Annotated in this window: 54 protein-coding genes and 1 pseudogene (2 of these 55 cut by a window edge); 22 read left to right on the forward strand and 33 right to left on the reverse strand. The window is 69.6% G+C overall.

Annotation, left to right across the window (positions count from 1 at the left end):
- Together DMH01_RS07715 and DMH01_RS07720 are read right to left on the reverse strand one after the other, a co-directional pair.
- A protein-coding gene (locus DMH01_RS07715) for a TetR/AcrR family transcriptional regulator (protein ID WP_125674635.1) crosses the window boundary here: on the reverse strand, positions 1-63 show its start. It extends 486 nt beyond the left edge of the window; 63 of the gene's 549 nt are visible here — the first part of the coding sequence; its start codon is at positions 61-63; its stop codon lies beyond the left edge, outside the window.
- A 90-nt stretch (positions 64-153) separates the two neighbouring features.
- Positions 154-753 (reverse strand): TetR/AcrR family transcriptional regulator, encoded by a 600-nt coding sequence (locus tag DMH01_RS07720; RefSeq protein ID WP_125674637.1) that lies wholly within the window; start codon positions 751-753, stop codon positions 154-156.
- Between the two features lie 37 nt (positions 754-790).
- Here DMH01_RS07720 and DMH01_RS07725 point away from each other — a divergent pair, with 37 nt between their 5' ends.
- Positions 791-1,264, forward strand: a complete 474-nt coding sequence (locus DMH01_RS07725; protein ID WP_125674639.1) for a DUF1772 domain-containing protein — start codon at positions 791-793, stop codon at positions 1,262-1,264.
- Here the strand turns inward: DMH01_RS07725 and kstD are convergent.
- The 6 genes from kstD to DMH01_RS42680 all read right to left on the reverse strand — a co-directional run bounded on the left by kstD (position 1,252) and on the right by DMH01_RS42680 (position 6,404).
- Positions 1,252-2,997, reverse strand: a complete 1,746-nt coding sequence (gene kstD, locus DMH01_RS07730; RefSeq protein ID WP_125674641.1) for a 3-oxosteroid 1-dehydrogenase — start codon at positions 2,995-2,997, stop codon at positions 1,252-1,254. The two genes, DMH01_RS07725 and kstD, sit on opposite strands and share 13 nt — an antisense overlap.
- A gap of 131 nt (positions 2,998-3,128) precedes the next feature.
- Positions 3,129-4,166 (reverse strand): LLM class flavin-dependent oxidoreductase, encoded by a 1,038-nt coding sequence (locus DMH01_RS07735; protein ID WP_125674643.1) that lies wholly within the window; start codon positions 4,164-4,166, stop codon positions 3,129-3,131.
- Positions 4,166-4,684, reverse strand: a complete 519-nt coding sequence (locus DMH01_RS07740; RefSeq protein WP_125674644.1) for an SRPBCC family protein — start codon at positions 4,682-4,684, stop codon at positions 4,166-4,168. The genes DMH01_RS07735 and DMH01_RS07740 overlap by 1 nt, the downstream gene beginning before the upstream one ends.
- A gap of 48 nt (positions 4,685-4,732) precedes the next feature.
- Positions 4,733-5,248: a helix-turn-helix domain-containing protein gene (locus DMH01_RS07745; RefSeq protein WP_125674646.1), complete on the reverse strand. Its 516-nt coding sequence runs from the start codon at positions 5,246-5,248 to the stop codon at positions 4,733-4,735.
- 60 nt (positions 5,249-5,308) lie between these two features.
- Complete coding sequence (locus tag DMH01_RS07750; protein WP_125676580.1) at positions 5,309-6,232, reverse strand: tetratricopeptide repeat protein; 924 nt, start codon at positions 6,230-6,232, stop codon at positions 5,309-5,311.
- 10 nt (positions 6,233-6,242) lie between these two features.
- On the reverse strand, positions 6,243-6,404 hold the full coding sequence (locus DMH01_RS42680) for a hypothetical protein (protein WP_158633197.1): 162 nt from the start codon (positions 6,402-6,404) through the stop codon (positions 6,243-6,245).
- A 364-nt stretch (positions 6,405-6,768) separates the two neighbouring features.
- Between DMH01_RS42680 and DMH01_RS07755 the strand changes: the two genes are divergently transcribed.
- Positions 6,769-7,182 carry an SsgA family sporulation/cell division regulator gene (locus DMH01_RS07755; RefSeq protein WP_125674648.1) on the forward strand — a complete coding sequence of 138 codons (414 nt, stop codon included), beginning with the start codon at positions 6,769-6,771 and terminating at the stop codon, positions 7,180-7,182.
- 57 nt (positions 7,183-7,239) lie between these two features.
- Here DMH01_RS07755 and fgd read toward each other — a convergent pair whose 3' ends face one another.
- The 4 genes from fgd to DMH01_RS07775 form a co-directional block, all read right to left on the reverse strand.
- A complete protein-coding gene (fgd, locus tag DMH01_RS07760) occupies positions 7,240-8,244 on the reverse strand; it encodes a glucose-6-phosphate dehydrogenase (coenzyme-F420) (RefSeq protein ID WP_125674650.1) in 1,005 nt (334 codons plus the stop codon).
- Positions 8,245-8,378: 134 nt separating this feature from the next.
- A complete protein-coding gene (locus DMH01_RS07765; protein WP_125674652.1) occupies positions 8,379-8,906 on the reverse strand; it encodes a hypothetical protein in 528 nt (175 codons plus the stop codon).
- Between the two features lie 17 nt (positions 8,907-8,923).
- Positions 8,924-9,340: a CBS domain-containing protein gene (locus DMH01_RS07770; RefSeq protein WP_125674654.1), complete on the reverse strand. Its 417-nt coding sequence runs from the start codon at positions 9,338-9,340 to the stop codon at positions 8,924-8,926.
- 60 nt (positions 9,341-9,400) lie between these two features.
- Positions 9,401-10,594 (reverse strand): zinc-dependent alcohol dehydrogenase, encoded by a 1,194-nt coding sequence (locus DMH01_RS07775; protein ID WP_125674656.1) that lies wholly within the window; start codon positions 10,592-10,594, stop codon positions 9,401-9,403.
- 89 nt (positions 10,595-10,683) lie between these two features.
- Between DMH01_RS07775 and DMH01_RS07780 the strand changes: the two genes are divergently transcribed.
- Positions 10,684-11,043: a VOC family protein gene (locus tag DMH01_RS07780; RefSeq protein WP_125674658.1), complete on the forward strand. Its 360-nt coding sequence runs from the start codon at positions 10,684-10,686 to the stop codon at positions 11,041-11,043.
- 18 nt (positions 11,044-11,061) lie between these two features.
- On the opposite strand, the gene DMH01_RS07785 is transcribed toward DMH01_RS07780, so the two are convergent.
- Positions 11,062-11,262 (reverse strand): hypothetical protein, encoded by a 201-nt coding sequence (locus tag DMH01_RS07785; protein ID WP_125674659.1) that lies wholly within the window; start codon positions 11,260-11,262, stop codon positions 11,062-11,064.
- Between the two features lie 134 nt (positions 11,263-11,396).
- On the opposite strand from DMH01_RS07785, the gene DMH01_RS07790 reads away from it, so the two are divergent.
- Positions 11,397-11,903 carry a GNAT family N-acetyltransferase gene (locus DMH01_RS07790; protein ID WP_370323367.1) on the forward strand — a complete coding sequence of 169 codons (507 nt, stop codon included), beginning with the start codon at positions 11,397-11,399 and terminating at the stop codon, positions 11,901-11,903.
- On the opposite strand, the gene DMH01_RS07795 is transcribed toward DMH01_RS07790, so the two are convergent.
- Entirely contained in the window at positions 11,828-12,763 is a 936-nt protein-coding gene (locus DMH01_RS07795) for a DMT family transporter (RefSeq protein WP_125674664.1), read from the reverse strand. The two genes, DMH01_RS07790 and DMH01_RS07795, sit on opposite strands and share 76 nt — an antisense overlap.
- A gap of 390 nt (positions 12,764-13,153) precedes the next feature.
- On the opposite strand from DMH01_RS07795, the gene DMH01_RS07805 reads away from it, so the two are divergent.
- Positions 13,154-15,424: a helix-turn-helix domain-containing protein gene (locus DMH01_RS07805; RefSeq protein ID WP_233621443.1), complete on the forward strand. Its 2,271-nt coding sequence runs from the start codon at positions 13,154-13,156 to the stop codon at positions 15,422-15,424.
- Positions 15,425-15,514: 90 nt separating this feature from the next.
- On the opposite strand, the gene DMH01_RS07810 is transcribed toward DMH01_RS07805, so the two are convergent.
- Entirely contained in the window at positions 15,515-16,735 is a 1,221-nt protein-coding gene (locus tag DMH01_RS07810; RefSeq protein WP_125674668.1) for a cytochrome P450, read from the reverse strand.
- Positions 16,736-16,882: 147 nt separating this feature from the next.
- Between DMH01_RS07810 and DMH01_RS07815 the strand changes: the two genes are divergently transcribed.
- Complete coding sequence (locus DMH01_RS07815; RefSeq protein WP_125674670.1) at positions 16,883-18,385, forward strand: GGDEF domain-containing protein; 1,503 nt, start codon at positions 16,883-16,885, stop codon at positions 18,383-18,385.
- A gap of 67 nt (positions 18,386-18,452) precedes the next feature.
- Here the strand turns inward: DMH01_RS07815 and DMH01_RS07820 are convergent, their stop codons facing one another.
- Positions 18,453-19,400, reverse strand: a complete 948-nt coding sequence (locus DMH01_RS07820) for a phosphatase PAP2 family protein (protein WP_125674672.1) — start codon at positions 19,398-19,400, stop codon at positions 18,453-18,455.
- Between the two features lie 110 nt (positions 19,401-19,510).
- Between DMH01_RS07820 and DMH01_RS07825 the strand changes: the two genes are divergently transcribed.
- The 4 genes from DMH01_RS07825 to DMH01_RS07840 all read left to right on the forward strand — a co-directional run bounded on the left by DMH01_RS07825 (position 19,511) and on the right by DMH01_RS07840 (position 22,968).
- On the forward strand, positions 19,511-20,200 hold the full coding sequence (locus DMH01_RS07825; RefSeq protein ID WP_125674674.1) for a response regulator transcription factor: 690 nt from the start codon (positions 19,511-19,513) through the stop codon (positions 20,198-20,200).
- Complete coding sequence (locus DMH01_RS07830; RefSeq protein ID WP_125674676.1) at positions 20,197-21,609, forward strand: HAMP domain-containing sensor histidine kinase; 1,413 nt, start codon at positions 20,197-20,199, stop codon at positions 21,607-21,609. The genes DMH01_RS07825 and DMH01_RS07830 overlap by 4 nt, the downstream gene beginning before the upstream one ends.
- On the forward strand, positions 21,606-22,103 hold the full coding sequence (locus DMH01_RS07835; protein WP_125674678.1) for a hypothetical protein: 498 nt from the start codon (positions 21,606-21,608) through the stop codon (positions 22,101-22,103). The genes DMH01_RS07830 and DMH01_RS07835 overlap by 4 nt, the downstream gene beginning before the upstream one ends.
- Positions 22,104-22,299: 196 nt before the next feature.
- Complete coding sequence (locus DMH01_RS07840; protein WP_125674680.1) at positions 22,300-22,968, forward strand: hypothetical protein; 669 nt, start codon at positions 22,300-22,302, stop codon at positions 22,966-22,968.
- Here the strand turns inward: DMH01_RS07840 and rnhA are convergent.
- From rnhA to DMH01_RS07860, 4 genes are read right to left on the reverse strand one after another with little or no spacing between them, the layout of a single operon-like run.
- Complete coding sequence (gene rnhA / locus DMH01_RS07845) at positions 22,965-23,447, reverse strand: ribonuclease HI (RefSeq protein ID WP_125674682.1); 483 nt, start codon at positions 23,445-23,447, stop codon at positions 22,965-22,967. The two genes, DMH01_RS07840 and rnhA, sit on opposite strands and share 4 nt — an antisense overlap.
- Positions 23,448-23,468: 21 nt before the next feature.
- Positions 23,469-24,659, reverse strand: a complete 1,191-nt coding sequence (dinB, locus tag DMH01_RS07850) for a DNA polymerase IV (protein ID WP_125674684.1) — start codon at positions 24,657-24,659, stop codon at positions 23,469-23,471.
- 45 nt (positions 24,660-24,704) lie between these two features.
- Positions 24,705-24,998, reverse strand: coding sequence for a putative quinol monooxygenase (locus DMH01_RS07855; protein WP_125674686.1), 294 nt, complete (start codon positions 24,996-24,998; stop codon positions 24,705-24,707).
- 25 nt (positions 24,999-25,023) lie between these two features.
- Positions 25,024-25,443 (reverse strand): DUF6010 family protein, encoded by a 420-nt coding sequence (locus DMH01_RS07860; RefSeq protein ID WP_034319495.1) that lies wholly within the window; start codon positions 25,441-25,443, stop codon positions 25,024-25,026.
- 92 nt (positions 25,444-25,535) lie between these two features.
- On the opposite strand from DMH01_RS07860, the gene DMH01_RS07865 reads away from it, so the two are divergent.
- Positions 25,536-26,474 (forward strand): GlxA family transcriptional regulator, encoded by a 939-nt coding sequence (locus tag DMH01_RS07865; protein ID WP_125674688.1) that lies wholly within the window; start codon positions 25,536-25,538, stop codon positions 26,472-26,474.
- On the opposite strand, the gene DMH01_RS07870 is transcribed toward DMH01_RS07865, so the two are convergent.
- Positions 26,471-26,761 carry a hypothetical protein gene (locus DMH01_RS07870; protein WP_125674690.1) on the reverse strand — a complete coding sequence of 97 codons (291 nt, stop codon included), beginning with the start codon at positions 26,759-26,761 and terminating at the stop codon, positions 26,471-26,473. The two genes, DMH01_RS07865 and DMH01_RS07870, sit on opposite strands and share 4 nt — an antisense overlap.
- A gap of 118 nt (positions 26,762-26,879) precedes the next feature.
- Here DMH01_RS07870 and DMH01_RS07875 point away from each other — a divergent pair, with 118 nt between their 5' ends.
- The 5 genes from DMH01_RS07875 (at position 26,880) to DMH01_RS07895 (ending at position 38,700) form a co-directional block, all read left to right on the forward strand.
- Complete coding sequence (locus DMH01_RS07875; RefSeq protein WP_125674692.1) at positions 26,880-28,139, forward strand: MFS transporter; 1,260 nt, start codon at positions 26,880-26,882, stop codon at positions 28,137-28,139.
- Between the two features lie 245 nt (positions 28,140-28,384).
- On the forward strand, positions 28,385-29,683 hold the full coding sequence (locus DMH01_RS07880) for a diguanylate cyclase (protein WP_370323355.1): 1,299 nt from the start codon (positions 28,385-28,387) through the stop codon (positions 29,681-29,683).
- A 24-nt stretch (positions 29,684-29,707) separates the two neighbouring features.
- Complete coding sequence (locus DMH01_RS07885; protein WP_125674694.1) at positions 29,708-31,150, forward strand: glycosyltransferase family 39 protein; 1,443 nt, start codon at positions 29,708-29,710, stop codon at positions 31,148-31,150.
- Between the two features lie 72 nt (positions 31,151-31,222).
- Complete coding sequence (locus tag DMH01_RS07890) at positions 31,223-32,461, forward strand: HNH endonuclease signature motif containing protein (RefSeq protein WP_233621444.1); 1,239 nt, start codon at positions 31,223-31,225, stop codon at positions 32,459-32,461.
- Between the two features lie 752 nt (positions 32,462-33,213).
- Complete coding sequence (locus DMH01_RS07895) at positions 33,214-38,700, forward strand: carboxyl transferase domain-containing protein (RefSeq protein WP_125674696.1); 5,487 nt, start codon at positions 33,214-33,216, stop codon at positions 38,698-38,700.
- 67 nt (positions 38,701-38,767) lie between these two features.
- On the opposite strand, the gene DMH01_RS07900 is transcribed toward DMH01_RS07895, so the two are convergent.
- The 4 genes and pseudogenes from DMH01_RS07900 to DMH01_RS07910 form a co-directional block, all read right to left on the reverse strand.
- Complete coding sequence (locus DMH01_RS07900) at positions 38,768-39,313, reverse strand: bifunctional nuclease family protein (protein ID WP_125674698.1); 546 nt, start codon at positions 39,311-39,313, stop codon at positions 38,768-38,770.
- Between the two features lie 23 nt (positions 39,314-39,336).
- Positions 39,337-41,091, reverse strand: coding sequence for a cytochrome c oxidase subunit I (gene ctaD / locus DMH01_RS43200; protein WP_233621501.1), 1,755 nt, complete (start codon positions 41,089-41,091; stop codon positions 39,337-39,339).
- Between the two features lie 270 nt (positions 41,092-41,361).
- A pseudogene (locus tag DMH01_RS43515) lies at positions 41,362-42,204 on the reverse strand (acyltransferase domain-containing protein); the annotation flags it as partial.
- A 258-nt stretch (positions 42,205-42,462) separates the two neighbouring features.
- The gene (locus DMH01_RS07910) at positions 42,463-43,368 is read right to left on the reverse strand and encodes a LysR family transcriptional regulator (protein ID WP_125674702.1); all 906 of its coding nucleotides are present in this window, start codon (positions 43,366-43,368) and stop codon (positions 42,463-42,465) included.
- A gap of 71 nt (positions 43,369-43,439) precedes the next feature.
- Between DMH01_RS07910 and DMH01_RS07915 the strand changes: the two genes are divergently transcribed.
- Positions 43,440-44,429: a YeiH family protein gene (locus DMH01_RS07915; RefSeq protein WP_125674704.1), complete on the forward strand. Its 990-nt coding sequence runs from the start codon at positions 43,440-43,442 to the stop codon at positions 44,427-44,429.
- Here DMH01_RS07915 and DMH01_RS07920 read toward each other — a convergent pair.
- Complete coding sequence (locus tag DMH01_RS07920; protein WP_125674706.1) at positions 44,407-45,582, reverse strand: MFS transporter; 1,176 nt, start codon at positions 45,580-45,582, stop codon at positions 44,407-44,409. The two genes, DMH01_RS07915 and DMH01_RS07920, sit on opposite strands and share 23 nt — an antisense overlap.
- A 56-nt stretch (positions 45,583-45,638) precedes the next feature.
- On the reverse strand, positions 45,639-46,535 hold the full coding sequence (locus DMH01_RS07925; protein WP_125674708.1) for a DMT family transporter: 897 nt from the start codon (positions 46,533-46,535) through the stop codon (positions 45,639-45,641).
- Here DMH01_RS07925 and DMH01_RS07930 point away from each other — a divergent pair.
- From DMH01_RS07930 to DMH01_RS07940, 3 genes are all read left to right on the forward strand, one after another.
- On the forward strand, positions 46,534-47,958 hold the full coding sequence (locus DMH01_RS07930) for a PLP-dependent aminotransferase family protein (RefSeq protein ID WP_125674709.1): 1,425 nt from the start codon (positions 46,534-46,536) through the stop codon (positions 47,956-47,958). The genes DMH01_RS07925 and DMH01_RS07930 overlap by 2 nt on opposite strands.
- A gap of 37 nt (positions 47,959-47,995) precedes the next feature.
- Positions 47,996-48,694: a Crp/Fnr family transcriptional regulator gene (locus DMH01_RS07935; RefSeq protein ID WP_125674711.1), complete on the forward strand. Its 699-nt coding sequence runs from the start codon at positions 47,996-47,998 to the stop codon at positions 48,692-48,694.
- 278 nt (positions 48,695-48,972) lie between these two features.
- Entirely contained in the window at positions 48,973-50,493 is a 1,521-nt protein-coding gene (locus DMH01_RS07940; RefSeq protein ID WP_125674713.1) for an exo-alpha-sialidase, read from the forward strand.
- Between the two features lie 190 nt (positions 50,494-50,683).
- Here DMH01_RS07940 and DMH01_RS07945 read toward each other — a convergent pair whose 3' ends face one another.
- The 4 genes from DMH01_RS07945 to DMH01_RS07960 form a co-directional block, all read right to left on the reverse strand.
- Positions 50,684-51,151 (reverse strand): hypothetical protein, encoded by a 468-nt coding sequence (locus tag DMH01_RS07945; RefSeq protein WP_125674715.1) that lies wholly within the window; start codon positions 51,149-51,151, stop codon positions 50,684-50,686.
- Positions 51,152-51,421, reverse strand: a complete 270-nt coding sequence (locus DMH01_RS07950; RefSeq protein ID WP_034322891.1) for a DUF1905 domain-containing protein — start codon at positions 51,419-51,421, stop codon at positions 51,152-51,154.
- A 38-nt stretch (positions 51,422-51,459) separates the two neighbouring features.
- Entirely contained in the window at positions 51,460-51,966 is a 507-nt protein-coding gene (locus tag DMH01_RS07955) for a flavodoxin domain-containing protein (RefSeq protein WP_125674717.1), read from the reverse strand.
- 88 nt (positions 51,967-52,054) lie between these two features.
- Positions 52,055-53,263: a nitric oxide synthase oxygenase gene (locus DMH01_RS07960; protein WP_199745399.1), complete on the reverse strand. Its 1,209-nt coding sequence runs from the start codon at positions 53,261-53,263 to the stop codon at positions 52,055-52,057.
- A gap of 376 nt (positions 53,264-53,639) precedes the next feature.
- Here DMH01_RS07960 and DMH01_RS07965 point away from each other — a divergent pair, with 376 nt between their 5' ends.
- Together DMH01_RS07965 and DMH01_RS07970 are read left to right on the forward strand one after the other, a co-directional pair.
- Positions 53,640-54,656, forward strand: a complete 1,017-nt coding sequence (locus DMH01_RS07965) for a GTP-binding protein (RefSeq protein WP_125674719.1) — start codon at positions 53,640-53,642, stop codon at positions 54,654-54,656.
- A 137-nt stretch (positions 54,657-54,793) separates the two neighbouring features.
- Positions 54,794-55,060, forward strand: a complete 267-nt coding sequence (locus DMH01_RS07970) for a hypothetical protein (protein ID WP_125674721.1) — start codon at positions 54,794-54,796, stop codon at positions 55,058-55,060.
- Positions 55,061-55,078: 18 nt separating this feature from the next.
- Here DMH01_RS07970 and ligD read toward each other — a convergent pair whose 3' ends face one another.
- On the reverse strand, positions 55,079-56,086 hold the full coding sequence (gene ligD, locus DMH01_RS07975) for a non-homologous end-joining DNA ligase (protein ID WP_125674723.1): 1,008 nt from the start codon (positions 56,084-56,086) through the stop codon (positions 55,079-55,081).
- Positions 56,083-56,225 carry the end of an ATP-dependent DNA ligase gene (locus DMH01_RS07980; protein WP_199745400.1) on the reverse strand. It continues 937 nt past the right edge of the window, so 143 of the gene's 1,080 nt are visible here — the last part of the coding sequence; its start codon lies beyond the right edge, outside the window; it ends in the stop codon at positions 56,083-56,085. Before DMH01_RS07980 ends, ligD begins: the two co-directional genes overlap by 4 nt.

Consider the following 56,225-nt stretch of genomic DNA (forward strand, 5'->3'; position numbering starts at 1 on the left):
CCGTGCGGCGAGGACGAGCGCACGACGAAGATCCCCGTGGTGATAGGCACGTTTGATGATCATGGCGGACCCCCCAGCCCTTGATGCCACGTGAACGCCCCACCTTAACGGGTGCGGAACCGGCTGTGAGCGCTTCGGGCCGTTCCGTGTCCGTCAGTCCCGCCGAGCGACACCACAGAGCCGCAGCACGCTCTCGCCGAGCGCTTCGACGCCGTCTTCGAGCGTCAGCTGCTTCGCGTCCACGGCGTGGCCGGCGGCGTGGCCGAGCGCCACGATCGCGTTGACGAGCCAGGGATTCGCCAGTTCCCGATCGAACTCCCCCGACTCCTTTCCCCGGGTGAGGAGCCGGTCCAGGTGATCGGCCACCGCCGTATGACGTTCCCGGTCGGCTTCGGGGTCGTTCTCCTCGGCGGCGCCGGCGGGCAGCCGCGGGTAGCGCCGGAACATCCGCCAGCCGACGTCGAGCAGGCGGAGCATGGCGTCGGCGGCGGGCCCCTCGTCGAGCCGCGCGGCGTCCATCTCGTTCGCGGCCTCCTCGGAGACCACGTCGATCACCGCGCTCAGAAGCGCCTCACGGGTCTTGAAATGCGCATAGACGGTCTGCCTGCTCACCCCGGCCGCTCTCGCGATGTCCTCGACGCTCGCATGGGCTTGTGCGCCAAGGACTTCCTTGGCCGCGGCGAGGATCGAAGCGACACTGCGATCGGCGTCGGTCCGCCGTCGCCGCTGCCGCCCCTCGGCTAGCTCGGACATGTTGTCAACCTTAACCCAGGTCACTATGTTTGACAGCATGTCAAAGGTAAGGTCGGAGCTCGCCACCGGTGTCGCCCTTTTGTCGACAGGTCTGCTCGCGGGGGCGTTCGGCTACGGCGTGGTCAACGTCGCGGCCACGTTCGACGTCGTCCCGCTCGACGTGCGGCTGACCTTCCACACGGCGCTGATGCAGCGGAACGGCGTCGTCATGCAGTCCGCGATGGCGCTCGCGGCGATCAGCTCCCTCGCGCTCGCCGTCTTGAGCCGAGGGCGGCCGCGGCAGCTGGCCGGCGTGGCCGCGGCACTGGTCGTGACGTCGTTCCTGGTCACCCGCTTCGGGAACGTGCCCATCAACGGCCGGATCAAGGTCTGGGCGGTCACGTCGGCACCGGCCGACCACGCGGCGATCCTCGATCAGTGGGAGACCTACAACGTCATCCGGACCGTCGCCGCGCTCGCCGCTTTCGTGCTCGTCATCGCCGTTTCACGGCTGAAGGCTCAGCCCGGCTGATTCGCGAGATCGTTCGCCGCGACATACCCGAAGGTCATCGCCGGGCCGATCGTCGATCCGGCCCCCGCGTAACTGTTGCCCATCACCGCCGCGCTGGCGTTCCCGGCGGCGTACAGGCCAGGGATCACCGAGCCGTCCGCCCGCAGGACCCGCGCCCGCGCGTCGGTGCGCATTCCGCCCTTGGTTCCGAGGTCGCCCGGGACGATCTTGAACGCGTAGAAGGGCGGCTCCCACAAAGGTGCGAGGCACGAGTTCGGCAGGACGTACGGGTCGGTGTAGTAGTGGTCGTAAGCGCTGGCGCCCCTGCGGAAATCACTGTCCACACCGGACAGTGCCTGGCCGTTGAACCGGTTGACCGTGGCGCGCAACGCCTGCGGCGGGACACCGATCGCGCTGCCGAGCGACTCCACGGTCCACGCCTTCTTGACCGCTCCCGCCGAGTACCACTCGTCGGGAAACGGCAACAGCGGCGCGACGTCGCGGAAGAGATACCGGTTGCGGTAGTGCTGGTCGACGACCAGCCACGCGGGAATGGTGGGCGACGTCGGATTCCGGTCGTACATCGTGTGCACGACGTCGCTGTAGGGCGCCGCTTCGTTGACGAAGCGCTTGCCAGCCGCGTCCACCATCAGCCCGCCGGGCAGGGTCCGTTCGGCGAGACAGAAGTACGGTTCGCCGGGGAGCGGAATGGCCGGTCCCCACCAGGCGTCGTCCATCAGGTCCAGTGCCGCTCCGGCACGTTTCCCCGCCAGGATCCCGTCCCCGGTGTTCGACCGGGCCCCGACCGTCCATTGTGTACCGATCGGCTGGCGCTGGTATTCCGCCCGCATGGCGGCGTTGTGCTCGAAACCGCCGGAGCCGACGATGACGCCGCGCCGGGCCTTCACCACGCCTGCCGCGACGGTCACCCCGGTGACCTTCCCGTTCTCGATGACGAGATCGGTCAACGGCGTGTTCAGCCAGACCGGGACCCCGGCGCGCTGCAATCCGGCCCGCAGTCCCGCCGCCAGCGATTGGCCCATGGTGAGCGGTTTCTGCCCGGCCAGGGCGGCGGCCGTGCCGCGCGCGAGGCAGGCGGCCGCCACCGCGGCGCCCTTCGGGTTGACCGCGGCCAGCGCGAGCCATTTGTAGTCGGCGCTGAAGACGACCATCCCCGCGGGCGTGGCGAGATAGGGCGGGTTCAGATTGGCCAGTTCGGCGCCGAGGATGTTGCCGTCGAGCTGGTCGGGCTCGATCGAGCGGCCGCCGGGCATCCCGCCGGGCAGCTCCGGGTAGTAGTCGCTGTAGCCCTCCATCCAGCGGAACCGCAGCGGGCTGTTGGCCATCACGAACGACAACATCGCCGGACCGTTGGCGAGGAACGCCTGCTGACGCGAGGCGGGGATCGACGGGCCGACCACGGCGGCCAAGTACCGTGCGGCCTGTTCCGGGGTGTCGCGGACGCCGGCCTCGGCCAGCACCGGATTGCACGGAATCCAGATCCCCGCCCCGGACCGGGCGGCCGAACCACCGAACTTCGCCGCCTTCTCCAGCACCACGCAGCTGAGCCCGCGTTTCGCCGCGGTCAGCGCGGCGGTCATCCCCGCCGCGCCGGCCCCGACCACGACGACGTCGTACTCGCCGAGCACCGCGGAGGCGGCCGAAGCCGTCCCGCCCAGCGGCAGTCCCGAAGCGAGCGCGAGCCCGGTGCCGAGCAGGACCTGGCGCCGGGACAGACCGGAATCGGGACCCATGAATCCTCCTCGCGTGGGGATCGAGCGAGGTCATGTTCTCCGGACGGGCGGCAAAAGTGAAACAAGTTCTACCCGCTTGGAGCAGGCGGCACCCGCCACGCTCGGCCGGTCACCTCAACCGGCGCGGACATTCAGCCCAACGCGCGGACCAGCTCCAGCGCGCGGCCGAGGGTGGCGAGCCGGTCGGCGACCGTCTCCCCCGCCGGGTACAGCCGGACCGTGTCGACGCCGGCGTCCTGCCAGACGCGCAGCCGTTCGGCGACCATCGGTTCGGTGCCGATCAGCGTCGTGCCGAGCACCATCTCGTCGGTCACCAGTGCGGCGGCGCCTTCCCGGTCGCCCGCCTGCCAGCGCTCCCGCACCGCAGCGGCCGCCTCTGCCCAGCCTTGCCTGCTGTAGGCGTTGTTGTAGAAGTTCGTCTTCGCCGAACCCATCCCGCCGAGGCTGAACGCGAGTTCGGCCTTGCGGCCCGCGACCATCCCGCGCAACTCGGCCTCGTCCGTGGCGAAGGCGACCTCGGCGCCTTGGCAGACTTCGAGGTCCGCCCGCGTTCGGCCGGCTTTCGCGAGACCTGCGTCGAGATGCGAAAAGTAGGCCTGCGCCCCCTCGGGGACGAAACTGGTGCCCAGCCAGCCGTCCGCGATCTCGCCGGTCAGCTCCAGCAGCTTCGGCGAGAGCGTGGCCAGGTAAATCGGGATATCCGGATTCGCCGCCGCCGACAGCCGCATCGGCCTGCTCTCGCCCGGCAGCGGGATCTCGAACTCCTTGCCGGAGAACGAGATCTTCTCGCCCGCGAACGCCTGGCGGATGATCGCGACCGTTTCCCGCATCCGGGTCAGCGGCCGGGCGAACGGAACCCCGTGGAGTCCCTCGATCACCTGTGGCCCCGATGCGCCGAGCCCGAGGACGAACCGGCCTCCGGAGAGCTCCGAGAGGGTCAGCGCGGTCTGCGCGATCGCCACCGGGGTCCGGGTGCCGAGCTGGATGATGCCCGAGCCGAGCCGGATCCGCTCGGTCCGCGCCGCGAGATAGCCGAGCACGGACGGCGCGTCCGAACCCCACGCCTCGGCGACCCAGCACTCGTCGAGGCCGAGCTTTTCCGCCTCCAGCACGAAATCCAGCGTCTCCCGTGGGCCACGCGAGACCTCGATCGTGGTCGCCGTCCGCATCACGCGCCGTCCGCCTCGGCGCGCTCCTTGATCGCGGTGAGGGTCCCGGTCATCGCGTTCTCGAACTCGCGCAGCCGGACGAAGACGATCTTCTCCTCCTTGTCCGGCATCTGGTCGATGGCCAGCGAGAGACCCGACCGTCCCGGCCCCATCTGCATCCACTGCCGGAGCTTCGTCCCGCCGTTCTCGGGTTCCAGCGTGAAGCGCCACACCGCGGTCGGCGTTTCGGGATCCTGCACCGCCCAGGCGAAGACACGCGGCGCCTCGCATTCGACGACATACGACGTCGTCTGCCATTCGCCGAACGAATCGTGCCTGCTGTGGCCGACGAACCGCCTGCCGACCGTCGCTTCACCGGCCGCGCCGTCGCACCAGTCGGCCGATTGCAGCTCCTGGCTCATTTCCGGCATCAGCCGCACGTCGGACACGATCGACCAGACCCGCTCCGGGGCGGCGTCGACCCACGCCTGCACCTCGACCGTCGGCTTATCGGCGTACTTGGCGCCCGTCCACTCCATCGTGGTCACCCTTCCATGCCCGTGACCTCGATAGTTGCGTAGATGGACTTACGTTGTCAAACCCTCCTGCGCGGCGAACCGGCGTACGACGTCGGGACGGCTCGCGAGCTTGGGCGGGTAGCCCGCGCCGAGCCGCGCCCGCGTGTTCTCCGCGGTGAGCGGCCGGGCGCAGTGCGCGCAGACGACCTCCGCGTGGGTGTCGTGCCCGCAGGTCTCGTGATGGAGGGTGACCGGCGGCCCGTCGTCCCCGGAGAGCCAGCGGTCGCCCCAGCGGGTCATGGCGGCGAGCACCCCGTAGAAATCCGAGCCCTTCTCGGTCAGCACGTAGTCGTAACGGACGGGGTCGGCCTGGTAGGCGCGCTTTTCCAGCAACCCTTCCGCGACCAGGCGACGCAGCCGGTCGGCGAGGGTGTTCCGCGCGATGCCGAGCTGCTGCTGGAACTCGTCGAACCTGCGGATCCCGTAGAACGCCTCCCGCAGGACCAGCGGCGTCCACCAGTCGCCGAGCAGGTCCATGGTGCGCGCGATCGAACACGGCCACTGCGCGAACGAAGTCCGTTTCATACCGGCGAGCCTACGCCCGGCGAAATTGATCCGGTCATTCCCACACCCATTCTCCGGCGCTCAGGCACTGGCCCGAAATGTTGCGATCCGGTCAAGGATATCTCGCGCGTTAATGTCGCCCACCCGCTTCCGCACGCTTTCCGACAGTGGCCGTAAACGATCTCGCGTCCGTGCGGAACGGATTCCGTCCGCGATGTCCATCGCGGCGAGACCGACCTCCGCCGCCCGGTCGAGATCGCCCTCCAGCGCGTGGTCGACCGCGAGCCAGATCATCGTCAGCGACCGGCTGCGCACCATGTCCGGCCCGTAGCCCTCGATGGCCTCGGTGAGCGCGGGAATGGCCTTCCGGCTGTGGCGGACGTCGACGAGCCTGGCGAGTTCGGTGCGCACCGTGCCGATCATCGCGGCCAGGTCGTTGGCCGTGAAGAAGGCCGACCACGACGGGACGGCGTCGCCTGCGGAGTCCGCGAATTGTTCCGGGGCAAGGGAAAGCTTGTCGAGCGCCTGGCGGACGTCACCGAGCAGCGCGTAGGCCCACGCCTCGTTCGCCGACAGGATCGCCTGCGACAGCGGCCGTCCGGCGCGGCGGGCCGCGACCTGCCCCTGGCCGAACTGGTCGAGCGCCTCCGACGGCGACCGGTGGTGCAGGTACATCCGGCCGAGCCGGTAGCGGACGTTGGCGAGGAGGTCGTCGTCGCCCGCCTCCGCCGCGAGGTCGAGCGCGCGACGGAAGTGCCGCTCCGCCCGCGCGGGACGGCCCGAGTCGAATTCCGTCCAGCCCCTGAGGTTGTGCAGATCCGCGACCACACCGGCCAGCCGCCGGGCCAGCGGGTCGGGCATCGTCCCGCGCCGCAGCGCGGCACCGTATGGCTCGAGCACACGCAGCAGTTCCCGGCAGGACCCGCCGCCTTCCCGGTAGTCACGCGCCCGGAGCGCGGCGATGACGCCCTCCAGCCGGTCGATGTCGGCCTGCCCGACGCGCAGCGGGAGCCGGTCAATCACGACGGCGGCCCTCGACACGCGGCACCGAGGGCGCGGTACCGAAACCCGGCGGAGGCGGGACACGTCGGGTCGCCTCCCGCCCGCGCGACCCGGGAACCGCGTCCCGCCGCGCGAGCTCTTCCCGGGAAATGACGACGGTGATTCGTACACCCATTACCACTCCTCCTGATCCGCAACGGCCAAGCTCGTCGAGGTCCAGGACGGAGCACGCCGGTCTCCTGGAAACATTTGAACGACGCGTGCCGATGCTAAACCGGCCGGAATACCGATTCACTCCGCCAAATGGTTGCCCATTTCCTTCACCGGAATATGCACGTGCGAAGTCTCTTTCTTTTGCACGGACGATCGCCCATTTTCGCTTGCTTACCCCACGTGCCCACCGAAGACGGTGCGTGAGCACGTGAGACGCAGCTCTCAGCCGAACGTGTGAACCTTGTCAACTCGGGTCACGAAAAGGCTTCACATTGCGTTATCCATAGCTGAAGATCAACAGCAACCGAACGTAAGGGGCTGAAGCAGTGGACAGGGAAAGCGACCTCATCCGGGGGACGATCGTCTTCGGCCTGCGCACTTTCGGTGCGGACCCGCTCCCCGTGCGGGCCGACCTCGAATACGACCCCGAAGACCCTTACGCCGTCGTGGTGGCCTACCACTCGGGCGGCGGGACGGTGCGCTGGATGTTCGGCCGCGACCTCCTCGCGGACGGGCTCCTCACCCCATCGGGTGAAGGCGACGTGATCATCAGCCCGGCCGACGACACCTCGATCGTGGTCTTCGCTCTCAGCGCGCCCGACGGCTGTGCGGTCCTCGAAGCCCCGGCGCAGGAACTGGCCGAGTTCCTCGACCGCACCTACGACGTCGTGCCCGCCGGCTCGGAGCCGGAATGGTTCGACTTCGACCAGGAGATCGGCAAGCTCGTCACCGAGTCCTGACCGGTCTGAAACCCCTGTGGCGGCACCGCCTCCCGCGATGCCGCCGTCCGCACCGGGTCAGCCGAGTTCGCGGAGGCCCGGGACGACCTGTTCGGAGAACGAGCGCAGGAACCGCTCCTGGTCGTGGCCGGGACCGTGGAAGACGAGGTGGTCGAAGCCCGCCTCGACGTACGGCTTGATCTGCTCGACGGCGTCCGCCGGGTCGGAAGTGACGATCCAGCGGCGGGCGACCTGCTCGATCGGCAGCGCGTCCGCGGCCTTCTCCATCTCCGCCGGGTCCTCGATACCGGCCTTCTGCTCCGGCGTCAGCGAGAGCGGCGCCCAGAACCGGGTGTTCTCCAGCGCCTGCGCCGGATCCGGGTCGTAGGACAGCTTGATCTCGATCATCTTGTCGATGTCGCCGGTGCTGCGGCCGACCTGCTCCGCGCCTTCCGCGACCGCGGGCAACAGCTTCTCGGTGTAGAGCTCCATGCCCTTGCCGCTGGTGCAGATGAAGCCGTCACCCTGCTTGCCGACGTACTTCGCCATCACGGGGCCACCGGCCGCGATGTAGATCGGCACGCCGCCCTCGGGGCGGTCGTACACGGTGGCGTCCGTGGTCTGGAAGTACTCGCCCTCGAACGTGACGCGCTCCTCGGACCACAGCTTGCGCATCAGCTCGATCGCCTCGCGCAGCCGCGCGAACCGCTCCTTGAACGCCGGCCACTCGATCCGGGCGACCGCGACCTCGTTGAGGGCCTCCCCGCTGCCGACACCGAGCAGCACCCGGCCCGGGTACAGGCTGCCGAGGGTGCCGAACGCCTGTGCCACCACGGCCGGGTTGTAGCGGAAGGTCGCCGTCAGCACGCTGGTGCCGAGCACGACCCGCTCGGTGCGCTCGCCGACCGCCGCCATCCACGCGAAGGAGAACGGCGCGTGCCCGCCCTGGTGCCGCCAGGGCTGGAAATGGTCGCTGACCATCACGCTGTCCAGCCCGACCTGCTCGGCGAGCACGGAGTACTCGACGAGGTCGCGCGGGCCGAATTGCTCGGCCGACGCCTTGTAACCGATCTTCAGTGCCATCCGGGGTCACCACCTGGGCTCTTGGGTTGTTCCGCTCTTCACCTTGGCACAGAGTCGATCAGCTCCGCCCATGCCTCGACGGGGTGAAGAGTGTCGGGAACACCACTGGGCCGACGGGAATGCGCCCCCCGTCGTCAGCCCGCCAGGGAATGCCGCTGGTAGGACGAGTCCGGTTCGGCGAACTCGATCCCGTTCTCGTCCAAGGCGTTGAAGACAGTGAACCGGCCTCGCGGGAAGACGAACCCGAGCGCGACCATGCCGTTCGCCATGTCCCGCGTCGCGCAGTCGAGCAGTTCGACGTCTTGGAGCACCTGACCCTCCAAAGCGGACAGTTCCGGATGGATGTCCTGCCGCCACCGGAGCGGGCTGGGCTCGGCCGGGTCGCCCCAGTCCCAGCCTGGCCTGCCGTACGGGTCGATCGTGTTCCAGGTCAGGGAAAGCTCGTCGAACTTCCAGTGCGTGATCTCCAGCCGTTCGGCACCGAAGTCCACCACCACGGGCGCGTCCGAGAGCCACTCGCCGTACTCGACGAACCAAGTGAGGTGGACGCGCTGGAGCCGTTCACCCACCAGCGCGCGCAGACGATCCCCGTGGGCTCTCCGGATCGTCTCGAGTCCGGAGAGCCACACGGGTTCATAGCCTTCGATGTCGAAGAACGCCACCGAAGGAGTATGGCGGGTCAGTCGTAGGACAGTGCTTCCACCAGTTCGCCGCTGTCCGGGTTGGGCAGGGCCCTCGCCACGTCGGCCTGTGCCACGATGCCGACGAGCTTGTGGCCGTCGATCACCGGCAGGCGCCGGACCTTGTGGTTCGCCATGGTGCGCATGATCTCCTCGGCGTCGTCGTCCGCGCCGATCGTCACCGCCTCGCCCTGAGCGAGTTCCGAGGCGTGCAGCGCCCTCGGGTCCTTGCCTTCGGCGAGTACCTTCACCACGATGTCGCGGTCGGTCAGCATGCCCTTGAGCTTGCCGTCCTCGCCGCAGATGGGGACCGCGCCGACGGACTCGGCGGCCATCTTCTTCGCCGCGTCGAGCACGGTTTCCGACGCGGACACGCAGGTCGCGCCCGCGGTCATGATCTCTCGTGCCGTGGTCATCGCATCGCTCCTTTCGTCAGGATCCGAACACCGGATACCCGCCATCCGCGAGCCGACACCTCAAGCCGCCGACGGCTCCAGCAGGATCTTGACCGCGCCGTCCTGTTTCTTCTGGAAGATCTCGTAGGCGTGCGGCGCCTCCGACAGCGGGAGCTTGTGCGTCGCGAAACCCTCGACGCCGAGCGGGTCGGCGGGGTCGGTGATCAGCGGCATGATGTCGTCGAGCCAGCGCCGGACGTTGGCCTGCCCCATCCGCAGGGTGATCTGCTTGTCGAACAGCTCCATCATCGGCAGCGGGTCGACCATGCCGCCGTAGACGCCGCTCAGCGAGATCGTCCCGCCGCGCCGGACGCAGTCGATGGCCGCGTACAGCACGCTCAGCCGGTCGATCGCGGCCTTCTCGGTGATCTTCGCGCCGATCGGATCGGGCAGGAGACCGACGAGGTTCTGCGCCAGCCGCCCGACCGGGGCGCCGTGCGCCTCCATCCCGACGGCGTCGATCACCGAATCCGCGCCCCGGCCGCCAGTGGCCTCGCGGATGACGTCACCGAGATACTTGTGCTCACGCGTGTCGTAGGTGACGACGCCGGCCGCGGCGGCCTTCGCGAGCCGTTCCGGCACCAGGTCGATGCCGATCACCTTGCCCGCGCCCCGGTGTTTCGCGATCCGGCAGGAGAACTGGCCGATCGGGCCCAGCCCGAAGACCACGACCGTGCCGCCTTCCGGGATGTTCGCGTAGTCGACGGCCTGCCAAGCCGTCGGCACGACGTCGGAGAGGTACACGAACCGCTCGTCCGGCGGGCCGTCCGGCACCTTGATCGGGCCGTAGTGGGCCTGCGGGACGCGCAGGTACTCGGCCTGGCCGCCCGGGACCTGGCCGTAGAGCTTGGTGTAGCCGAGCAGCGCCGCGCCCTTGCCGCGGTCGGTGACCTGCGTGGTCTCGCACTGTGACTGGAGGCCGCGGTCGCACATGAAGCAGTGGCCGCAGGAGATGTTGAAGGGGATCACGACGCGGTCGCCGGGTTTCAGGTTCGTCACCCCGGACCCGACCTCTTCGACGACACCCATGGGCTCGTGCCCGAGGATGTCGCCCTCGTCGATGAAGGCGCCGAGTACCTCGTAAAGGTGCAGGTCGGAACCGCAGATACCGGTCGAGGTGATCCGCACGATGGCGTCGGTCGGTTCGACCAGTTTCGGATCCGGGACGGTGTCGACCCGGACATCGCGTTTCCCGTGCCAGGTGACGGCCTTCATGGTGCTCCCTTCGGCGAGTGTCTCTGTTGCCCGCCGGATGCCCGTCCGCGCATCCGGCAAACCTCGCCGTTCCGTGCCACCGTGGATCCATGCGAACCCGGATGCTCGCCGTCGCCGTCGACTGCCGTGAGGCCGAAGCACTGGCCGCGTTCTGGAAGGAAGCACTCGGCTACCCCGAGACCGAACGGTGGACCGACGGCCACGGGGCGACCTACGTCGAGCTGAAAAGCCCCGACGTACCGAGCCTGCTCTTCCAGCCCGTCCCCGAGGGGAAGTCGGGCAAGAACCGGCTGCACCTCGACATCGCGCCCACCGAACTCGAGCAGCGCGAGGAGGTCGCCCGGCTCGTGTCACTCGGCGCGAAGGTCCTCGAAGATCCCGAGGCGGACCCCTGGGTGGTCATGGCCGACCCGGAAGAGAACGAATTCTGCGTGCTGCCGCGACGCTGAACCCCAGGTGACCGCGGTTCAGGCGGCTTCGTCGTCCCTCCGCGCCGACCGGTCGGAATGCAGCCCCAGCATCTCCAGCAGCATCCGGCAATCCGTCGCGTCGCGGGCGTTCGCGACCACCGCCTCGGTCGCCTTGCGCAGCACCGCCGCGCGTACTGCGGTCGCCCCACCGTCGACCAGTTCCTCCACCGGACGCATTTCCTCGAACGGGTTCCCCATGACCCACCTCCGTCGTCCCTTTCGTTGATACCCGATTCCGGCGGCGAAAGCCCCCGCGTTCGTGCGGTTCCGGCGGCGCCCCAGCCGGTTTCTCCCTAGACTGGCGCCATTCGGACGAGCGGACGGAGCGGGAACTGACCACCGAGTTGCGCGGGGAGTTCGTGACCCTGACCCCGGTCACCGAGGCCCATGTCCCGGACTTGCGGCGGATCCGCGGCACCGCCGAGGTCGGGGCGCGCTGGGGTTCGGTCGACGACTCCCCCACCTGGCCGTTCGACGACCCCACGACGACCTGTTTCACGGTCCTGGAAGAGGGTGTCGTCCGGGGCTTCGTCCAGTACGGCGAGGAGGAGGACCCGATGTACCGGCACGCGTCGGTCGACCTCTTCCTCGATCCGGCCGCCCACGGCCGAGGGCTGGGCACGGACACCGTCCGCACGATGGCGCGGTATCTCCTGCACGATCGCGGGCACCATCGGCTCGTGATCGATCCCGCCGTGGACAACGACGCCGCCATCCGCTGCTACAAGGCCGTCGGCTTCCGCGAGGTCGGGGTGATGCGCGGCTACGAACGCGACACCGACGGCGAAGGCTGGCACGACGGACTGCTGATGGACTTGCTCGCCGAAGACCTCATGTAGCGGGTCAGGGCGACTCCGAGCAGCACCACGGCCATCCCGGCGAGCACCCGCGGGCCGAGTTCCTCGCCGAGCACGAGCGCGCCCAGCGCGACCGAGACGACCGGCAGCAGGTAGCCGACGGTCGCCGCGGAGGTCGCGCCTTCGTCGGCGATGAGCCGGTAGTTGAGGTAGAAGGTGACGCCGGTGCCGAAGATCCCGAGGACGACGACGGCGACCACCGCGGTCACGTTCAGCGGTCCGGACGGGGCGGCGTCGAACGGCAGCGCGAGCGCGCTCAAGCCGGTGGCGGTCAGCAGTTGCGCGGCGGAGATCGCGATCGGGCCGCCTTCGCCGACGAGTTTCCGTCCCATGTAAGCGAAAGCGATCGCGTAGCTGATACCGGCGCCGAGCAGGGCCAGCGTTCCCCAGCCCAGCAGGCCGCTCTTCTGCCAGGGCGCGAAGATCAGCAGGATGCCGGCGAAACCGAGGACCAGGCCGCCGGTGCGGATCACGGTGATCCGGCGTTCGGTGCCGATCCCGATGCCGATCAGCAGTGACCACAGCGGGGTCGTCGCGTTCATCACCCCGGCGACACCGGAGTCGACGGTCAGTTCGCCGATGCTGAACAACGCGAACGGCAAGGCGTTGCAGAAGAAGGCGGCGACGAGGAGCCTGCCCCAGATCCGGCGGCCGCGCGGGAGACGCTGCCCGGCCCAGCGGCTCAGCACGAGGAGGACGGCCGCGCCGAGCGCGCAGCGGATGACGGTCACCTGAACGGGCGGCAACCCGGTCAGGGCGAGCTTGATCCACAGGAAGCCCGATCCCCACAACAGGGCGAGAACGCCCATCCGGATCAGGGTTCCCGGCGCGCCGATGCTCACTTCGTTCCTTTCGCCGGGCCGCTCGATACCTCTCCAAGCTGCCTCGGGCGACTCGTCAGGACAAGTGAAAAGATCTACACCGACGTTAAGCGGTCCTACATGTTCCGAAGGGGTCCCGGTCGTGGCCGCCGGGAAAGGCGGCCACGGCCGGTTTCCGAGGAGATCAGTACTCGCCCGGTAGTTCGCAAGGCGGAACAGGGCCTGCTCACATTTCGCGGTCGCGCATGATCCACCTCCCTTTCGACTGGCGCACCGGTGGGGAACGGGCGCGTTCTCGCCCAGTTTGGGGGCAGTCTTCGCACCCGCGCATACCCGGTGGCCGTGTTGTGACCCACGTAATGGGAAGGTTGTGGCACCATCTGCCGCGCAGCGGGGAGAAAGGTGCTTCTGGTGACCGAGAATTCCGGCTCGGCCAGATCCGGGGAGACCGGGAAGGCACGCCCGGTTTCGACGGCCGCGCTGACTTTCGGGCGCGCGTTGCGGCAACGGCGGCAGGCACGCGGGCTGGCCTTGCGGGACCTCCAGAAACTCGCCTATGTCGACAAAAGCCTCATCAGCCGGGTCGAACGCGGGCTCACTCCACCGAGCGCGGAATTCGCCGAAGCCTGCGATCGCGCGCTGGGTGCGGGCGGGGCCCTGATCGTGCTCGCCGAAGCCGCCCGCGCGGAACCCTATGTGCACCTTCCCCCACCGCCGGATCATTTCGTCGGCCGCGCGGAACATTTGGCGCTGCTGGACGAGAAAGTGTTCACCGAAGCGGCCAAAGTGGTCTTCGTGGCCGGGCCGCCCGGGGTCGGTAAGACCGCGCTCGTGCTGAATTGGGCGAACCGGCGGCAAGAGGAATTCGACTGCGTCCTCTGGTCGGATCTTCGCGGCTATGCGGCGGGTTCTCCCGCGCAACCCGCCGACATCCTCGACGATCTTCTGCGTTGCGTCGGTGTCCGTCCCGATCGCGTCCCCGCCGAGGAACACATGCGGCTCGCGCTCCTGCGGGGCCTGTTGCGCGGCCAGCGCACGCTCGTCGTGCTGGACAACGCCCTCGACTCGCACCAGGTGCGGCCGGTGCTGCCCGGCACCCCGGACACCACCGTGCTGATCACCAGTAGGCGACGGTTGTCCGGACTCGTCGTCGGCACCGGCGCGGTCCAGGTTTCCTTGGAGCCACTGCAAGATCTCGAAGCGGCGCGGCTCATGGCCGACCTCATCGGCGACGAACGCGCGGCGGGCGATCCCGAAGGCGTCGGCAGGCTCGTCCGGCTGTGCGCGGCGCTGCCGCTCGCGGTGAGCATCGCCGCCGAACGGGTCGCCACGCATCCCCATCAGAGCGTCGGCGACCTCGCCCGTGAACTCGTCGCCGAAGGGCAAAGGCTGGAACTGCTCGCGGTCGACGACGACGCCGTCGGGGTCCGGGCCGCGTTCAGCTGGTCGTACCGCGCGCTGGAGGTCGACACCGCCCGGCTGTTCCGGCTGCTCGGTCTCCATCCCGGGCCGCGGTTCACCGCGGGCGCGGCGGCCGCGCTGGCCGGTCTGCCGGAGCACGACGCCCGACGGCTGCTCGACAAGCTCGTGCACGCGCATCTCGTCCAGCAGATCGGCGCGCGGTACTACCGGTTCCACGATCTGCTGCGCGTCTACGCCGCCGAAGAGGCCGCCGCCGCACAATGGCGGGACGAGCGGAAGGCGGCGGTCTCCCGGCTGACCCACTGGTACCTCTACGCCGCCAACGCGGCGAGCTGGACGCTGACCCCGGCCCGCGATCACCACATCGATCTGGGGCCCGCGCCCGACGGCGTCGAGCCGCTCCGGTTCGCCACCTTCGACGAGGCCTACATCTGGTGCGCTTCGGAGATGCCGAGCATCACCGGTGTCGCCCGGCTGGCGCTGGACCACGGGCTGTACGAGATCGGCTGGCGATTGCCGGTGGAGCTGTTCGACTACCACCTGCTCGGCAGGCCGTGGCAGACGTGGATCTCCAGCCACGAGGTGGCGATCGAGTCCGCCGAGGCGGGCGGCGACCTCGGCGGGCTGGCGTGGTCGGCGATCAACCTGGCCGAGGCGCACCGGCGGCGCGGCGACCTCGACCGCGCACGCGACCTGTTCGGCCGGGCCGTCGAACTCGCGGAAGAGATCGGCGAGAACCCGAGCCTCGGCTGGGCACTGGTCGGCCTCGGCAACATCGCGCACGAGCGGGAGGACTACGCCGAAGCCGTGCGGCTCGCCGGGCAGAGCGTGGAGGTGAACGCCCGGATCGGCTACCGGCTCGGCGAAGCGACCGCGCGGGTCCACCTCGGCCGCGCGTACCGCGACCTCGGCGAACGGGACCTGGCCCTCGACCACGGCCTGCGCGCCTTCGACGCCTACGCGAAGGACGCCGACCAGCACGGCATGGGCTTCGCCTTGGTGCCGCTCGCCAGGACCTGCCGCCGGTTCGGCGATCTCGAGCAGGCGCTCGGGTACTGCGAGCAGGCGCTGACCGCCTACCGGAACTGCGGCGACGTCTGGGGACAGGCCGACGCCCTCGACGAACGCGGCTGCGCGCTGGCCGCGAGGGGGCACACCGACGAGGCCATGGCGGTCTGGCGCGACGCGCTCCAGCTCGTCATGGATCTCGACGACCGGAAGGCGAGCGTGCTGCGGGGCCGTCTCGAAGGCGCTGTCTAGAGGCGGCTGAAGGGGACTTTCCCCGCATGCGACGCGGCGAAGGACGCTTTCACCGCGTCACATGCGGTGAAGGACGCTTTCAGCCCGTCCCTACAGCCGCACCGGCAGGTTGTGCAGGCCCCGGGTGATAGCGCTCGGCCACCACACGAGCCGGTCCTCGGGCACGGTCAGCGTCATCGACGGCGCGCGGCCGAACAACGTCTCCAGCGCCGCGGACGCCTGCATCCGCGCGAGCGCGGCGCCGATGCAGATATGCGGGCCGACGCCGAAGGCCACGTGCCGCACCGGCCGCTCGCCCGGGCGGAAGGCGAGCGGTTCGGGGTGCACCTCCGGATCGCGATTGGCCGCCAGCAACGACAACAGGATCGGGTCGCCCGCCTCCATCCGCTGCCCGGCGAGCTCCATCGGTTCGGTGACGAAACGCCAGCTCGTGTTCTGCAGCGGGGTGTCGCGGCGCAGGACCTCCTCGATGACGAGCGTCAGGTGTGCGCCGTCGGCGCGGGCGCGGGCCGCCTCCTCCGGATGCGTGATGAGGGTCAGCGCGGTGGACGCGATGAGGCTGATCGTCGTCTCGTGCCCGGCGATCAGGGTGAGGAACGCCGTCGCGGCGACCTCGTCGGCGGTCAGTTTCCCGGCGGCCTCCTGCGCGAGGAGATCGCTGATCAGGTCCGCTCCCGGTTCGGCGCGTTTGCGGGCGACGACGTCGGCGAGCAGCGCGTCCAGGTCGTCGGTCGCCTTGAGCATGGACGCCATGTCCGTGACGTCGCCGGCGGCGACCACCAGCGCGGGCGGGCGGACCTCGTCCAGCAGGCTGTCCGGGATGCCGATCAGCTCGCAGATCGACCGGATTCCCAGTGGGTACGCGAAATCCTCGACGAGGTCGCCCTCTCCCCTGTCCAGGATCGGGTCGAGCAGTTCGTTCGCCAGCCGATGCGTGCGGTCGCGCATGTGCTGCAGCCGCCGCGGGCCGAAGGCGCCGGCGCAGGCCTTGCGCAGCCGTGCGTGTTCGTCGCCCTCGAAGTTGTTCATATGCCCGATGAGCGTCGGCCGGTGGTCGGCGGGCAGCCCGAGGTTGGCCTTGCGCCAGTGGTCCGCCGCGACGGACGGGCATTTGGACAACCGCGGGTCGGCCATCGCGGAAACGACGTCCGCGTGCCGGGTCAGCAGCCAGGTCCAGGTGTCGCCGGGAAGCGGGAGCCGGAACGCGGGGGCGTTCGCCCGGAGCCATTCGTAGGCGGGTGCGGGATTCCTGTCGAATTCCGGGCCGAACAGCACCGGAACCGCGGCGTCGTCGTATGCGGCGTCAGGCATACGAGCCACGATGCCAGCTTGTGGCCGAACGGCGTCCGGCGAACGTGGGTATCGGCCTGTCTCACGGGATCGTCAACGCGGTCCCCCTGTCACCCCCTTGTGGTGACCCAGCAAGATCGAAGCGGGTGCGGTGCGTAGCGGTGGGAGGTGACCCTCGTCAGCGAGTTCGGCAAGCACGACCCTGACGCGACCTCGGGACCGCAGCGCGGTTCGCTCCGGGGTTTCGCCGACACCGTCGGCCTCGCCGCCGCCCGCGTCTGGCGGCTGCGTGGTCGTGCCTGGAACACCCTGCGGCATCCGGCGGGATGGGAACTGTGGCGGCTGCCGCCCGCGGCGGTCTTCTGGATGCTCGGCACCGAGATCGCCGTCGGGGCCTGGGCGCTGTACAGCGGTCTCAAAGCCTCCGCCACGAACACCGATCTCTTCCGTTTCGGCGTGATCGCCTGCTGCGCGATCTGGTACGTCGTCCAGACGCAGCATCCGGAGGAACAGCGCCGGGCCGACGACCGGCGCGGCGAGCACATCGACCAGACCGCCGTCTGGCTGGGCGGCGCGGCCGTCCTGCTGCCGCCCTCGTTGTCGCTCGCGCTGCTGCTGATGGTGCGCGTGCAGCGCTACTCCATCGCGCACAAGGCGATGACGACGTTCCTCTTCACCACCGCCGCGCACGCCGCCTCCATCCTCGGCGTGCACACGATCACCGAACTGACGGCACTGCACACCTGGCTCGAATCGGGCACGCTCCCCCAGCGACCGGGTGACATCGCGCTCGCCGCCGTCGCGCTGGTGGGCGCCGCGCTCTGGTACTTCGCCTCGCAGACGCTCCTGATCAGCATCGCGCGCGGCCTGGCGTGGGGCGGCTGGCGGCGGCAGAAGCTGATCGGCAGCTGGGCCGACAACGCGGACTTCGTCTACGCGCTGCAACTCGCCGCGTGCACCACGATCCTCGGCGCGGTCAACATCGCGCTGGTGCCGCTCGTGATGATCGGTGTCGCGCTGCGGTCGACCCGGCTCTCGCAGGCGCTGGCGGACACGATCGCGCGCAGCCAGCGTGACCGGAAGACCGGACTGCTGACCGAGGACTCCTTCCACGCCCCCGCGGCGCTGCGGCTGCTCGAAGACCAGACCGGACGGCGGCCGACGGCGTTCCTGATGCTGGATCTCGACCACTTCAAGCAGTGGAACGACAAGTACGGGCATTCCGGCGGCGACATCGTGCTCGGCTGCGTCAGTGCCGTGCTGCGGCAGAACACCCGCTCCACCGACATCGTCGGGCGCTGGGGCGGCGAGGAGTTCTCGGTACTGCTGCCGGACACCACCCGCGAAGAGGCGATGCGGATCGCCGAGCGGATCCGGGCGGCCGTCGCGAAGACCGCCATCACCGGCCTGACCGAACTCGCCAGCGGGCACGCCACCAACGAACCCCGTGCGGTGGGGCCGATCCACGGCTGCACCGTGTCGATCGGCGTCGGCCTCTCGCCCGAACACTCGACGGACTACGGCGAGCTCTTCCGCGCCGCGGACGCGGCCATGTACCAAGCGAAACGGAACGGGCGGAACCGCGTGGTCGTGGCGCCCTCCGCGGTCCCGCCCGCGCCCCGGGCGCCGACGTCGCCACTGAGCCGGGCCGGAGACTCGCGCCGGGATTGACGTAACTCGCGTGTCCAAGCACGCGAGTTACGCCCTCAATCACGTGAGTTACGCCTCCAATCACGCGTCAGCGACGGGTCACGAGGCGGGTCTCGAGCAGATCGTCGACCACGCGGGTCTCCACGCCGGTCCGCCGCTCGAACGCGGAGCCGCGCAACGGCCACAGCGCGACCAGCACGACACCCACCGCCGCGCACGCGGCCAGCACCAGCGCGGCGACGAACTGGGCGGCCCCGGCGGTCGCCGTGCTCAGCACCGCGAAGCCGATCAGGACGATCCCGGTGGGCAGCACCGAGGCCAGCGCGACCAGGGAAGCGGGGGTCCGGCGCAGATCCCGGCGCCGCGTGGTCAGCCAGGCGGCGAGCAGGCAGGCGAACGACGCCCCGAGCAGACAGGCACCCGCCGTGTCGCTGAGCCGGTGCCAGCCCAGCGCGATGGTCGACGACGCGACCCAGGCGACGGCGACGCCGCCGATCCCGATGATCGCCGGGCGGAATCGTTGCGGCAGAACGAAAGCGAGTGCCATCAGGATGGCCATGGCGGCGCTGACGTGTCCGCTGGGGAAACTGTTGTGCCCCGGCCCGCGGCCGCCGTCGGGCAGTTCGGGGCGGACGAGAACGTAGAGCTTGAGCAACTGCGCGGCGACGAGCGGGAGCACGAGGACGGTCAGCGCGGGGACCAGGAGGCCGGGTTTGCGCCGGAGCAGCGCCAGGACGACGAGCCCGATGCCGGCGGCGCCGATCACGAGCACCATGTCCTGATCACGCAGCGGTCCCGCCCAGTCCATTGTGGACCACTGGCCGGACTGCGCGCTGCGGACGACGCCGTTCTCGGCGAGCTGCCCGGCCGATGTGTGCACGAACAGCACGTAGGTCACGAGGAACGCGACGGCCAGCCCCAGTCCGGTGGCGAGCTGGAACACGGCCCTGGAGAGGGTCCGCCTGGTCTCGGCGTGCCGTCCCGGCAGCGGACGGCGGGCGGGGGTCGGCTTCGCTTCGTGGATGAGTAGGGCCATGCGTCTCACTGTCCCCACGGCGTTTAGCCGGGAGGTCCGGACGATGTCATGGTTCTGCTACAAGATCGAGCCGAGTCGCACACGCGCGGCGACATCCGAATAATGGCGGCGTGGCAAGTGTCCTTTTGATCGAAGACGACGCGTCCGTGCGGGAGGGGCTGGAACTCGCGCTGCGCCGGCAGGCGCACACCGTCCACACCGCCGAGAGCGGTGAGCTCGGGCTGGAGAAACTGCGGGTGTTCCACCCCGACATCGTCGTGCTGGACCTGATGCTCCCCGGCATCGACGGCTTCGAGACCTGCCGCCGCATCCGCTCGGCGGGCGAGGTGCCGATCATCATGCTCACCGCCCGCAGCGACGATTTCGACATCGTGGCCGGGCTGGAGGCCGGCGCCGACGACTACGTGACCAAGCCGATCGAACCCCGCGTGCTCGACGCCCGGATCCGGGCGGTGCTGCGCCGCGCGGTGAGCGAGAAACCCGCGAACGACGACGCCGCCGGCGAGCGGCACGGCGGCCTGGTCATCGACCGGGCGGGCCTGGTGGTCACGAAGAACGGCGAGCCGGTCTCGCTCACCCCGACCGAGCTGAAACTGCTGCTGGAGCTGTCGCGCACGCCCGGACAGGTCTACAGCCGCCAGCAGATCCTCTCCGCCGTCTGGGATCACGACTACCTCGGCGACTCCCGGCTGGTCGACGCCTGTGTCCAGCGGCTGCGCGCGAAGATCGAAGACGTCCCCGCGAAACCCGAACACGTCCAGACCGTCCGCGGCTTCGGGTACCGGTTCGGCCGTTCATGAGGCTGCTCTCCGGGCTGCGGCCCCGGCTCATCCTGGCCTTCGCGGCGATGACGATCATCGGGGCGGCGGCCGCGGCGGGGGCCAGTTACGTCTCGGCGAGGAACGCGATCCTCAAGTCCGTCCAGGACGCGGCGATGGACCAGCTGAAGGACCGGGTCGGCGCCTACGACCGCCCGCTCTCCACGCCACCGACCCAGGACCAGCTCAACGACTTCGCGGGCAGCCTGCGGTTGAACGCCGTCGCGGTCCACGGCAGCCTGCGGTCGGTCAACGGCCCCGACCTGACGCGGTTCTCGACCGAACTGCGGCGGACGGTCGCGGGCGACATCCGGATCCAGTTCCAGCGGCTGGACCGCGACACCGGCCCCGAACTCCAGGTCGGCCTGCCGGTGCTGACGCGGCAGCCCGACGGGACGCCAAGGGCCAGCGGCATCGAGGTGTATTCGCTCACCTCGCTCGTCCAGCAGCAACAGGCCATCGACGAGCTCGCGAAATCGGCCTGGCAGATGGCCGCCCTCGTCCTTCCGCTGGCCGCGGCGCTCGCCCTGCTCGCGGCGAGACAGGTGCTGAGACCGGTACGCGCGCTCAACACCGCCGCCGCTCAGCTCGGTGCGGGCAGGCTCGACGTCCGGCTGCCCGCCAAGGGGTCCGACGAGCTGGCCGAACTGGTCACGACCTTCAACAACACCGCCGCCGAACTGGAACGCACGGTCGGCGAGGTGAGAGCCATGGAGGCCGACGCCCGCCGGTTCGTCGCCGACGTCTCGCACGAGCTCCGCACGCCGCTCGCGGCGATGAACGCGGTCACCGACGTCCTCGACGAGGACGCGGACACCCTGCCGCCGGACACCGCGGTCGCGGCGCGGCTGGTCTCGGGCGAGACCCGGAGGCTGACCCGGCTGGTCCAGGACCTGGTCGAGATCTCCCGGTTCGACGCGGGCCGCGCCGAACTCATGCTGGACGAATGGGATCTCGCGACGGCGATCCGGGACAGCCTCGACGCCCGCGGCTGGCGGGAGGGCGAAGATCTGGTCACCGACCTGCCGGAAGGCGTCCTCGCCCGGGTCGACCGGCGACGGCTCGACCTGATCGTGGCCAATCTCGTCGGCAACGCGTTCCGGCACGGCGCGGCGCCGGTCGAAATCCGCCTGCGCGCCGGCGGCGACGGCGTCACCCTGGAGGTCGAGGATCACGGGCCCGGTATCGATCCCGAGGTCCTGCCGCATGTGTTCGACCGGTTCACCAAGGCCGACACCGCCCGTGCCCGCTCCGAGGGCAGCGGGCTCGGCTTGGCGATCGCGCTGGAGAACGCCCGCCTGCACGGCGGCGACATCACCGCCGTCGACACCGGGCACGGCGCGCGGTTCGTCCTGCGCCTGCCGCACCGGACCGAAGGAAGGACACGATGAGAAGGACCCGGGTACTGCTCGCGCTCGCGGCCGCGACGCTGGTGGCGGCCTGCGGCGTCCAGCCGACCGGTGTCGTCCCGGCCGGGCCCGGCCCGTCGATCCGCGCGACCACGGGGACCTACGTTCGCGCCGGTCTGACGCTGTACTTCGTCTCCGACGGCCGGGTCATCCCGGTGACCCGGCCCACCGAAGGCTTCATCTCCCCCGAAGGCGCGATCACGATGCTGTTGAAGGGGCCGACGGAGCGGGAAGCCGCGCAAGGACTCACCACGTTCGTCCCGCCGGAGATCGGCCGGGTCGAGGTGTATCCGGGCGACCCGACGGCGATCGTGCTGCCGTTCTCCGTCCGGAAACTGTCCAATCAGGCCATCAACCAGCTGGTCTGCACGACGATCGCGGCCTCGGCGGACACCGGACGCATTCCGCTCACCCCGGGCGTGAACGTGTCCTCACCGGACGACAAGATGTACTTCCAATCCTGCAAAGCGGAGTGAATTCATCACTCACAGTGCTCACATAAAAGCACTTCTTGTGTCTGTACGGACGTGAGCCCCTTTTGGTTCACCGATCAAGGTAACTGTGGGCGAACACACTCGGGCGTGACATTGCCGTGTCCTTTTCGTAATGTTGCCCGGAGCTCGCGGCCCCCGACGCGAGTTCCCGTCCCCGAAGTGGTGAGTGATCAGAGAAATGGCCGGCAGACATCGCAAGAACAAGGCTCCGCAGTGGAAGCTCCCCGCGGGTATCGCGGCAGCGGTCGCCACGGCGCTCCCGGCGTCGATGTGGCTGACCACCGCGGGTACCCCCGACGTCGAAGCGGCCAGTGCCGCGCTCGCGGTGAAGGCTCCCCCGGCCTCCAGCGTGACGCCCCCGCCGTCGACCAGCAGCACCCCGCCCTCCAGCACGACCACACCGCCCCCGTCGACCTCCTCGGCTCCCCCGAAGCCGACGACGTCGACCAAGGCCCCCGCCCCGGTCAAGAAGACCGTGCCCGCCGCGACCGCGTGTTCCACCGACCTCGCCGGCACCAAACCGCACGTGGCCCAGGTCGGTAACCACGTCAAGGCGAAGTTCGGCGTCAAGAACGTCGGCGGTGTCGCCGGCCGGGCGAACGCCAGCGACCACCCCTCCGGCCTCGCGCTGGACTTCATGGTGGACACCGCCACCGGCAACGCCATCGCCGAGTACCTCCTGGCCAACCAGAAGGACTTCGGTGTCACCTACGTCATCTGGCGTCAGCGCTACAACGACGGCAGCGGCTGGGACACCATGGAGGACCGCGGCGGCGCGACCGCCAACCACATGGACCACGTCCACGTCTCCTTCGCCAAGAGCGCGAAGGTGAACGTCAGCTGCTAACGAGTCCGGGCGGGCCGCTCGCCGGGCTGGATCACCGGTCGTCCGACGACCTCTTCCACGCCTTTGACGGCGAGCCGGTCCGCCCGCTCGTTCTCCGGATGCCCGGCGTGGCCCTTGACCCAATGCCATTCGACGTCGTGCTGTGAGGCGGCCTCGTCGAGGCGGCGCCACAGATCGGCGTTCTTGACCGGCGTCTTGGCCGAGGTCATCCAGCCGTTGTTCTTCCAGTTCCGCACCCAGCTGGTGATGCCGTTCCGGACGTAGGTGCTGTCTGTGTAGATGTCCACCGTCACGCGGCGCTTCAGGCTTTCCAGTGCCTCGATGGGCGCGGTCAGTTCCATCCGGTTGTTCGTGGTCGGCCCGGGATCCCCGCCGTAGATCTCCTTCTCGACGGTGCCGTACCGCAGCACGGCGCCCCAGCCGCCGGGACCGGGATTCCCGCTGCACGCGCCATCGGTGTAGATCTCGACTTCCGCCACCGGGACACCCTAGCGACGGGTTCAGTCCGGCAGCAGCGGTACCCACGGCTGCTCGGCCTGCCCGAGATGCACCGCGCGCGTGATGGACTTCGACCCGAACCGGTCCCGGACGGTGTCGAGCGTCGAATCGAGCGCGTCCCTCGGCTTCGCCCCGAACGGCAAGGCCAGCTGGATCGCGTCGTCCTTCGACAGGTTCGTGAGCGCGAGCCCGATCAGCGTGAGCCCGCGTTCGTCGATCAGCGGTCTCGCCGCCGCGAGCAGGTCACGGGCCGCCGCGACGATCGCGCCGGTCTGTTCGGTCGCCTCCATGAGGGTGTGCGAACGCGTCGCCTTGGTGAAATCGGCGAACCGCATCCGCAGCACGACGGTGCGGCACACCCGATGCGCCGCCCGCAGCCGTCGGGCGAGGCGATCGGCCAGGGTCAGCAGCATCGCGTCGAGTTCGGCGGGCGAACGCGGCCTGCTGCCGAGCGCGTGCTGCGCCCCGATCGACCGCCGGCGACGGCCCGTCTGCACGCGGCGAGGGTCGTCGTTGTGGGACAGGGCGTGCAGGTGGGCGCCGACGCCGCGGCCGAGCATCCGGACGAGTTCCTTCTCCCCGAACCCCTCCATCTGCCCGACCGTCGTCACGCCGCGCTCGCGGAGCTTCTGCGCCGTCACCTTGCCGACACCCCACAGCCGCTCGACCGGAAGCGGGTGCAGGAACTCCAGCTCCTTGTCGTGCGGCACGACGAGGAGGCCGTCGGGTTTCGCGACACCGCTGGCCACCTTCGCGAGGAACTTCGTCCTGGCCACGCCCACGGTGATCGGCAGGCCGACCTGCTCCATCACGTCCCTGCGCAGCTTCGCCGCGATCCGGCTCGGCGTGCCCGCGATCTTCAGCAGCCCGCCGACGTCGAGGAAGGCCTCGTCGATCGAGATGCCTTCCACGAGCGGCGTCGTGTTGCCGAAGACCTCGAAGACCGCCTTGCTCGCCGCCGAATACGCGTGCATCCGGGGCGGGACCACGATCGCGTCCGGGCACAACCGCCGCGCCTGGCCGCCGCCCATCGCCGTGCGGACGCCGAACGCCTTGGCCTCGTAACTGGCCGCCAGCACCACACCGCCGCCGACGATGACCGGCCGCCCGCGCAACCTGGGGTCGTCACGCTGCTCGACCGACGCGTAGAACGAGTCCAGGTCGGCGTGCAGGATGGGACCCTCGGTCGTCATAGAACATATGTTCGCATCAAACGGCCCAGCGACCAAGCTTCCGGCTCAGTGGAACGGCGGCCCGGAGTGGGAAACCCGGTGCTTGAAGACCTCCCCGTCCCGGATCTCGGCGGAGTACGTCGGCCTCGGCGAGATCGCGCGCCAGGCGTTCAGCACCTCCTCCGACTCCCAGTACTCGAAGATGTTCACCCGGCCCGGTTCGAGCGTGTCCGCCGAAATCACCACGTCGAGACATCCGGGGTACGCCCGCGCCTTCTCGACGATCACCTGGTGCCCGGCCACGTATCGGTCCCGCTCGTCCGGGTCGACATACAGCTTTCCCGCCACGATTACGGTCATCTCGCTATCCCTTCGTCCGGTCGGTTCACCCCACCGACGAACGCGGACGGCGGGAACCGACACGGGCGCGGACGAAATCCGTCACCGATCGTCCGCCGGCGAAACACCAGATCGCGATCACCGGGTCGCAGATCGCGCAGCCGAACGAGGAATCGTGCAGGAACGGGATGATCGGGGCACCCTTGAGGTGATGGACGACGTCCCAGCCGGTGTGCAGCAGCCACGCGATACCGATGAACGTCCAGGATTCGAGGCCTCGGTAAGCCACATAGGTCACGACCGCGGCGAACGCGAACTCCCAGATCCCGAGTCCGCCGCCACTCAGATAGGCGGCGCCCGCCCCCGCCACCATGATCGCGTTGAAGCGGCGGCGGTGTGGTTCGTGGATCAGCGACATCAGGACGACGTAGACGAGGCCGACGAGAATCGGCGCGATGATCATCATGGCTCGACGCTAGAACCGGCCGCGGCTCACTCCCAGTGGCGTGAACGACGCCTTCCAACGGGATCTCGCCATCGGGCCGGTACGGTGCGGTCATGCACACCGTCGCCGTCCTGGCGCTGGACAAGGTGATCCCGTTCGACCTCTCGACGCCGATCGAGGTCTTCACCCGGACCCGGCTCGCCGACGGCGGCGCCGGCTACCGGCTGCTCGTCTGCGCGGAACACCCGGACGTCGACGCCGGGCACTTCACCCTGCGCGCGCCGTGGGGGCTGGAGGCACTGCGCGAGGCAGACACGATCATCGTCCCCGGCGCCGCGGATCCGGCCGGCCCCTTGCCGGAAACCGTCCGCGACGCGCTCACGTCGGCCGCCGCTAGGGGTACGCGGATCGCCTCGATCTGTTCCGGCACCTTCGTTCTCGCCGCCGCGGGCCTGCTCGACGGCCTTCGCGCCACCACGCACTGGGTCGCCGCCGAGGCGCTGGCCGCGGCGTATCCGGAGATCGATGTCGACCCGGACGTGCTCTATGTCGACAACGGGCAGATCCTGACGTCCGCGGGCGCCGCCGCCGGCCTGGACCTGTGCCTGCATCTGATCCGGCGCGACCACGGCTCCGCGATCGCGGCCGACGCCGCCCGACTTTCGGTCATGGCGCTGGAACGCGAGGGCGGCCAGGCGCAGTTCATCGCGTTGCGGCATCCGCCCGCTCCCCGCGGCGGGGCGCTGGAACCCACCCTGCTCTGGATGCAGGAGAATCTCGCGCGCGATCTCACCCTGGCCGACATCGCCACGCGCGCCGGGATGAGCACGCGCACGCTGATCCGGCACTTCCGCGAGCAGACCGGGACGACGCCGCTGCAATGGCTGCACCGGGCGCGTGTCCGGCAGGCGCAACATCTGCTGGAGACCACTCAGCACGCCGTCGAACGGATCGGCGCCGAAGTCGGTTTCGGCTCGCCCACCTCGTTCCGCGACCGGTTCAAGCGCACGACGGGCGTCAGCCCCGGCACTTATCGACGTGCTTTCCGTTAAGCGGCGACGGCCAGTGCGGTGTCCGAGGCCCGCGCCCGGGCCTGGTCGGCGAACCGCTTCCGGGCGGCGACGACTCTGAGCCAGCGTTCCGAGCGCTCGGCGTCCAGATCGGAGGTGGCGCGGGCGAGCACTTCGGCGGCGCGGGCGGCGGAATCGATCTCCGCGGCGGCGCCGAGGTAGTCGCCCGCGTCGATCAGCTTGTAGGCGTGACGCATCTCGGTCTGCGCGGTCGAGTAGATGGCGTAGGCGGCGAGGTTGTTCGCCAGCGGGCCCAGTGAGTGCGACATCGGATTCTCCGTTCCTTCTCTTACTGACACGTCGAACGAGCCCTCGCCGGTTCGACACGGCGGGCGGAATTTTCCGGAGGGTTGCGCCGAGTGGCCGATTCACGACAGCCTGAAGCGCATGCCAGCCCGAGCGGCGTCGTTCCGCAGTGTCTTCGCGGTCGCCGGCTTCCGCCGGATCTGGCTGGCGCATCTGCTCTCGGTCGCCGGAGACCAGCTGGCCAGGGTCGCGCTCACGGTGCTGGTGTTCGACCGGACGTCGTCGGCCGGGTGGGCCTCGGCGGCGTACGCGCTGACCTTCGTCCCCGATCTCCTCGGCGGCGCGCTGGGCGGTATCGCGGACCGGTTCTCGCGCCGCACGGTGATGGTGGTGACCGATGTCGGCCGCGCCGTCCTGATCGCACTGATGGCGGTGCCCGGGCTCCCGTTGCCTGTCGCGGCCGCGCTGTTGTTCCTCGTGCAGCTCATGGCCGGGCCGTTCCACGCGGCCAGGCAGGCGATGCTGCCGGATCTGCTCGACCCGGACCGGCTGGTCGTCGGCCAGGCCGTCATCTCGTCCACGTACCAGGCCGGGCTCGTGGTGGGCTTCGGCGCGGGCGCCGCCGTCGTCACCGGCCTGGGTGTGCCGGGCGCGTTGCTGATCGACGCGGGAACGTTCGCCTTGTCTGCGCTCATGCTCCGCTTCGGGCTCGAACGATTCCCGCCCTCGGCACCCGCCCACCACGAACGTCCGTCCCTGATCGCGGGCTGCCGTCTGGTGGCGCGCGACCGCAAGCTGCGCTGGCTGCTGCTCATCGCCTGCTGCTGCGGCTTCTACGTCGTACCGGAGGGCCTCGCCGTCCCGGTCGCCGCCGAACTGGGCGGTGCGGGCGCGTTGCCGTGGCTGCTGGCCGCGAACCCGGTCGGTTCGGTGCTCGGCGGCATCCTGCTGAGCCGCGTCCCGCGCGAACGGCAGGTCCGGGTGCTGGGCACGCTGGCGGTGGCGAGCAGTCTGATGCTGATCCCGACCGGCTGGGCTCCGGGCCTGGTGACGATCGTCGTGCTGTGGACGATCTCGGGGGTGTTCTCCGCGCACGACATGATCACGCAGACGCAGTACAGCCTCGCCGCGCCGCCTGCCCATCGTGGTCAGGTGATCGGGGTCGCGATCGCGGCGTTGCGGGCGGCTCAGGCGGCTGGGATCGCGGTGGCCGGGCTGCTGGCCCAGGTCGTCGCGCCGACCACCGTGGTCACCGTCGCGGCGGTCGCGGGAGTGGTGGTCGCCGCTGTCGCCGGGGCAGGCTGGTCACGGGCGGTGTCGTCCCGCCGCGGCCCAGAGGAATCCGGAGATCCCGTGGGGCCGGTCGGCGGGACGACACCCGGTGGCGAGCACGGTTCCTGACACATCACGTCCAGTTGTTGTCACGACGGGTCGTCCAGTTGTTGTCACGCATGGGGTTCACCTCCTTCGAAATAGCGCTTTATCCGGCAAAACACTCACCAGTTGTTGTCCTGCATCGGTGCACCTCCCTCGTTTCGGTTGGGCTGTCCGGGGGAATTCGCGGCCGCGTGTCTTATCGTCGGAGACAACGCGGTCGTCGCCGTCCCGGTTCGATTACGGTGTAGATCACCGACGGAAGAGGGTGCGTGGACGGACGACTCGGCGGCGCGCGGCGGCGGCTCAGGGCCTGGCATCTGTGGAGCCTGCCGCGACCTGTGCGTTCCTACGTCCTGGTCGTGAATCTCATCGCCGTCCTCTCGACAGCCGCCACGGCCCGGCTGATCCCGGTGACCGGTACCGACCTGGTCCGGTTCGGCGTCTTGACGCTGTGCGCGGCCATCGCGATCGAGGGCACCCGGCAGATCGAACGCCAACGGGAGTACGACAGGGCCCCGTCGGTCGCCTACGTCGACACCAAGGCGGTGTGGAGCGTCGCCGCCGTCATCGCGCTGCCGCCGGTGCTCGCCGCCGCGATGGTCGTGGTGACCTACACCATCGCATGGCTGCGGATCTGGCCACACCAACGGCCGGTTCTCCCCCATCGGTGGATCTTCTCCGCCGCGACGGTGCTCTGCGGCACGCAGGCCGCCGTCGTCGTCCTCAGCCTCGGCATGCGCCACTACCCCGGCCCGCCCGACTCCGGGCTGCTCACCGGGCTCGGCGACCTCGCCGTCATCATCATCGCCGCGGCCTTGCGGTGGGCGATCAACACCGCGCTGGTGATGATCGCGATCGCGCTCTCGTCGCCGCCGAAGTCGATCAGTGAATTGTTCTCGGGGTTCGGCGACCAGATCCTCGAGGCGGGCGCGCTCGGCCTCGGTCTCGTGACGGCCGTCGTCCTCGCGCAGGCCAACCCGCTGGTGCTGATCGGGGTCGTCATCGCGCTGGTCGCGCTGCACCGCGGGCTGTTGCTGACGCAGTACCGGCGCGACGCGCACACCGACGCCACCACCGGTCTCGTCACGAAACGCCGCTGGCGTCAGCTGGCCGAAGAGCAACTGGGCCGGACACGCGCCGGACGCAAACTCGGCGTGCTGTTCCTCGACCTCGACAATTTCAAGACGATCAACGACACCTACGGCCATCCCAACGGCGACCTCGTCCTGCGCGCGGTCGGCGACGCGTTGCGCGCCGAGATCCGGGAGCAGGACGTCTGCGGGCGGTGGGGCGGCGAGGAGTTCGCGATCGTCGTCCCGGACATCCACGGCGAGGAGACGCTGCGCCAGGTGGCCGAACGGATCCGGCACCAGGTGGCGGTGGTGTCGGTCGCGCTGCCCGATCGCGACACCGTGCTCACGGATCTGACGGTGTCGATCGGCGGGGCGCTGTACCCGGCGGCCAACATCACCAGCGTCGACGACCTTCTCGTCGCCACCGACATGGCGCTCTACCGCGCGAAACAAGGCGGCCGCAACAGGGTCGAACTGGCACCGCCCGCGCAGTAGGCTCCCCTCGTCTGGGGAGGCGCGATGGAGCGATTCGCTCGGGGTCCGGTCGGTCTGGTGGTCGCGATCCAGATCCTGGTGCTGACACTCCTGTCCGGCCGGTATGGCTTCCATCGGGACGAGCTGTACTTCCTCGCCTCGGGGAAACGGCTCGACTGGGGTTATGTCGATCAGCCGCCGCTGACTCCCTTGCTCGCGAGGATCTCCACCGACGTCTTCGGCGCCACTCCCGCCGGTCTGCGCGTGGCCGCGACGTCGTGCGCCGCCGCGACGGTGATCCTGCTGGCACTGGTCGCCCGCGAATTCGGCGGCGGCCGCGGCGCACAGGTCCTCACCGCCGCGATCACCGCGCTGGCGGCGTTCGTCGTGGTCGACGGGCACATGCTGTCGACGGCCACCGTCGACATGCTGGTCTGGAGCGCGCTGGGCCTGGTGATCCTGCGCCTGTTCCGCACCGGCGACGGACGGTGGTGGCTCGCGATCGGCGCCGTCGTCGGCATCGGACTGGAGGGCAAGTGGCTCGTCCTGCTGATGGTCGCCTCGATCGGTCTGGCGGTACTCGCCGTCGGCCCGCGGACGGTGTTCCGCACCGGCTGGCTCCCCGCCGGTGTCCTGCTCGCACTCGTCTTGGCCGCGCCGGCATTGATCTGGCAGGCGGCGCACGACTTCCCTTTGCTGACCGTGGCTTCCGGCATCAGCGAGGACGACGGCGCGGAGAACCGGATCCTGTTCGTGCCGATGCAGTTGCTCTATCTCTCCCCCGTGGCCGTGCCGGTCTGGATCGCCGGCGGCCTCAGACTGTGGCGTGATCCTGAGCTGCGCTGGGCCCGTTCATTGGCGCCGGCGTATCCGGTGCTGTGCGTGATCTTGCTGGCGCTGGGCGGAAAACCGTACTACTCGGCGCCATTCCTGTTGCTGCTCGCGGCCGCCGGCGCCGAACCGTGCCTGCGCTGGCTCGACCGCGCTTGGCGCCGCACTCTCGCTGCCGCACTGGCTTTCGTGGGCGCGGCCATGTCACTCGTCGTCGGACTGCCCTTGCTGCCGCCGTCCGCGCTGGCGCCCGTTCTGGCCGTGAACAAGGAGCAAGGCGAACAGGCGGGATGGCCGGAGCTGACCTCAACGGTCACCCGGGTTTGGGAGCGGATCCCGGCGGAGCAGCGCTCGACCGCGGTGATCTTCACGCGGAACTACGGACAGGCGGGGGCTTTGGAGCACTACGGGCTTCCCGCGGTGTACTCGGGGCATATGTCCTATGCGGACTGGGGCCCGCCTCCTGCTGACGCTGTCGGCCCGGTGGTCGTCGTGGGGCCGTACCTTCCGGCGTGGTTCACCGACTGCCACGAGGCGGCCGTGCACGACAATGGTCTCGGAGTGGAGAACGAGGAGCAGGGGGTGCGGATTTCCTTGTGCGCGGGGACTTCCCGTCCTTGGTCTTCACTGTGGGGTGAGATGCGGCACTACTACTGATCGACGTGTTGCCGCGTAAGGGAAACTGTCTCGGCGCCGGAAACTGTCGGTGGTCGGTTGTAGCTTCTGTGTGTGGACACACGCAACGCCACTGTGGCGCTACTCAAGGAAATCACTGCTTCTGATGCACTGAAGGAGGTCAATGCCGGGCTGGATTCGTTGGGCGACGGTGATGCTGTCGACGCCGCTGTCGCAGCGTCGGAGGGGATCGCACGGTTGGAGGCGGTCCGGTTCCGCGCGTTGGCACAACTGAACCGGCACCGTGGCGGGGCGTCGAGTGTGGTGCAGGAGGTCGCGTTCGCATTGTCTGTTGTGGACGGCCACGCGGCCGATCTGGTGTCGACGGCGGCGGCGTTGACCACCCGCCTGCCCCGGACACTCGGGCTGCTGGACCGCGGCGAGGTAGGTGGCTACGGGGCGATGAAGGTCGCCACCGCGACGGCGTGGTTGTCGGACGAGGATGCCCGCGCGGTAGACGCGGTCCTGGAAGACCGCCTGCCGGGCAGGAATTCGGAGCAGATCCGGAAGGCGGCGAATCACGCGGCGGTGATGGCCGACCGGGAGGGTGCTGCTCGACGGGCGGAACGGCACCGTGGCGGGCGCAGGTTGTCGCTCCGCCACGGCGAGACCGGGGTCGCCTCGATCGAGGTCGAAGACGGCCCCGCCGAGAAAGTCGCCGCCGCCTACACCCGGATCGACCGCGAAGCACGCGCCCTCAAGACCGGCGACGAGACCCGCACCCTGGATCAGCTGCGCGCCGACATCGCCCTCGACCTCCTGCTGGGCGGCCAAGGCGGCAAGACCGAACGATCCGAAGTGTTCCTGTACATGGATTTGAATACCTACCTCGGGATCAACGAGGATCCCGCCGAACTGGCCGGGCACGGGCACATTCCGGCGTCATTGGCCCGGCAGATCGCGTCCGGGCCGGACACGGTGTTGCGGCGGATCATCACCGACCCACTCTCCGGACAAGTCCTCGACCTCGGCCGCGACCGCTACCGGCCCACCGCCGGACTGGGCGAGTTCGTGCGGGTCCGGGACCGGGAATGCCGAAGACCCGGCTGCCACCGGGTTGCCCAAGCCTGTGACCTCGACCACTCCCTGCCCTGGCAGCACGGCGGCCACACCGCCAACACCGAACTCGTCGATCTGTGCCGCCGCGACCATCGCTTGAAAGACGAACCCGGCTGGATCTATCGGCTGGCCACCGACGGCACCCTCACCATCACCACCCCTACAGGGCGGAGCTACGACAGCTCGCCACCGCCCCTGCACGAACCCCGCGCCGAGGAACCGCCACCGTTCTGAGTCGTCGCCGGAATTCGGCTACGAGGACCCTCGCAGTTCGTGGCTACCGATACCGCAACGTCCGCCCTGGCCGAGCGCCCGGCACCGATCCCAGCCGTTGCCGAAAAACGGCAACGGGTGATGCCGTCGCGGAGACCAGCCCAGTCGTTGCCGAAATTCGGCTACGGGGTCACCGCGGAGCCCTAAGCAATGACATCTCACACTTCGTGACTACGCCCGCCGATGCCGCTGGCCCCAGCCCCGAGCGCCCGCCACCGGTCCCATCCGTCGCCGAAAAACGACCACGCCCCCTGCGCCGCGATGCAGCGGCAGGAGAATCACGACCCCCCTGGCCACGTCGCCGAAAAACGGCCACAGCTCGATCGAGGGCGCAAAGCAGCTCACCACCGCCTGGCGACGCACTGTCCCCGAGCACCCCACTCCCGGCCGTCGCCGAAAAACGGCCACCCCCGTCACCCCAGCCGGAAACAAGCCCAGCCGCCTCGATGAAACCGGCGTGAACACCGGATGACACCTCGCGGACCCGGCTACCAAGCCGAACGCCCAGTTGTCCACTTCATCACGTCATCCGGGCCCTCTACTAGGTGTTCCAGGACACTTTTTGGCGGGTTCCTACAACACCCGGCCCCCGGCATGCGCCACCGACGACATTCTCGTACCGGCCGGTAAGAGGCAGGCTGTTAGACAGGTACAGAAGACTGTCCCGCGCGTGATCCGGCGGGGCGGTGTCGCGCACTTGGGAGGCTCAGTCGGTGTTCAGTCGTGTCGCCATCGTCAACCGCGGAGAAGCCGCGATGCGGCTCATCCACGCCGTCCGCGAGCTTTCGGCGGAGACCGGACGGCGGATCGAGACCGTCGCGCTCTTCACGGACGCGGACCGGTCGGCGACGTTCGTGCGGGAAGCCGACATCAGCTACAACCTCGGCCCCGCGTCGGCGCGTCCGTATCTGGATTTCGCCGTGCTGGAGCGGGCACTGACCGAGACCGGGGCCGACGCGGCCTGGGTCGGCTGGGGTTTCGTGGCCGAGGATCCGGCCTTCGCCGAGCTGTGTGAGCGGCTGGGCGTCACCTTCATCGGGCCGAGCGCGGACGCCATGCGCAAGCTCGGCGACAAGATCGGCGCGAAGCTGATCGCCGAAGAGGTCGGCGTCCCGGTCGCTCCGTGGAGCCGCGGCGCCGTCGCGGACCTCGACGCCGCCATCAAGGCCGCCGACGAGATCGGCTACCCGCTGATGCTCAAGGCGACCGCGGGCGGTGGCGGCCGCGGTATCCGCGTCATCACCTCCGCCGACGAACTCGAGGACGCCTACGAGCGCACCAGCCTGGAGGCCGAGCGCGCCTTCGGCAGCGGCGTCGTCTTCCTGGAGCGCCTGGTCACCGGCGCCCGGCACGTCGAGGTCCAGGTCATCGCCGACGGCCAGGGCACCGCGTGGGCGCTCGGCGTCCGCGACTGTTCGGTGCAGCGCCGCAACCAGAAGATCATCGAGGAGTCCGCCTCCCCGGTGCTGGCCCCCGAGCAGGCCGACGAGCTCAAGCGGTCCGCCGAGCGGCTCGCGCTCGCGGTCGGCTACCGCGGCGCCGGCACGGTCGAGTTCCTTTACCACCCCGGCGACAAGCTGTTCGCGTTCCTCGAGGTCAACACCCGCCTGCAGGTCGAGCACCCGATCACCGAGCTGACCACCGGCATGGACCTGGTCAAGGCCCAGCTGCACGTCGCTTCCGGTGGCAAGCTCGAAGGTGTCCAGCCCGCCGAATTCGGTCACGCCGTCGAGGCGCGGCTCAACGCCGAGGACCCGGACCGCGACTTCGCCCCGTCGCCCGGCCGCATCGCGCGCCTGGACCTGCCCGCCGGTCCCGGTATCCGGGTCGACACCGGGGTCAGCGAAGGCGACACGATCCCGGCCGACTTCGACTCGATGATCGCGAAGATCATCGCCTACGGCCGCGACCGTGACGAGGCGCTCGGCCGTCTGCGCCGCGCGATGGCCCAGACCACGGTCATCATCGAGGGCGGCGCGACCAACAAGAGCTTCGTCCTCGACCTGCTCGACCAGCCCGAGGTGATCGACGGCAGCGCCGACACCGGCTGGATCGACCGCGTCCGCGGCGAAGGCAAGCTCGTCACCCACCGCCACTCGGCGATCGCGCTCGCGGCCGCCGCGATCGAGGCGTACGAAGACGAGGAAGCCGTTGAACGCCAACGGCTTCTCTCCACCGCGCACGGTGGCCGCCCGCAGGTCCAGCACGAGAGCGGCCGTCCGCTCGACCTCAAACTGCGCGGCGCCGCGTACCGCGTGAGCGTCGCCCGGATCGGCCACCGCCGGTTCCGCGTCGGGGTCTCGGCGGGCGGCGACATCCACCCCGCCGACGTCGAGGTCGACCGGTTCGACGAGCACACCGGCCAGATCACCGTCAACGGCACCCGGTTCCGCCTGGTCACCGGCACGCACGGACCGATCCACCTGATCGAGGTCGACGGCGTCACCCACCGGGTCAGCCGGGACGAGGGCGGCGTCGTCCGCTCGCCCGCGCCCGCGCTCGTCGTCGCGACCCCGCTGGAGGTCGGCGCGGAGGTCGAGGCGGGCGCGCCCGTGCTGGTGCTGGAAAGCATGAAGATGGAGACGGTGCTTCGCGCGCCGTTCCGCGCGAAGCTGCGTGAGTGCGTCGTCTCGGTCGGCAGCCAGGTCGAGACCGGCGCTCCCCTGCTGCGGCTCGAGCCGCTGGCGGAGGAAGGCGCCGAGGTCGCCGAGGACAAGGGCAGTGTCGAGATCGAGCTGCCCGCCGAACCGGACGGGACGTCGGCCTCGCAGCGGATCACGCGGGGACAGCAGGATCTGCGCAGTCTCCTGCTGGGCTTCGACGTGGACCCGCACGACGAGCGCCGCACGCTCAGCGCGTACCTCGCCGCCCGCGACGAACTGGAGGGCAACGGCGATCGCCCGCTGGAGGGCGAGGTCGAGCTGCTGACCGTGTTCGCCGACCTCTCCGAGCTGATGCGCAACAAGCCGGCCCGCGAGGACGCCAAGACGGACACCCGGGTGCACAGCTCCCGCGAGTTCTTCCACACCTACCTGCAGAGCCTCGACGTCGAACGCGCCGGACTGTCGGAGTCGTTCCAGAACAAGCTGAAGAAGGTGCTGGCGCACTACGGCATCCAGGACCTGGAGCGCACGCCGGAGCTGGAAGAGGCGGTCTTCCGCATCTTCCTCGCCCAGCAGCGGACCTCGTCCGACGTCGCGGTCGTCACCGCGCTGCTGCGGCAGTGGCTCACCGAGCCGCAGCCGTTCGAGTCCATGCGTGAGCCGGCGGGCAAGGCGCTGGAGGCGCTCATCGCCGCCACGCAGCTCCGTTTCCCGGTGGTCGGCGACCTGGCGCGCAGCGTGGTGTTCCGCTGGTTCGCCCAGCCGCTGCTCCGCCGCACCCGCGCCGAGGCGTACAGCGAGGTCCGCAAACACCTGCGGCACCTCGACCTTCACCCGGATTCGCCGGACCGCGCCGAGCGGATCGCGAGCATGCTGGCCAGCGCGCAGCCGCTGGTCCGCCTGCTCGGCCAGCGGATCGGCCGCCCCGGCACCGATCACAGCCCGCTGCTGGAAGTGCTGAGCCGTCGCTACTACGGCAACCGCGCGCTCACCGGTGTCCAGCAGGTGACCGTCGGCGGCTGCACCTTCGTCACCGGCGACTACGCCGACGCGAACGAGCGGTTCCACATGGTCACCACCGCCGTCGACCGCGCCGGTCTGCCCGGCGCGGTCAAGGCGGTCGCCGATCTCGCCGCGAAGCTGCCCGCCGACACCGACGTCGAGGCGGACCTCTACCTCACCTGGGACGACGAGTCCGCCGACGACGACACGATGGCGGCCGGGCTGCGCGAGGTTCTCACGGCCGAGTCGCTGCCGAGCCGCGTCCGGCGGATCACGACCACCGTCGCCGGGCACGGCGGCGCGGTGATGCACCACCACTTCACCTTCCGCCCGTCTTCGACCGGGTTCAGCGAGGAGCGGCTGATCCGCGGTCTGCATCCGCTGATCGCCCAGCGGATGCAGTTGCAGCGGCTGGCGAACTTCGACCTCACCCGGTTGCCGTCGGGCGACGAGGACGTCTACCTGTTCAAGTGCGTCTCGCCGATGAACCCGTCGGATCAGCGGCTGGTCGCGCTCGCCCAGGTCCGTGACCTGACCCCGTTGCGGGACAACGACGGCAAGCTGCTGGCCCTGCCGGCGGTCGAAGGAACGCTGGCGGGCTGTCTCGACGCGATCCGCGAGGTGCAGGCGAAGCTTCCGCCGAAGAAGCGTTTCGACACCAACAGGATCATGCTGTACGTGTGGCCGACCAGTGAGCTCACCGGTGAGGAGCTGAACACGGTCGCGCAACGCGTGCAGCCGTCGACGGCCGGCGCGGGTCTCGAAGAGGTCCAGTTCCTCGGCAGGCAGCGCGACCGCGCGACCGGCGACGTCAAAGAGGTCGCCGTGCGGATCGGCTACGACGTCAGCGGCGGCGTGCAGATGTCGCTGTCCGAGCCCACCACCGAGCCGATCCTGCCGCTCGACGACTACCGCCAGAACGTCCTGCGCGCCCGTCGCCGCGACACCGTGTACCCGTACGAGCTGACCGAGATGCTCGGTTCGTTCGCCGAGTACGACATGGACGACACGAACACCCTCGTCCCGGTCGACCGGAAGAAGGGCCGCAACAAGGCGGCGATCGTCGCCGGTGTGGTCACCACACCGACCGAGCGGTACCCGGAGGGCGTCAAGCGCGTGGTCCTGCTCGGTGACCCGACGAAGGCGCTCGGCGCGCTGTCGGAGCCCGAGTGCTCGCGGGTGATCGCGGCGCTGGACCTCGCCGAGCGGCTGCGGGTCCCGCTGGAGTGGTACGCGCTCTCGGCAGGCGCCCGGATTTCGATGGAGTCCGGCACCGAGAACATGGACTGGGTCGCGGCCGCCCTCAAGCGGATCGTGCACTTCACCCAGAACGGCGGCGAGATCAACATCGTTGTCGCCGGGATCAACGTCGGCGCCCAGCCGTACTGGAACGCCGAAGCGACGATGCTCATGCACACCAAGGGAATCCTGGTGATGACGCCGGATTCCGCGATGGTGCTGACCGGCAAGCAGTCGCTCGACTTCTCCGGTGGCGTCTCGGCGGAGGACAACTTCGGCATCGGCGGCTACGACCGCGTGATGGGCCCGAACGGCCAGGCGCAGTACTGGGCGCCGAACCTCGCCGCGGCGCGTGACGTCCTGATGTCGCACTACGACCACACCTACGTGGTGCCGGGCGAGCCCGGCCCCCGCAAGGCGGTCACGAACGACCCGATCGACCGGGACATCTCGTCGTTCCCGCACGCGGCCGTCGACAGCGACTTCACCACGGTGGGCCAGATCTTCTCGCGGGAGGCCAACCCCGACCGCAAGAAGCCGTTCGACATCCGCACCGTGATGCGCGCCCTGTCGGACCAGGACCACCCGGTGCTGGAGCGCTGGCCGGGCATGGCGGACGCGGAGACCGCAGCCGTGCAGGACGTGCACCTCGGCGGGCGGCCGGTCTGCCTGCTCGGGATCGAGTCGCGTTCGGTGCCGCGCCGCGGCTTCCCGCCCACCGACGGCCCGGACACCTACACCGCGGGCACGCTGTTCCCGCGGTCGTCGAAGAAGGCGGCGCGGGCGATCAACGCGGCCAGCGGCAACCGGCCGCTGGTGGTGCTGGCGAACCTGTCCGGCTTCGACGGCTCGCCGGAGTCGATGCGGAAACTCCAGCTGGAGTACGGCGCGGAGATCGGCCGGGCGATCGTCAACTTCGAGGGCCCGATCGTGTTCACCGTGATCTCGCGGTACCACGGCGGCGCGTTCGTGGTCTTCTCGAAGGCGCTGAACCCGAACATGACGGTGCTGGCGCTGGAAGGCTCGTTCGCGTCGGTGCTCGGCGGCGCGCCGGCCGCGGCGGTCGTGTTCGCGGGTGAGGTCAACGCGCGGACGGCGGCGGATCAGCGGGTGCGGTCGCTGACGGAGAAGGTCAGCGGGGCGACCGGTGCCGAGCGCGCCGCGCTCGCGGCGGAACTGGCCGAGGTCCAGTCGTCGGTGCGCGCCGAGAAGCTGGGCGCGGTCGCGGCCGAGTTCGACAGCGTGCACAGCATCGAGCGCGCGGTGAAGGTCGGTTCGGTGGACGCGATCATCAGCGCCGCCGAGATGCGGCCGCGCATCATCGAGGCGATCGAGCAGGGCCTGGCGAAGCAGTAGTACTTAACCGCAATGAAGGGGCCTTTCATAGCAAAATTTGCTATGAAAGGCCCCTTCATTGCACGGGTCAGCGGTCAGAGGGCGGATCGGGCGGCGGGCCGCCGAAGTCCTCCGGCGCGATCTTGTCCAGCGCCGCCCGGAACTCCTCGACCTCCCGTTCCTGCGCCACCGGATCCGGCGGCACCGACGGCAGTTCCGCGTCGGGTCCGGAGCCCATGATCTCGACCCGCACGGAAGCGACCTCCAGCACCGCGTCGGCCACCTCGATCCCGACCCCGGCGCGCAACCCGATCGCGACCGCGTCGCTCGGCCGCGCCGAGACGCGGATGCCGGAATCGAGTACCAGGTCGGCGAAGAAGATGCCGTCCCGCAACGCGGTGACCTGGACCCCGGTGACCCGGTGCCCGAACGACTCGACCACCTGGCCGATCAGCTCGATCGTGCCCGGCCGCGGCAGCCGGATCCGCTCCTGCGCGAGCGCCACCGCGCTCGCCTCGGGGCCGCCGATCGTGATCGCCAGCCAGCGGCGTTCGCCCTCCCGCTCCCGCAGCAACATCACCGGTGCCGCTTCCGGAGCCAGGACTGCCATCCCTTCGACGTCCATGGGGATCATGCGCGGTACCTCATTTCCTCGCCTCAGGCGGTGTCGTCCTTCAATGCCTTGTCCGCCACCACTTCGGACGGGGTGGCCTGGTCGCGACTCTGGAACGGGGTCGTGTGTCCCTCGGCGCGCAACCTGGGGATCATGTGGGGGTAGTGGAGTTCGAACGCCGGGCGTTCGGACCGGATCCTCGGGAGATCGAAGAAGTTGTGCCGGGGCGGCGGACAGGTCGTCGCCCATTCCAGGGAATTCCCGTGTCCCCACGGATCGTCCACTTCGACTACCTCCCCGAACCGGTAGCTGCGGACGACGTTCCACAGGAACGGCAGCACCGAAGCGCCGAGCAGGAAGGCGCCGATCGTGGAAATGGTGTGCAGCAGCGTGAAACCGTCGGTGCTCAGGTAGTCGGCGTAGCGGCGCGGCATTCCTTCGTTGCCGAGCCAGTGCTGGACGAGGAACGTCGCGTGGAAGCCGATGAACGTGGTCCAGAAATGGAGTTTCGCGAGCCGCTCGTCGAGCATCCGCCCGGTCATCTTGGGGAACCAGAAGTAGATCCCGGCGAACGTGGCGAACACGATGGTGCCGAACAGCACGTAATGGAAATGCGCCACCACGAAATAGGTGTCGTGGATGTGGAAGTCCAGCGGCGGCGCGGCGAGGATGATCCCGGTCAGCCCGCCGAGCAGGAACGTCACCATGAACCCGATCGACCACAGCATCGGTGACTCGAAGGTGAGCTGTCCCTTCCACATGGTGCCGATCCAGTTGAAGAACTTGATCCCGGTCGGCACCGCGATGAGGAAGGTCATGATGGAGAAGAACGGCAGCAGCACCGCGCCGGTGGCGAACATGTGGTGCGCCCACACGGCGAAGGACAGGGCGGTGATCGCGATCGTCGCGAACACCATGAGCTTGTAGCCGAAGAGCGGTTTCCGGCTGAACACCGGGACGATCTCGGTGATGATGCCGAAGTACGGCAACGCGACGATGTACACCTCGGGATGGCCGAAGAACCAGAACAGGTGCTGGAACAGGATCGCCCCGCCGTTGGCCGGATCGAAGACGTGCGCGCCCAGCCGCCGGTCGGCCATCAGCCCGAACAGGGCCGCGGTGAGGATCGGGAAGACCGCCAGGATCAGGATCGTGGTGAACAGGATGTTCCAGGTGAACAGCGGCAGCCGCCACATCGTCATCCCGGGCGCGCGCAGGCAGAGGATCGTGGTGACCATGTTGACCGCGCCCAGGATCGTCCCGAGCCCGGAGACGATCAGGCCCATGATCACCAGATCGGCGCCGACGCCCGGGGTGTGCGCGGCATTGGACAGCGGCGTGTACATCGTCCACCCGAAGTCGGGCGCCCCGCTAGGCGTGAGGAACGCGCTGAGCGTCATCAACCCGCCGAAGAGATACAGCCAGTAGGAGAACGCGTTCAGCCTCGGGAAGGCGACGTCCGGTGACCCGATCTGCAGCGGCAGGATGTAGTTGGCGAACGCGAAGAGGTTCGGTGTCGCGTACAGCAGCAGCATGATCAGGCCGTGCATGGTGAACAGCTGGTTGTACTGCTCCTGCGAAAGGAACTGCATCCCCGGCCTGCCCAGTTCGCCGCGCATCAGCAGCGCCATGAACCCGCCGACGAGGAAGAACCCGAACGAGGTGCTCAGGTAGAGCACGCCGATCGTCTTGTGGTCGGTGGTGCGGACGATGTTGAGGAACACGCTGCCCTTGGGCGCCCGTCGCCGTCCGCCGAAACGGACGGCCTCCGGTCGGGACGATGTCTTCACCGCGGTCATGACGACTCCCAGCACGAGGACGCACCTTCTGAAGGCTGGTACCCCTCCAGGAGAGCCCCTACACGTGGGATTTTTAAGAGGCTGAAGGGCTTGTCCCGGCAGGTGCCCGAACGCCGGATCGGCCCCGTCCGCCCACAAGGCCGTGGCGACTCGCAGTAGCCACGGGAGACCCGGCCGATGCGCCGGATGAGTGGCGACGACGAGGTGCTCACGGTCGTGCAGGGTGTTCCCGATCAGCGAGCCGAGCTGGCCGGCGCCCATCTGCACGAACGCGCGGAACCCGGCCGCGTACATGTTTTCGACGAGGCCGCGGAACCGCACCGGCTCCAGCAGATGCCGCACGAACAGGTCACGCACGTTCCCGGCCGCCGCCGGGTAGGGCCTGCCCGTCGTGGCCGACCAGACCGGGAGTTTCGCCGGCCGCGGAGGATGGCGCTCGGCGGCCTCGCGGATCGGGCCGAGATACGGTGCGAGCATCGGGGTGTGGAACGCGGGCCGGGCCGGCAGCACTTGAGAGATCACCCCGTCGGCGCGGAATCCGCGCACGAAGCCGTCGACGGCTTCCGCGGGCCCGCAGATCATCGTCTGGTGCGGCGCGTTATCTTGGGAGAGAATCACTTCCGACTGTCCTTTGAGGACTTCGGCGACCATGTACGCCGCCGCGCCGATCACCGCGAAGGCCAGCCCCGGCACCTTGAGCGCGTCCGGATCGAAACCCGCCCGGAACGCGTCCACCTCGGTGTCGGCGTGGATCCCGGCGATGGCCATGGCGGTCCACTCCCCCAGGCCGTGCCCGGCGAGCGCGTCCGGGGTCACGCGCAGACGGCGCAAGGCCGTGTCGGACAGCCTGCCCAGCCGGACGTCGTCGGCCTGCGTCTCGCAGGCGTTCTCCGGCCCGGGGAAGACGAAGGCGAGTTCGCCGCCACCCGCGCCGAGCAGCGGTTCCGGAACGAACCAGAGGTCGTTGCGGCCGCGCCACGATCTGCCCTTCGCGACCACTTTCCTGGCCAGGTTCAGTCGTTTGGGCGTCGGGTCGACGAGGCCGAGCCGGATCCGGCCGCGGCCGAGGTCGCCGGTGCGCGGCAGGTCGTCGCGGTCGAGCAGGCAACCCATCTCGGCGACGGTCGGTGCGGACAGGCGAAGGACACTGACGGCCTTTCCCACGGGAAGCCTCCGAAACACGGAAGAGTGAATTGATTACCGAGCGTACTTAAACGCAGAGGCGACGCCAGGTCAATACTCGGCAGTACCGTTTCCGGACACAGGAACCGAATGGCGGAACGCGGACCGGAGTCCGCCATTCCACATTCATCGGACCATCGGGAAACAATGGTCCGCACCTATTTCCGAACCGGGAGAACATGAAAGGACTCAGCGGGATTTCGCATTCCGGACCGCGATGCTCAGCAGTTCCGCGGCCGGACCCGCGAGCCGCCGCCCGGCGGGCCACACCGCGCGCAGCTCCCGGCCGAAGTCGACGCCGTCCACCGGGACCGGGACGAGCCTGCCTTCGGCGACGTCCCGGACGATGGCGAGTTCACTGATCACCGCCGGACCGGCACCCGCGATCACGGCGTTGCCGACCGCGGAGGCGGAGCCCAGTTCCAGCAACGGTTTCGCCGGACCGACCCCGGCCTTGCGCAACGCGGCGTCCACGGTCTCCCTGGTGCCGGAACCCGGTTCGCGGACCACGAGCGGCGTGATCGCCAGCTCGGCCGCGGTCACGGGACGGCGTTTGCGCGCCCACGGATGATTCGGGGGCACGACGAGGACCAGGTGATCGGTGGCCACCCGCCGGGACGAAAGGCCGGGCAGCGAACCGGGCGACTCGACGAAGCCGAGGTCGACCTTGCCCTCCCGCGCCAGTTCGGCGGCCTGGTCGGAGTTGGTGACCTCCAGCCCGAGATACAGCCCGGGGTCGCCGCGTTTGAGCTCGCCGATCCAGCCCGGCACCAGATACTCGGCCAGTGTCATGCTCGCGGCGACCCGCAGATGCGCCTCGTGCTGGGTGCGCAGCGCTTCGGCGCCGTCGAGGAGGCCGTCGAGTTCGGACAGCACGCGCTGCGCCCAGCCCGCGATGATCCGGCCGTCGGGAGTGAGCGCGGAACCGCGGCGCGTGCGGTCGACCAGCACCAATCCCAGCCTTCGCTCTACTGTGGACAGTCGTTTGCTGGCCGACGGCTGCGCGATCCCGAGACTGGCCGCGGCCTGCCCGATACTGCCGAGCTCGTCCACGAGCACCAGCAGGCGCAGGGAGTCCAGATCGGGTGTGGTCATAGCCCAAGTGTATGACCTACCCCTGGTATTCCCCGCTACCGAGGTCGCCCCGTCCGGGCGAGGCTCGAACCATGAGCACCACGCACGCGAGACCGACGAAGCCCTACCTGACCGCCTTCGCGATCACCGGCGCCGGAGTGGCCGCCGCGTACCTGGTCGGCACCGCTTTCCCGGTCATCAGCGCGCTCACCATCGCCGTCGTGCTCGGCATCGTCACCGGATCGCTGCCTTCGCTGTCCGACGGGACCAGGAAGGCCATCGCCGGGATCACCAAGAAGCTGCTTCGCGCCGGTGTCGTGCTGCTCGGTCTGCAACTCTCGCTCCCGGCCGTCCTGGCGCTGGGCCCCGGGACCCTGGTCGCCGTCGTGCTCACCGTCGGGATCACGTTCCTCGGCACGATCGGTCTCGGCAGGCTCCTCGGCGTGCCCCGCGGCCTGGGGATCCTGGTCGCGACCGGGTTCTCGATCTGCGGCGCGTCCGCCATCGCCGCCATGGAAGGCGTCGTGAAACGCGAGGACTCGGACGTCGCGACCGCGGTCGCCCTGGTCACCTTCTACGGCGGGCTCGCCATCGCCGCGGTCCCGCTGATCGGCGGCTGGCTGCGGCTCGACGCGGCCAGGATCGGCGAGTGGGCGGGCCTCAGCGTGCACGAAGTCGCGCAGGTCGTCGCCGCGGCCACCCCCGCCGGAAGCGCCGCCATCGCGGTCGCCATCGTGATCAAGCTCAGCCGGGTGGTCCTGCTGGCCCCGATGGTCGCCGCGGTCGGCGTGCACGAGCGGCATCGGCCCGTCGACGGCAAGCGGCCGCCGCTGGTCCCGCTGTTCGTCCTCGGTTTCCTGGCGATGGCCGCCCTGCGCAGCACCGGGATCGTGCCGGGGGTCGTGCTCGACGTCGCCAAGGTCGCCTGCACCCTGCTGCTGGCCGGGGCGCTGTTCGGCCTGGGCTGCGCGGTGCGGATCGGCAAACTCGTCTGCACCGGGGGCCGCGCCCTGCTGCTCGGCCTGCTCTCCACCCTGCTGGTCGGGACCACCGCGCTGGTCACACTGACCGTGCTCGGCTGAGGACGACGGCCGCGAGCAGCGCGACCACGCCTCCGGTGACCATCACGGCCGGGACGGAGACCGCGTCGACGACCAGCCCGCCGAGCAGCGCGCCCGCTGAAAGGGTCGCTTGGAACGACGAGGTGAACAGCACCGACGCCGCTTCGGGCGCGTGCGGCGCCGCCCTCGCGAACCACGTTCCCGAGCAGACCGGCACAGCACCGTAGGCGAAACCCCAGAGCACCAGCAGCGCGAGCGCCCCCGCTTTCGTGTCGCCGAAGAACGGCAACGTGAGTGCCACGACGCCGATCGAGCCCGCCGCGGCGAGGAAGGTCAGCCGGAGGTCGCGGGCGATCGCCGCGCCAGCCACGAAATTGCCGGCGATCCCGGCGGTGCCGTAGACGAACAGGAAGACGGTGACCAGCTCGGGGCTCACCTGTGTCACCTGGCGCAGGAGCGGCGTGACGTAGGTGTAGGTCCCGAAGTGGGCCAGCACGATCAGCACCGTGACGAGCAGGCCGAGGCGGGTCGCCCGCTCGCGGGTCATCCCGCGCACGACGCCGAGCCGGGTCGCGGCCGCGGACGGCAGTGGAGGTAACGCCAGCGCCAGCGCGGCGAGGACGCCGATCGTGAAGACCGCCATCACCGCGAAAGCGGCTCGCCAGCCGAAAAGCTCACCGAGGAACGTTCCCGCCGGAACGCCGAGAACCGAGCCGAGCGGGACGGCGGAGAAGATCACCGCGGTCGCCCTGCCCGCGCGCCCAGGGCCGACGAGCCGTTCGGCGAGCCCGGAGCCGATCGCCCAGAAGGCGCCGATCACCAGCCCGACCAGGACGCGCGAGACGAGCATCGCCCAGTAGGCCTGCGCGGTCGCCGCGAGGACGTCGGCGAAGGCCAGGACCACCATCAGCGCGCACAGCAGGATCCGGCGGTCGAGCCGCCCGGCGGCGACGGTGACGGCCGGGGCCGCGAGCGCGGCGAGGAAACCGGGCAGGGTCATGGTCAGGCCCGCCGTCCCCGACGTGATCCGGAAGTCCTCGCCGATCGGGGTCAGGAGGCCGATCGGCAGGATCTCCGTGGTGACGAGGGAAAAGATTCCCAGTGTCACCGCGAGGACGGCGAGCCATCCCTTCAGCGGGGTCCGCGCGGAGGTGTCGAGGGTCGAAGCGGTCATGTGCTTCAGCCCATCACCACGCGGGCACCGCGGTCTGGCGGAATCGCGACGTCGATCTAGGTGCGGGACCGTTGGGTCACGACGATGCAGGCGACGACGATCAGCGCGGTCACCGGCGCGGCGGCCGGAAGGTGCTCGCCGAGCAGCAGGACCGCCCAGACCAGGGTCAGCAGCGGCTGGGCGAGCTGCAGCTGGCTCGCCCGCGCCACCCCGATCTCGGCCATTCCGCGGTACCAGGCGAAAAACCCGCCGAACTGCGAGACGAGCGCGACGTACAGCAGGCCGACGATCCCCTCGCCGGTGACGTGCAGCGGTTCGGTCGCGAGACCGAAGACGGCGAACGCCCCGGTGACCGGCAATGCCAGCACCAGTGCCCACGCGATCACGTGCCAGCCCGCCATTTCCCTGGCCAGCCTGCCGCCCTCGGCGTACCCGAACGCGCACAGCACGAGCGCGCCGAACAGGAACAGGTCCGCTGTGGACAGTCCGCCGCCGCTCTGCGCGACGGTGAACACGACGACCGCGCTCGCGCCGACCGCCGCGGCGAGCCAGAAGCGGCGGGACGGCCGGTGCCCGGTCAGCTTCGACGAGATCACGGCGGTGGCCAGCGGCAGCAGCCCGATCACCACCGCGGAATGCGCGGTCGACGACGTCGTCAGCGCGAGCGTGGTGAGGATCGGGAACGCGAGGACACAGCCGAGGGAGACCACGGCCAGGCCCCGCCACTGGTCGCGTCTCGGCAGCGGAACCCGGAAGATTCGAAGACAGGTGCCGGCGACCAGCGCGGCCAGGACGCTGCGCAGCCCGGTGGCGGTCCACGGGTCGAAGCCCTTGAGCGCCCACACGGTGGCGGGGAACGTGAACGAGAAGGCGAGGACACCCAGCGCCGCCAGCGTGGTCCCGGAGCGGACCGCTACTGCCCGATCCGCGATAGCGCTATCATCCAGTCTCATGTCCGATGGTAGCAGCGTCACCAGCCTGGTCACACAGCTGAGGTCCGACCTGGAGCGCTATCCGGTCGATGGAAAGCTCCCGTCCAGCCGGGAGCTGGTCCGGCAGCTGAAGGTGAGCCCGGTGACGGTGTCGCGAGCCATCGCCGCGCTGGCCGCCGAAGGCTTGGTGATCACCCGCCCCGGCGCCGGCGTCTTCCGCGCCGCGCCGCCCCGTGAGGTGGCGGTGACCGGTGACGTGTCCTGGCAGGAGGTGGCGCTCAGTTCCCAGTCCGGTGCCCGCGCGATCGACGCGAGCGGCGTGCTCACCGCGCTGAGCGACCCGCCGTCGGGCGTCATCGACCTCAACGGCGGCTACACGCATCCGAGCCTCCAGCCGGAACGCGAACTCGCGGCGGCGTCGGCCCGCGCCGGACGCCGCCCGGGTGCCTGGACACGGCCGCCGATCTGCGGCCTGCCCGAACTGCGGGCCTGGTTCGCCCGCGACATCGGCAGCCCGGTGAACGTCGAGAACGTGCTGATCACTTCGGGCGGGCAGAGCGCGCTGACCACGGCGTTACGCGCGCTCGGCGCGCCCGGCGCGCCTGTCCTGGTGGAATCCCCGACGTACCCGGGGATGCTCGCCATCGCGCGGGCGTCGGGGCTGCGGCCGGTACCGGTGCCGATCGACCGCGACGGCGTCCGGCCCGAACTGCTCGCGGACGCCTTCCGCGACACGGGCGCCCGGCTGTTCGTCTGCCAGCCCGCGTTCCAGAACCCGACCGGCGCGGTGCTGTGCGCCGAACGCCGGGCCGAGGTCCTGCGGATCGCCCGTGACGCGGGCGCTTTCGTCATCGAGGACGATTTCGCCCGGCTGATGGCGCATCCCGGCAGCCCGGCTCCCCCGCCCCCGCTCGTGGCCGACGACCCCGACGGCGTCGTGGTGCACATCCGCTCGCTCACGAAACCGGCGTCCCCGAGCCTGCGGATCAGCGCGCTGGCCGCGCGCGGCCCGGCGCTGGAACGCCTGCGCGGGCTCCACGCCGTCGAGAGCTTCTTCGTGCCGCGCCCGCTGCAGGAAACCGCGCTAGAACTGGTGAGTTCTCCCGCCTGGGGCCGCCACCTGCGGAGCCTCGCGGCCTCGTTGCGGGAACGCCGCGACGTCGCCGTCTCGGCACTACGGGAGTTCCTGCCCACCTGGACCGCCGTCCCGGTCCCGACCGGGGGTTACCACCTGTGGCAGCCGCTGCCCGGCTTCGTCGACGAAGTAGCGCTGACGAGCGCCGCTTTCCGCGCCGGAGTAGCGGTCACCCCCGGCAGGATGTACTTCGCGGCCGAGGCTCCGGGGCCCTATCTGCGCCTGAGCTACGTCAGCGCCGCGACAGGCGCGCAGCTCAGGGACGGCGTCCAGCGCCTATCCCAGGCGTACCAGGAGATCCCCGGCTGACGTCTCGTACGATCGCGCACGGAGGCGACGAAAAGGCATGACACAGCCGGCGGCGGCGCCGCACGATCCACCCGGCAGGCTCTGGGAGCTGCTCGACGACGGCCAGCGCAAGGCGCTGCGTGCCGCGGCCGAACTGCGCCGGTACCCGGCGGGTACGGTGATCATCCGCGAGGGCGACCGGTCGGACTGGGTGCTGATCCTGATGACCGGGCGGGTCAAGATCACCTCGGTGTCCACCGGCGGCTACGACGCCGTGCTGGCCGTCCGCGATCCGGGCGACATCATCGGCGAGATGGCGTCGATGGACGGCAGCCTGCGCTCGGCCACGGCCATCGCCGTCGAGCCCGTCACCGGGCTGTGGCTGTCCTCGCGCGCGTTCAACGCCGTGCTCCGCGAGCATCCTGGCATCTCGGTGGTGCTGCTGCGGATCATCACCTCCCGCCTGCGCTACGCCAATTCGCGCCGCACCGAATTCGGGGACAGCACCGCCGCCGAACGGATCGCCGCGATCCTCGTCGACCTCGCGGAGCGGTACGGCGTGCCCGTCGCCGACGGCACGCTGATCGCCCTGCGGATCAGCCAGCGCGACCTGGCCGGGCTCGCGTCCGCGTCGAGGGAAGCCGTCGCGCGGACCCTGCGGACCCTGCGCGCCGACGGGCTGCTCAGCACCGGCCGCCAGCGGCTGGTCGTGCGGAGCGTCCACGACCTCAGGCAGCTGGCGCCCGACGACCACTGAGCCGGCAACCGCCGGTGGGTCCCGCCAACGGCCGGACCCACCGGCGCCACGACACGAACCGGTGATCGATCGCCCCTCACCCTCTCCGGATCGATCACCTTCATCGGCCTCCCCGCCGATCTCGCGCCGTGTCCGACGGGACCGAGCTTGGCAGGGATCGTCCCGCCGCTCTGCGTCATCTGACACAAAGCACGAACCCGGGTTGTACGCGTCTTGTACGCCCCGGAAGGACTCTCATGTCCCGTCACCTGAACCGAATCCAGGACGGAGACACTCCCGTGAAGATCTCCCGCGTCGCACAGGGCCTGTTCGCGGCCCTCGTCGCCACCGCGGCGGTCGGCGCAGCCCCGGCCACCTCCCTCGCCGCGCCGGCCACCGGCGACCAGTTCTCGACCGCCGCGGTCGGGAACACGTTGGTGTACAAGCAGAAAACAGAAGGTTACGACTGCTTCAGAATCCCCGCCGTCGTCAAGGCGAACAACGGCGAACTGCTCGCGTTCGCCGAGGGCCGCAACGGCGGAGCCAGCTTCTGCAACGACCGCGGTGACATCGACCTCGTCGTGAAACGTTCCGCCGACAACGGCAAGACCTGGAGCGCCCCGAAGGTCGTCATCGAAGGTTTCGGTGACACCAAAGGAAATCCGACGCCGATCGTGATCCCGTCCACCGGGCGGATCGTGCTGCTCTCGGTGATGGAATGCGTCAAGAACCCCGACTGCAACCGGATTCCGCGCGTCTCGATCAGCGACGACCACGGCAAGACGTGGACCGCGCCTAAGGTGCTCACCACGCAGCTCGGGTTCAGCAGCGCGCCGGGCTGGCTCGCGACCGGCCCGTCGCACGGCATCGTGCTGACCCGCGGCGCGCACGCCGGCCGGATCGTCGCCGGAATGAGTTACACCGTCGACGGCAAGAACAGTGGCGCGCTCATCTACAGCGACGACCAGGGCGTCACCTGGAAGCGCGGCGCCACCGACACCCCGGCGGCGTCGGTCGAGCTGAACCCGCAGGAGATCAGCGTCACCGAACTGCTCGACGGCCGGGTCTACGCCGCGGCGCGCAACCAAGCCAACAACGACGACAAATGCCTCAGCGGTGGCGCCAAGAACCGCGCCTACGCCATCAGCTCCGACGGCGGGGCGAGCTTCTCGACCAAGTTCACCTTCGAGGAGGACCTGATCACCCCGGTGGTGCAGGCCTCGACCGCGCGGATGACCGCGACCGACAAGGCGGGCAAGTACAATCGCATCCTGTTCGCCGCGCCGTCGGTCTGCGACCGCCGCAAGGAACTCGTCGTGCGGTCGTCGTTCGACGAGGGCGCGAACTGGCAGGGCAACTCCGCCGGAACACTGGTGTGGAGCGGTGACGCCGCGTACTCCGACATGGTCCAGCTGTCCTCGGGTTCGGTCGGCGTGCTGTACGAGGCGGGCCCGGCGGGGAACGCCAACGAGACCATCCGCTTCTCCACCGTCACCGAGACGACCCTCGGCGCCCCGGTGTGCGGCGGCGGATACGGCGTGATCGACTCCGCGCCGCTGGGGACGGCGGGCACGGTTTACCTGTCCTACAACGCTTCCAACGGGCAGAACTGTGTCAGCACGATGAAGAGCGAGTCCGCGGGCACCGCGACCGCGACGTCGGCCTACCTCGAAGTGGCGGGGGCGTCCCGGATCACCGACTCCGGGTCGTTCTCGTGGTTCGCCGGCCCGGTGCGGGCGGCCGCGGCGGGCAAATGCGTGAAGTGGGGCGGATCCGCGGGCGGGACGGCGTACAACAGCCCGTCGGAACACTGCGGCTGACACCTGGGCCTTGGTCGTGAGCGTCCACAAGGGACACCCGCCGACCGAAAGTTGTCCCATTCAGGCCCATAAGCACGGTTTTCACCTGGGGTCGTGAGTGGCAAAGAGGGTTAGAACCTTCTTTGCCACTCACGACCCCCTTGCGAATGCCCCAAATCGGGCGCCACTCAAGGCCTACTCGCGTGAAGCATCACTTCGGCGGACGCTGCCGAGGGGAAAGCTTGGTGAGCGCCAACTTCTCCAGCCCGTTCGAGATCTCCGCGATCCCGGCGTCGAACCGGTCCAGATCCACCCCCTTGGCGGCCAAGTCCTCGCGGACGTGCTTCTCGACCTTCGCCCAGTCGTTGCGGTACTCGGTGGCGAGTTCCTTCCACGGCACCCCGGCCAGCCCGGCGGTGAGGCCGCTGTCGTAGGCGAGCACGCCGCGCTCCATCAAGTACGCGATGCCCGGGTACCCGAGATAGCCCTGCCAGTAGGACCCGTTGTCGTTGGCCGTGATCGACCCCGCCGCCGGATCATGGCGGACGTCGTACGTCTTGGCCCTGTCCGACGACGCGACCCGCGCGGTGTCGCCGTCGATCTCGACCCGCCCGTCGGCGACCGCGCCGAGTGCCTCGTAGATCTTGATGACCGGGGACGGCTTCCACTCCGCGGCCACTCAGCCCTCCAGCCGCTCGAGCAGGACGACCTCCACCGTGTCGCCCTCTTCCTTGCCGATCGCCTTGCGCACGTCGGCCTTCACCGGAAGCTTGTGGGTGCCGTCGCCCAGCGCCATGAACGAACTCCGGAACGGATGCCCGTCGACGGTGCCGCGAACCTTCACCAGCCCCTTGGTGCCGAAGAATTCGGCGGAGCCGGGCATGACCACGTACGTCCAGCCGCCCTTCTCCGGGCTCTTGACCAGCGTCGCAGTGAACCGTTTGTCCATGAGGGCACCTTACGGCAGGGCACCGACGAAACGGTCTTTCACAGTGCTACCCGGATGCGTACCCGGCGGCCGACGTCGCGGGCCCACGCCCGGATCGACGGCCAGTCACGGAAGTCGCCCGCCCACGGGCCCGCGGCCATGATCTTCCAGATCAGGCCGCTCGCGGTGGCCGGGGTGAGCCTGCCGCCGAAGGTGGCCGTGCGCTCGGCGTCGATCCTCGCGGCCAGCAGGGCGACCCCCGCGGGCAGGCTCACCCGTTTGCCCGCGGCGAGCGGCCCGCACGGCCCGCTGTGGAACAACCAGACCGGCCGGTTCCGGAGCGCCTCTTCGTGCTCGGTGAGCAGGCGCACCGCCTCCGGCCGCCAGCGCCGGTGGTACAGCGCGCTCCCCACGATCACCGCGCCGTACGGTTCGACGTCCTCGACTTCGGCCGCGTCCAGCAGATCGGCCGTCAGACCGCTTTCGCGCAGTTCGGCGGCGATCACCTCGGCGATCTCCCTTGTCCCGCCGGATTTGCCGGCGTGGGCGACGAGCACTGCGGTCATGCCGCCATTGTCCGCGCGGCCGTCTGCCGTGCCACTGTCCGGCCCATCGACACGCCGCATTCGGCTCACCTCTTCACCCGTCGGAGCGCTACCCGGGAGGCAGGAACGCCGGTCTCGCCGCCGGATCGGGTTCGTCGTAGTAGCGGTGGAACACGGCGGTCTGCCCGCCGGACAGCGGCGGGACTATCCAGCTCCAGTCAGCCTGGCAACGGCGTCCCGCCCGCTCCTCCTTCGCGATATGCGTGAGGAACCGCCGCGATTCGGTGTGGTGGTCGGCGACGGTCACGCCCGCCGCGTCGAAGGAGTGCTGGACGGCCAGCGTCAGTTCGACGAGCGCGCGGTCCCGCCACAGCGTGCGTTCCGACTTCGTCGACAGGCCCATCAGATCCGCGATCACCGGCAGCAGGTCGTAGCGGTCGGTGTCGGCCAGGTTGCGCGCGCCGATCTCGGTGGCGAGATACCAGCCGTTGAACGGTGCCGCCGGGTAGGTGATCCCGCCGATGACCAGCCGCATGTCGCTGATCGCCGGTACCGCGTGCCAACGCAGCCCGAGCCCGGAGAACCAGCGATGGTCGGGATGCGCCAGCGGGACCTCCAGCACGGCGTCCTGCGGCAGCCGGAACAGCCGCCGCTCCCCCGGCCCGGACTCGATGAGCAGCGGAAGGACGTCGAACGAGCCCTTGCGCTCGGGCGGGCGCCAGCCGTGCTCCTGGACGGTCTCGGTGAAGTCGGCGTAGCGCGGATCGCCCAGCACCGAGCCGTCGCTCAGCCGGTAGCCGGCGTACCGGACGAGCTGGTCGTTGTGGATCTTCGGACCGGGCCCCTCGGGACCGTCCGGCGCGAACACGGTGATGGTCGGGCGGATCCGGCCACCTCGGGTCGCCTCCCGCAAATGGGTGACGCACTCCTCGGCGACGGCGGCGGCCCCGACGACGTCACGGCGGTCCCGCACCCTCAGCCCCTGCCAGTACAGCCTGCCGATGCACCGGGCGGAATTCCGCCAGGCCACCCGCGCGCCGAACTCGACCTCGGCCGTCGTGTGGCGATACGTGCCGGTCGCGCCGATCTCGGCACGGACGCGGTCCAGGCGCTCGCGCAACCGCGGGGGCCCACCGCCCGTTTCGGTGTGGAAGAGCCGGAGGAAGTCCTCCGCCTCGGCGATGTCCACGCTCCGTTCCCGCGCCGCCGCCTCCGGAGGCAAGCGAGGGATATCCGTCACCCGCATGGAGGCCGTCGCCACCTCGGCTTCCCACTCTCCGAATTCGACACCGGGACCGGCGGCGGGAACGATCACCATTCCTCCTGCACTCGGAAATGGCCGGAGGGATCATGCCTGTTCGGCGAGATGGCCGGGTCCGGACCAGACGAAAGACGATACCCCACGGCAAGACGGCCACGATCCTCCAAATGGCAGAAGCTTCGCCGTCGATGACATTTCAGCAGCTGAAAAGCTTGCGGACGACAATATTTGGAATTGCGTACGACTTCGCGGGATATTCACCGAATTGCACCACGCGAAATGATCACGTCCCGCCAAGATCACTTTATGATCGTCGCTAATCACTCTTTCGAGCGTATTCGACAGCGACCCCTTCTACTCTTTCCCCGTACCGGTGTATTGGCCCCCTCCCGCCGTCGCTAGAGTGCGGGGAGCTCCGACGGAAAGGAAAATCGTGGTCGACAGGCGGATTCCGGTCATCCTGGTCGCGGGCTTCCTCGGCTCCGGCAAGACCACCCTGCTCAACCACCTGCTGGCCAACCGGCAGGGCGCGCGGATCGGGGTCGTGGTCAACGACTTCGGCAGTATCGCGGTCGACGCGATGGCCGTCTCCGGCCAGGTCGACACCATGATGTCGTTCGGCAACGGCTGCCTGTGCTGCGCCGTCGACGCGAGCGGGCTCGACGCCATGCTCGCGAAGCTCTCCGAGGCCGAGGCCGGGATCGACGTCATCGTGATCGAGGCCAGCGGACTCGCCGAACCGCGGGACCTCATCCGCCTGATGATCGCCAGCGAGAACCCCGCCATCGCCTACGGCGGGCTGGTCGAGCTCGTCGACGCCGCCGAGTTCGAGGCGACCAGGAAGCGGCATCCGGAACTGGACGAGCACCTCGGGTTCGCCGACCTCGTCGTGCTCAACAAGACCGACCGGGCCGACGAGGACACCCTGGCCAAACTGCGCGGCACGATCGACGAGATCGCGCCCGGCACGCCGGTGATCGCGACCTCCCACGGCCGGATCGACCCCACCCTGTTCTTCGACGCCCGGCCGCGCGAACGAGTGGGCCAACTGTCGTTCGACGACCTCCGCGAGGAGGAACACGACCACGAGCACCATTTCCACACCGCGTACGACAGCGTCGCCTTCACCAGCGAACGGCCGCTGGACCCGCGACGGCTGATGGACTTCCTCGAACAGCGCCCCGGCGGGCTCTACCGGATCAAGGGTTTCCTCGACTTCGGCCCGAACGGCCCGCGGTCCCGGTTCGGGCTGCACACCGTCGGCTCCTTCATCCAGCTGGACCGGTCGGCGTGGCCCGCCGGCCTGCCGCGCCGGAGCGAACTGGTGCTGATCGGCTCGGGGATCGACACCGACGCCGTCACCGCGCGCCTCGAGGCCTGCGTCGCGGACGATCCCGAGGCCGTCGACGACCGGGGCATGTTGCGCGTGCTGCGATTCATCCAGGACTGAATCGCCTTCCCGATCACGCGAGTTACGCTCCCAGACACGCCGAAAGGCCGAAATACCGGGAATCGCGGCGAGTCTCGTTGACACTGGCCTGCGGAAGGAATCTCGAGCTGGACCACCTGTATCGGGAGGACAGTTCCATGACGAACACCGCCGGACGCTGGTACCTGGTCGGCGCGCTGCCGGAGGACTCCCCCGCCGCGCATCTGATGACCCGCTCCGAAGACCTCCGCTACCGGCGTTCCGCCTGCGGGGACAAGGAATCCCGGCTGTGGACGCCGGTGGATCTCACCACCACCGACGTCGCCCCGTGCCCCCGCTGCGCCGCGACCCTCCCCGGCCACCGGTCCACCCGCAAGGCCGAACCCACCGCGAACACGCAACTCGCCTTCGACCTGCCGCTCTGATCCCGCGCGTTCAGAGGACTAAACGCTGTCTTTCTTGGCCCTGCTCGGCGCGACCCGGGGCGGCTCGTTCGGCATCTTCGGGTAGACGGGCGGCCAGGGCGCGTCCATCATTCCGTCCGCCATGTCCTTTCCGGACATTTCGAGCAGCGGCTCGATCGACTGCGGTTTCGTTCCCTCCCAAGGGTCTCCACGTTCGGCGAGCAGAGCGGGCACAGTGGACAGCGTGAGCTTGTCCGGCTCGACGGTCTCCAGTTCGTCCCAACCGATCGGCGTCGACACCTGACCGCCGACCCGCGGGCGCACGCACCACGCGCCGAACACCGTCCGGTGCGGCGCGTTCTGGTTGAAGTCGACGAACACGCGGGAGCCGCGTTCTTCCTTCCACCACTGCGCCGTCATCTCCGCCGGGTGGCGGCGTTCGAGTTCGCGGGCGAGCGCGACGGCGGCCGCGCGGACCTCGTAGCCGTCCCATTTCGGTTCCAGCGGCACGTAAAGATGCAGGCCGCGTGAGCCCGAGGTCTTCAGCTGCGAGGTGATGCCCAGTTCCTCGAGCAACGCCTTCGCCAGGATGGCGCCGTGCCGCAGTTCGGGGAACCCGATTCCGGGCGACGGGTCAAGGTCGATGCGGAGCTGGTCGCTGATGTCCAGCGCGTCGGCCCGGTTCGGCCAGACGTGGAAACCGAGGCAGCCCTGGTTCACCGCCCAGATGATGTGCGCGAGGTCCTTCGCCACGAGCGCGTCCGACGTGGTCCCGTTCGGGGTGGACACCACCGTCGTGGTCAGCCAGCCGGGCGCGTTCTTGGGGACCCGCTTCTGGAACCACGACTTCCCGCCCGCGCCGTCGGGATAGCGTTCCAGCAGCAGAGGTCTGCCGCCGAGCTGCGCCAGCAGCGGGACCGAGACCGCGCGGTAGTACTCGACGAGGTCCAGTTTGGTCTCGCCGTGCTCCGGGAAGTAGACCTTGCCCGGATTGGACACCGTTAACTCGACGCCGTCGAGGTCGAGCGTGACCGGCTCTGCCTTCATGTTTCCCCCAGCTCGGTGAACAAAGTGGCCAGCTCGGCGGGCGGGACCTCTTCGAGCTGTGCGTACGTGCACGAGGCGGGTTCGCGGTCGGGGCGGAAGCGCACGAGCCTCCCGCCGTGGCGGAACCTCGTGCCCTCGA

This window comes from Amycolatopsis sp. WAC 04182 (genome assembly GCF_003947465.1).
GTDB lineage: Bacteria > Actinomycetota > Actinomycetes > Mycobacteriales > Pseudonocardiaceae > Amycolatopsis.

What these genes read in the sequence shown, in the direction of transcription:
- DMH01_RS07720 (WP_125674637.1), bottom strand. Translation starts at nt 753, where the DNA reads ATGTCCGAGCTAGCCGAGGGGCGGCAGCGGCGACGGCGGACCGACGCC.
- DMH01_RS07725 (WP_125674639.1), top strand. Translation starts at nt 791, where the DNA reads ATGTCAAAGGTAAGGTCGGAGCTCGCCACCGGTGTCGCCCTTTTGTCG.
- kstD (WP_125674641.1), bottom strand. Translation starts at nt 2,997, where the DNA reads ATGGGTCCCGATTCCGGTCTGTCCCGGCGCCAGGTCCTGCTCGGCACC.
- DMH01_RS07735 (WP_125674643.1), bottom strand. Translation starts at nt 4,166, where the DNA reads ATGCGGACGGCGACCACGATCGAGGTCTCGCGTGGCCCACGGGAGACG.
- DMH01_RS07740 (WP_125674644.1), bottom strand. Translation starts at nt 4,684, where the DNA reads ATGGAGTGGACGGGCGCCAAGTACGCCGATAAGCCGACGGTCGAGGTG.
- DMH01_RS07745 (WP_125674646.1), bottom strand. Translation starts at nt 5,248, where the DNA reads ATGAAACGGACTTCGTTCGCGCAGTGGCCGTGTTCGATCGCGCGCACC.
- DMH01_RS42680 (WP_158633197.1), bottom strand. Translation starts at nt 6,404, where the DNA reads ATGGGTGTACGAATCACCGTCGTCATTTCCCGGGAAGAGCTCGCGCGG.
- fgd (WP_125674650.1), bottom strand. Translation starts at nt 8,244, where the DNA reads ATGGCACTGAAGATCGGTTACAAGGCGTCGGCCGAGCAATTCGGCCCG.
- DMH01_RS07770 (WP_125674654.1), bottom strand. Translation starts at nt 9,340, where the DNA reads ATGACCACGGCACGAGAGATCATGACCGCGGGCGCGACCTGCGTGTCC.
- DMH01_RS07775 (WP_125674656.1), bottom strand. Translation starts at nt 10,594, where the DNA reads ATGAAGGCCGTCACCTGGCACGGGAAACGCGATGTCCGGGTCGACACC.
- DMH01_RS07780 (WP_125674658.1), top strand. Translation starts at nt 10,684, where the DNA reads ATGCGAACCCGGATGCTCGCCGTCGCCGTCGACTGCCGTGAGGCCGAA.
- DMH01_RS07785 (WP_125674659.1), bottom strand. Translation starts at nt 11,262, where the DNA reads ATGGGGAACCCGTTCGAGGAAATGCGTCCGGTGGAGGAACTGGTCGAC.
- DMH01_RS07810 (WP_125674668.1), bottom strand. Translation starts at nt 16,735, where the DNA reads ATGCCTGACGCCGCATACGACGACGCCGCGGTTCCGGTGCTGTTCGGC.
- DMH01_RS07820 (WP_125674672.1), bottom strand. Translation starts at nt 19,400, where the DNA reads ATGGCCCTACTCATCCACGAAGCGAAGCCGACCCCCGCCCGCCGTCCG.
- DMH01_RS07830 (WP_125674676.1), top strand. Translation starts at nt 20,197, where the DNA reads ATGAGGCTGCTCTCCGGGCTGCGGCCCCGGCTCATCCTGGCCTTCGCG.
- DMH01_RS07835 (WP_125674678.1), top strand. Translation starts at nt 21,606, where the DNA reads ATGAGAAGGACCCGGGTACTGCTCGCGCTCGCGGCCGCGACGCTGGTG.
- DMH01_RS07840 (WP_125674680.1), top strand. Translation starts at nt 22,300, where the DNA reads ATGGCCGGCAGACATCGCAAGAACAAGGCTCCGCAGTGGAAGCTCCCC.
- dinB (WP_125674684.1), bottom strand. Translation starts at nt 24,659, where the DNA reads ATGACGACCGAGGGTCCCATCCTGCACGCCGACCTGGACTCGTTCTAC.
- DMH01_RS07855 (WP_125674686.1), bottom strand. Translation starts at nt 24,998, where the DNA reads ATGACCGTAATCGTGGCGGGAAAGCTGTATGTCGACCCGGACGAGCGG.
- DMH01_RS07860 (WP_034319495.1), bottom strand. Translation starts at nt 25,443, where the DNA reads ATGATGATCATCGCGCCGATTCTCGTCGGCCTCGTCTACGTCGTCCTG.
- DMH01_RS07865 (WP_125674688.1), top strand. Translation starts at nt 25,536, where the DNA reads ATGCACACCGTCGCCGTCCTGGCGCTGGACAAGGTGATCCCGTTCGAC.
- DMH01_RS07870 (WP_125674690.1), bottom strand. Translation starts at nt 26,761, where the DNA reads ATGTCGCACTCACTGGGCCCGCTGGCGAACAACCTCGCCGCCTACGCC.
- DMH01_RS07875 (WP_125674692.1), top strand. Translation starts at nt 26,880, where the DNA reads ATGCCAGCCCGAGCGGCGTCGTTCCGCAGTGTCTTCGCGGTCGCCGGC.
- DMH01_RS07885 (WP_125674694.1), top strand. Translation starts at nt 29,708, where the DNA reads ATGGAGCGATTCGCTCGGGGTCCGGTCGGTCTGGTGGTCGCGATCCAG.
- DMH01_RS07900 (WP_125674698.1), bottom strand. Translation starts at nt 39,313, where the DNA reads ATGATCCCCATGGACGTCGAAGGGATGGCAGTCCTGGCTCCGGAAGCG.
- ctaD (WP_233621501.1), bottom strand. Translation starts at nt 41,091, where the DNA reads ATGACCGCGGTGAAGACATCGTCCCGACCGGAGGCCGTCCGTTTCGGC.
- DMH01_RS07910 (WP_125674702.1), bottom strand. Translation starts at nt 43,368, where the DNA reads ATGACCACACCCGATCTGGACTCCCTGCGCCTGCTGGTGCTCGTGGAC.
- DMH01_RS07915 (WP_125674704.1), top strand. Translation starts at nt 43,440, where the DNA reads ATGAGCACCACGCACGCGAGACCGACGAAGCCCTACCTGACCGCCTTC.
- DMH01_RS07920 (WP_125674706.1), bottom strand. Translation starts at nt 45,582, where the DNA reads ATGACCGCTTCGACCCTCGACACCTCCGCGCGGACCCCGCTGAAGGGA.
- DMH01_RS07930 (WP_125674709.1), top strand. Translation starts at nt 46,534, where the DNA reads ATGTCCGATGGTAGCAGCGTCACCAGCCTGGTCACACAGCTGAGGTCC.
- DMH01_RS07925 (WP_125674708.1), bottom strand. Translation starts at nt 46,535, where the DNA reads ATGAGACTGGATGATAGCGCTATCGCGGATCGGGCAGTAGCGGTCCGC.
- DMH01_RS07935 (WP_125674711.1), top strand. Translation starts at nt 47,996, where the DNA reads ATGACACAGCCGGCGGCGGCGCCGCACGATCCACCCGGCAGGCTCTGG.
- DMH01_RS07950 (WP_034322891.1), bottom strand. Translation starts at nt 51,421, where the DNA reads ATGGACAAACGGTTCACTGCGACGCTGGTCAAGAGCCCGGAGAAGGGC.
- DMH01_RS07955 (WP_125674717.1), bottom strand. Translation starts at nt 51,966, where the DNA reads ATGACCGCAGTGCTCGTCGCCCACGCCGGCAAATCCGGCGGGACAAGG.
- DMH01_RS07960 (WP_199745399.1), bottom strand. Translation starts at nt 53,263, where the DNA reads ATGGTGATCGTTCCCGCCGCCGGTCCCGGTGTCGAATTCGGAGAGTGG.
- DMH01_RS07970 (WP_125674721.1), top strand. Translation starts at nt 54,794, where the DNA reads ATGACGAACACCGCCGGACGCTGGTACCTGGTCGGCGCGCTGCCGGAG.
- ligD (WP_125674723.1), bottom strand. Translation starts at nt 56,086, where the DNA reads ATGAAGGCAGAGCCGGTCACGCTCGACCTCGACGGCGTCGAGTTAACG.